Annotated in this window: 46 protein-coding genes, 1 tRNA gene and 4 pseudogenes (2 of these 51 cut by a window edge); 35 read left to right on the top strand and 16 right to left on the bottom strand. The window is 63.1% G+C overall.

The genetic code is table 11. The features are described from left to right. The 4 genes in view from HU230_RS21680 to HU230_RS21665 are tightly spaced (at most 55 nt apart) and all read left to right on the top strand, a layout consistent with a single transcriptional unit that may run on beyond the window. A protein-coding gene (locus HU230_RS21680) for an NADH-ubiquinone oxidoreductase-F iron-sulfur binding region domain-containing protein (protein WP_176529932.1) crosses the window boundary here: on the top strand, positions 1-598 show its 3' end. The gene continues 1115 nt to the left of window position 1, outside the view; the window shows 598 of its 1713 coding nt (coding positions 1116-1713); the start codon falls outside the window, past its left edge; it ends in the stop codon at positions 596-598. A gap of 34 nt (positions 599-632) precedes the next feature. Beyond that, the gene (gene fdhF / locus HU230_RS21675; protein WP_176529933.1) at positions 633-3419 is read left to right on the top strand and encodes a formate dehydrogenase subunit alpha; all 2787 of its coding nucleotides are present in this window, start codon (positions 633-635) and stop codon (positions 3417-3419) included. A gap of 55 nt (positions 3420-3474) precedes the next feature. Continuing rightward, entirely contained in the window at positions 3475-4269 is a 795-nt protein-coding gene (locus HU230_RS21670; protein WP_224924521.1) for a dienelactone hydrolase family protein, read from the top strand. Between the two features lie 31 nt (positions 4270-4300). Next, positions 4301-5035: a substrate-binding domain-containing protein gene (locus tag HU230_RS21665; protein WP_224943431.1), complete on the top strand. Its 735-nt coding sequence runs from the start codon at positions 4301-4303 to the stop codon at positions 5033-5035. 50 nt (positions 5036-5085) lie between these two features. On the opposite strand, the gene HU230_RS21660 is transcribed toward HU230_RS21665, so the two are convergent. Beyond that, complete coding sequence (locus tag HU230_RS21660; RefSeq protein ID WP_176529935.1) at positions 5086-5622, bottom strand: hypothetical protein; 537 nt, start codon at positions 5620-5622, stop codon at positions 5086-5088. A gap of 89 nt (positions 5623-5711) precedes the next feature. Between HU230_RS21660 and HU230_RS21655 the strand changes: the two genes are divergently transcribed. Continuing rightward, entirely contained in the window at positions 5712-6299 is a 588-nt protein-coding gene (locus tag HU230_RS21655; protein ID WP_176529936.1) for an exopolysaccharide biosynthesis protein, read from the top strand. 114 nt (positions 6300-6413) lie between these two features. Beyond that, positions 6414-7625: an ABC transporter substrate-binding protein gene (locus tag HU230_RS21650; RefSeq protein WP_176529937.1), complete on the top strand. Its 1212-nt coding sequence runs from the start codon at positions 6414-6416 to the stop codon at positions 7623-7625. A 1540-nt stretch (positions 7626-9165) separates the two neighbouring features. Here the strand turns inward: HU230_RS21650 and HU230_RS21645 are convergent. Beyond that, positions 9166-9648 carry a lipocalin-like domain-containing protein gene (locus tag HU230_RS21645; protein WP_176529938.1) on the bottom strand — a complete coding sequence of 161 codons (483 nt, stop codon included), beginning with the start codon at positions 9646-9648 and terminating at the stop codon, positions 9166-9168. 363 nt (positions 9649-10011) lie between these two features. On the opposite strand from HU230_RS21645, the gene HU230_RS21640 reads away from it, so the two are divergent. Continuing rightward, the gene (locus HU230_RS21640; protein ID WP_176529939.1) at positions 10012-10257 is read left to right on the top strand and encodes a bestrophin-like domain; all 246 of its coding nucleotides are present in this window, start codon (positions 10012-10014) and stop codon (positions 10255-10257) included. A gap of 298 nt (positions 10258-10555) precedes the next feature. Here the strand turns inward: HU230_RS21640 and HU230_RS21635 are convergent, their stop codons facing one another. Further along, on the bottom strand, positions 10556-11674 hold the full coding sequence (locus HU230_RS21635) for an IS630 family transposase (RefSeq protein ID WP_176534927.1): 1119 nt from the start codon (positions 11672-11674) through the stop codon (positions 10556-10558). Positions 11675-12576: 902 nt separating this feature from the next. Here HU230_RS21635 and HU230_RS21630 point away from each other — a divergent pair. The 6 genes and pseudogenes from HU230_RS21630 to HU230_RS44380 form a co-directional block, all read left to right on the top strand. After that, positions 12577-13581 carry a TRAP transporter substrate-binding protein gene (locus HU230_RS21630; protein ID WP_176529940.1) on the top strand — a complete coding sequence of 335 codons (1005 nt, stop codon included), beginning with the start codon at positions 12577-12579 and terminating at the stop codon, positions 13579-13581. Positions 13582-13871: 290 nt separating this feature from the next. Then, positions 13872-14444: a TRAP transporter small permease gene (locus tag HU230_RS21625; RefSeq protein ID WP_092115779.1), complete on the top strand. Its 573-nt coding sequence runs from the start codon at positions 13872-13874 to the stop codon at positions 14442-14444. Beyond that, on the top strand, positions 14444-15727 hold the full coding sequence (locus tag HU230_RS21620) for a TRAP transporter large permease (protein ID WP_176529941.1): 1284 nt from the start codon (positions 14444-14446) through the stop codon (positions 15725-15727). Before HU230_RS21625 ends, HU230_RS21620 begins: the two co-directional genes overlap by 1 nt. A 211-nt stretch (positions 15728-15938) precedes the next feature. After that, entirely contained in the window at positions 15939-16520 is a 582-nt protein-coding gene (locus HU230_RS21615) for a Spy/CpxP family protein refolding chaperone (RefSeq protein ID WP_176529942.1), read from the top strand. 165 nt (positions 16521-16685) lie between these two features. Beyond that, positions 16686-16761, top strand: a tRNA-Lys gene (locus HU230_RS21610). Between the two features lie 123 nt (positions 16762-16884). Then, a pseudogene (locus HU230_RS44380) lies at positions 16885-16976 on the top strand (IS1 family transposase); the annotation flags it as partial. A gap of 390 nt (positions 16977-17366) precedes the next feature. Here the strand turns inward: HU230_RS44380 and HU230_RS21605 are convergent. The 3 genes from HU230_RS21605 to HU230_RS21595 form a co-directional block, all read right to left on the bottom strand. Then, on the bottom strand, positions 17367-19052 hold the full coding sequence (locus tag HU230_RS21605; protein WP_176529943.1) for an integrase catalytic domain-containing protein: 1686 nt from the start codon (positions 19050-19052) through the stop codon (positions 17367-17369). Positions 19053-19838: 786 nt separating this feature from the next. Next, positions 19839-21626 (bottom strand): PHA/PHB synthase family protein, encoded by a 1788-nt coding sequence (locus HU230_RS21600; protein WP_176529944.1) that lies wholly within the window; start codon positions 21624-21626, stop codon positions 19839-19841. A 349-nt stretch (positions 21627-21975) separates the two neighbouring features. Continuing rightward, a complete protein-coding gene (locus HU230_RS21595; RefSeq protein ID WP_092126770.1) occupies positions 21976-22191 on the bottom strand; it encodes a dodecin family protein in 216 nt (71 codons plus the stop codon). Positions 22192-22423: 232 nt separating this feature from the next. Between HU230_RS21595 and HU230_RS21590 the strand changes: the two genes are divergently transcribed. Further along, positions 22424-22657: a hypothetical protein gene (locus HU230_RS21590; protein ID WP_207831609.1), complete on the top strand. Its 234-nt coding sequence runs from the start codon at positions 22424-22426 to the stop codon at positions 22655-22657. Between the two features lie 27 nt (positions 22658-22684). Then, positions 22685-23037: pseudogene (locus HU230_RS21585) on the top strand (hypothetical protein). Positions 23038-23146: 109 nt separating this feature from the next. Here the strand turns inward: HU230_RS21585 and HU230_RS21580 are convergent. Together HU230_RS21580 and HU230_RS21575 are read right to left on the bottom strand one after the other, a co-directional pair. Next, positions 23147-23593, bottom strand: a complete 447-nt coding sequence (locus HU230_RS21580) for a hypothetical protein (protein WP_176529945.1) — start codon at positions 23591-23593, stop codon at positions 23147-23149. 475 nt (positions 23594-24068) lie between these two features. Beyond that, entirely contained in the window at positions 24069-24209 is a 141-nt protein-coding gene (locus tag HU230_RS21575) for a hypothetical protein (RefSeq protein WP_176529946.1), read from the bottom strand. A 797-nt stretch (positions 24210-25006) separates the two neighbouring features. Between HU230_RS21575 and HU230_RS21570 the strand changes: the two genes are divergently transcribed. Continuing rightward, entirely contained in the window at positions 25007-25207 is a 201-nt protein-coding gene (locus HU230_RS21570; protein WP_176529947.1) for a hypothetical protein, read from the top strand. A 477-nt stretch (positions 25208-25684) separates the two neighbouring features. Here HU230_RS21570 and HU230_RS21565 read toward each other — a convergent pair. The 3 genes and pseudogenes from HU230_RS21565 to istA form a co-directional block, all read right to left on the bottom strand. After that, a pseudogene (locus HU230_RS21565) lies at positions 25685-26097 on the bottom strand (hypothetical protein). 236 nt (positions 26098-26333) lie between these two features. Continuing rightward, the gene (locus HU230_RS21560) at positions 26334-26564 is read right to left on the bottom strand and encodes a hypothetical protein (protein WP_176529948.1); all 231 of its coding nucleotides are present in this window, start codon (positions 26562-26564) and stop codon (positions 26334-26336) included. 185 nt (positions 26565-26749) lie between these two features. Further along, a complete protein-coding gene (gene istA, locus HU230_RS21555) occupies positions 26750-28249 on the bottom strand; it encodes an IS21 family transposase (RefSeq protein WP_176534928.1) in 1500 nt (499 codons plus the stop codon). Positions 28250-29409: 1160 nt separating this feature from the next. Here istA and HU230_RS21550 point away from each other — a divergent pair. The 5 genes and pseudogenes from HU230_RS21550 to HU230_RS21530 form a co-directional block, all read left to right on the top strand. Beyond that, positions 29410-29673 (top strand): annotated as a pseudogene (locus tag HU230_RS21550) (helix-turn-helix domain-containing protein); the annotation flags it as partial. 258 nt (positions 29674-29931) lie between these two features. Then, positions 29932-31182 carry an acetyl-CoA C-acetyltransferase gene (locus HU230_RS21545; protein WP_176529950.1) on the top strand — a complete coding sequence of 417 codons (1251 nt, stop codon included), beginning with the start codon at positions 29932-29934 and terminating at the stop codon, positions 31180-31182. 18 nt (positions 31183-31200) lie between these two features. Continuing rightward, entirely contained in the window at positions 31201-31983 is a 783-nt protein-coding gene (locus tag HU230_RS21540) for an SDR family NAD(P)-dependent oxidoreductase (RefSeq protein WP_028340063.1), read from the top strand. 76 nt (positions 31984-32059) lie between these two features. Next, positions 32060-32770: a crotonase/enoyl-CoA hydratase family protein gene (locus HU230_RS21535; protein WP_234633833.1), complete on the top strand. Its 711-nt coding sequence runs from the start codon at positions 32060-32062 to the stop codon at positions 32768-32770. A 33-nt stretch (positions 32771-32803) separates the two neighbouring features. Beyond that, positions 32804-33970 carry an acyl-CoA dehydrogenase family protein gene (locus HU230_RS21530; RefSeq protein ID WP_234633832.1) on the top strand — a complete coding sequence of 389 codons (1167 nt, stop codon included), beginning with the start codon at positions 32804-32806 and terminating at the stop codon, positions 33968-33970. 38 nt (positions 33971-34008) lie between these two features. Here the strand turns inward: HU230_RS21530 and HU230_RS21525 are convergent, their stop codons facing one another. After that, positions 34009-34686 (bottom strand): GntR family transcriptional regulator, encoded by a 678-nt coding sequence (locus HU230_RS21525; RefSeq protein ID WP_176529952.1) that lies wholly within the window; start codon positions 34684-34686, stop codon positions 34009-34011. A gap of 132 nt (positions 34687-34818) precedes the next feature. Here HU230_RS21525 and HU230_RS21520 point away from each other — a divergent pair, with 132 nt between their 5' ends. From HU230_RS21520 to HU230_RS21510, 3 genes are all read left to right on the top strand, one after another. Further along, a complete protein-coding gene (locus HU230_RS21520; protein ID WP_176529953.1) occupies positions 34819-38220 on the top strand; it encodes a molybdopterin-dependent oxidoreductase in 3402 nt (1133 codons plus the stop codon). A gap of 110 nt (positions 38221-38330) precedes the next feature. After that, positions 38331-39725: a short-chain fatty acid transporter gene (locus HU230_RS21515; protein ID WP_224943417.1), complete on the top strand. Its 1395-nt coding sequence runs from the start codon at positions 38331-38333 to the stop codon at positions 39723-39725. A 373-nt stretch (positions 39726-40098) separates the two neighbouring features. Next, complete coding sequence (locus HU230_RS21510; RefSeq protein WP_176529955.1) at positions 40099-40287, top strand: hypothetical protein; 189 nt, start codon at positions 40099-40101, stop codon at positions 40285-40287. Positions 40288-40392: 105 nt separating this feature from the next. On the opposite strand, the gene HU230_RS21505 is transcribed toward HU230_RS21510, so the two are convergent. Beyond that, positions 40393-40809, bottom strand: coding sequence for a hypothetical protein (locus tag HU230_RS21505; RefSeq protein WP_224943415.1), 417 nt, complete (start codon positions 40807-40809; stop codon positions 40393-40395). Between the two features lie 364 nt (positions 40810-41173). On the opposite strand from HU230_RS21505, the gene HU230_RS21500 reads away from it, so the two are divergent. Beyond that, the gene (locus HU230_RS21500) at positions 41174-44239 is read left to right on the top strand and encodes an ATP-binding protein (protein ID WP_176529957.1); all 3066 of its coding nucleotides are present in this window, start codon (positions 41174-41176) and stop codon (positions 44237-44239) included. 78 nt (positions 44240-44317) lie between these two features. Here the strand turns inward: HU230_RS21500 and HU230_RS21495 are convergent, their stop codons facing one another. From HU230_RS21495 to HU230_RS21485, 3 genes are read right to left on the bottom strand one after another with little or no spacing between them, the layout of a single operon-like run. Beyond that, the gene (locus HU230_RS21495) at positions 44318-45043 is read right to left on the bottom strand and encodes a formyltransferase family protein (protein WP_176534929.1); all 726 of its coding nucleotides are present in this window, start codon (positions 45041-45043) and stop codon (positions 44318-44320) included. 38 nt (positions 45044-45081) lie between these two features. Further along, on the bottom strand, positions 45082-46440 hold the full coding sequence (locus HU230_RS21490) for a hypothetical protein (RefSeq protein ID WP_176529958.1): 1359 nt from the start codon (positions 46438-46440) through the stop codon (positions 45082-45084). A 58-nt stretch (positions 46441-46498) separates the two neighbouring features. Next, positions 46499-48844, bottom strand: coding sequence for a hypothetical protein (locus HU230_RS21485; protein ID WP_338077294.1), 2346 nt, complete (start codon positions 48842-48844; stop codon positions 46499-46501). A gap of 667 nt (positions 48845-49511) precedes the next feature. Here HU230_RS21485 and HU230_RS21480 point away from each other — a divergent pair. The 10 genes from HU230_RS21480 to flgK all read left to right on the top strand — a co-directional run. Beyond that, entirely contained in the window at positions 49512-50213 is a 702-nt protein-coding gene (locus HU230_RS21480; RefSeq protein WP_176529960.1) for an RNA polymerase sigma factor, read from the top strand. A 140-nt stretch (positions 50214-50353) separates the two neighbouring features. Next, positions 50354-51178 carry a flagellin gene (locus HU230_RS21475; protein WP_029080085.1) on the top strand — a complete coding sequence of 275 codons (825 nt, stop codon included), beginning with the start codon at positions 50354-50356 and terminating at the stop codon, positions 51176-51178. 63 nt (positions 51179-51241) lie between these two features. Beyond that, positions 51242-52948: a flagellar filament capping protein FliD gene (gene fliD, locus HU230_RS21470; protein ID WP_176529961.1), complete on the top strand. Its 1707-nt coding sequence runs from the start codon at positions 51242-51244 to the stop codon at positions 52946-52948. Next, positions 52948-53391: a flagellar export chaperone FliS gene (locus HU230_RS21465; RefSeq protein ID WP_176529962.1), complete on the top strand. Its 444-nt coding sequence runs from the start codon at positions 52948-52950 to the stop codon at positions 53389-53391. Before fliD ends, HU230_RS21465 begins: the two co-directional genes overlap by 1 nt. A 95-nt stretch (positions 53392-53486) precedes the next feature. Continuing rightward, complete coding sequence (locus HU230_RS43845) at positions 53487-54008, top strand: hypothetical protein (protein WP_338077293.1); 522 nt, start codon at positions 53487-53489, stop codon at positions 54006-54008. A gap of 240 nt (positions 54009-54248) precedes the next feature. Next, a complete protein-coding gene (locus tag HU230_RS21455; protein WP_176529963.1) occupies positions 54249-54920 on the top strand; it encodes a flagellar hook assembly protein FlgD in 672 nt (223 codons plus the stop codon). A 19-nt stretch (positions 54921-54939) separates the two neighbouring features. Next, the gene (gene flgE, locus HU230_RS21450; protein WP_176529964.1) at positions 54940-56229 is read left to right on the top strand and encodes a flagellar hook protein FlgE; all 1290 of its coding nucleotides are present in this window, start codon (positions 54940-54942) and stop codon (positions 56227-56229) included. Then, positions 56226-56468: a hypothetical protein gene (locus HU230_RS21445; protein ID WP_176529965.1), complete on the top strand. Its 243-nt coding sequence runs from the start codon at positions 56226-56228 to the stop codon at positions 56466-56468. The genes flgE and HU230_RS21445 overlap by 4 nt, the downstream gene beginning before the upstream one ends. 19 nt (positions 56469-56487) lie before the next feature. Beyond that, on the top strand, positions 56488-56943 hold the full coding sequence (locus tag HU230_RS21440) for a flagellar protein FlgN (protein WP_176529966.1): 456 nt from the start codon (positions 56488-56490) through the stop codon (positions 56941-56943). Positions 56944-56970: 27 nt separating this feature from the next. Further along, positions 56971-57671 carry the beginning of a flagellar hook-associated protein FlgK gene (flgK, locus tag HU230_RS21435; protein WP_176529967.1) on the top strand. The gene runs 1069 nt beyond the window's last position, so only the first 701 of its 1770 coding nucleotides appear in the window; its start codon is at positions 56971-56973; its stop codon lies beyond the right edge, outside the window.

The following is a 57671-nucleotide window of genomic DNA, read 5'->3' as shown; positions in this document are numbered from 1 at the left end:
GTTGTGGTGGGTTCGCGACATCGTCGAGAAGGGCGCCGACTGGTGGAAGAGCCACGGCCGCAACGAGCGCCACGGCCTGCGCAGCTTCTCGGTGTCGGGACGCGTCAAGGATCCCGGCGTCAAGCTCGCACCCGCCGGCATCACCCTGCGCCAGCTGATCGACAAGTTCTGCGGCGGCATGGCCGACGGCCATACCTTGCAGGCCTATCTGCCGGGCGGCGCGTCCGGCGGCATCCTGCCGGCGTCGATGGACAACATCCCGCTCGATTTCGGCACGCTGGAGAAATACGGCTGCTTCATCGGCTCCGCCGCTGTCATCGTGCTCTCGCAGGCCGATGACGTCAGGGAGGCCGCGCTGAACCTGATGAAGTTCTTCGAGGACGAGAGCTGCGGGCAGTGCACGCCCTGCCGCGCCGGAACCGAGAAGGCGGCGCTGCTGATGCAGCAACCCATCTGGAACAAGGAGCTGCTCGACCAATTGAGCCAGGCGATGCGCGACGCGTCGATCTGCGGGCTCGGTCAGGCGGCCTCCAATCCGCTGACCTCGGTGATCAAATATTTTCCGGACGGGTTTCGTCCGCAGCAAGCCGCCGAGTAGGCGGATCAAGCAGGCGAATTCGACGAGGATTTGAATGAGCAACAATCACAACTCCGGCCAGACGATCCAGTTCGAGCTCGACGGCCATCAGGTCGAAGCGCGGGCCGGCGAAACGATTTGGCAGGTCGCCAAGCGCCAGGGTACCGAGATCCCACATCTGTGCTATTCGCCGGAGCCGGACTATCGGCCGGACGGCAATTGCCGCGCCTGCATGGTCGAAATCGAAGGCGAGCGCGTGCTGGCGGCGTCCTGCAAGCGGACGCCTTCGGTCGGCATGAAGGTGAAGTCGGCCAGCCAGCGCGCCGTCGCGGCGCAGAAGATGGTCATGGAGCTGCTCGTCGCCGATCAGCCGGCGCGCGAGACCTCGCACGATCCGGACTCGAAATTCTGGCACTGGGCCGAGAAGACCGGCGTCACCGAGAGCCGCTTCCCCGCCACCGAGCGCTGGCACGCCGACACCAGCCACCCGGCGATGCGCGTCAATCTCGACGCCTGCATCCAGTGCGGCCTGTGCGTGCGGGCGTGCCGCGAGGTGCAGGTCAACGACGTGATCGGCATGGCTTATCGTAGTCACGGCTCGAAAATCGTGTTCGACTTCGACGATCCGATGGGCGAATCGACCTGCGTCGCCTGCGGCGAATGCGTCCAGGCGTGTCCCACCGGAGCGCTGATGCCGGCGGTGATGCTCGACGACAAGCAGACGCGCGTCACCTGGCCCGACCGCAAGGTGGACTCGCTGTGCCCGTATTGCGGCGTCGGCTGTCAGGTCACCTATGAGGTCAAGGACGAGAAGGTGATCTACGCCGAAGGCCGTGATGGCCCCGCCAATCACAACCGGCTCTGCGTCAAGGGTCGCTTCGGGTTCGACTACATCCATCATCCGAACCGGCTGACCAAGCCGCTGGTGCGGCTGCCGGGCGTGAAGAAGGATGCCAACGACCAGGTCGATCCGGCCAATCCCTACACCCATTTCCGCGAGGCTTCCTGGGAAGAGGCGCTCGATCTTGCCGCGGCCGGCTTGAAGAAAATCCGCGATGAGAAGGGCGCCAAGGCGCTCGCCGGGTTCGGCTCGGCCAAGGGCTCGAACGAGGAAGCCTACCTGTTCCAGAAGCTGGTCCGCACCGGCTTCGGCTCCAACAATGTCGACCACTGCACGCGGCTGTGTCACGCCTCGTCGGTGGCGGCCTTGTTCGAGGGATTGAGCTCCGGCGCGGTGTCGGCACCGTTCTCGGCCGCGGCCGATGCCGAGGTGATCTGGGTGATCGGCGCCAATCCGACCGTGAACCATCCGGTCGCCGCGACCTTCATCAAGAATGCGGCCAAGCGAGGCGCGAAGCTCTACGTGATGGATCCACGCCGGCAGTCGCTGTCGCGGCATGCCACGCAGCATCTCGCTTTCAAGCCGGGCAGCGACGTCGCGATGCTGAACGCGATGATCCACACGATCATCACCGAGGGCCTGACCGACGAGCAGTACATCGCCGGTTATACCGAGGGCTATGACGAGCTGAAGGCGAAGATCCAGGAGTTCACGCCGGAGCGCATGTCGCCGATCTGCGGCATTCCCGCCGAGACGCTGCGCGAGGTGGCGCGTGCCTACGCCCGCGCCAAGTCGTCGATCATCTTCTGGGGCATGGGCATCAGCCAGCATGTCCATGGCACCGACAATGCACGCTGCCTGATCGCGCTGGCTTTGATCACCGGCCAGGTCGGCCGCCCCGGCACCGGGCTACATCCGCTGCGCGGCCAGAACAACGTGCAGGGTGCTTCCGACGCCGGCCTGATCCCGATGTTCCTGCCGGACTATCAGCCGGTCGGCCGCGACGACATGCGCGGCGCGTTCGAGAAGTTGTGGGGGCAGGAGCTCGATCCGGTGCGCGGGCTGACCGTGGTCGAGATCATGAACGCGATCCACGCCGGCGAAATCCACGGCATGTATGTCGAGGGCGAAAATCCCGCGATGTCGGATCCCGATTTGCAGCACGCGCGCCAGGCGCTGGCGAAGCTCGATCATCTCGTCGTGCAGGACCTGTTCGTCACCGAGACGGCATTCCATGCCGACGTCATCCTGCCGGCCTCGGCGTTCGCCGAAAAGTCCGGCTCCTTCACCAACACCGACCGCCGCGTCCAGCTGGCGCGCGAGGTGATCAAGCCGCCGGGCGATGCGCGGCAGGATCTCTGGATCATCCAGGAGATCGCCAAGCGGATGGGATTGCCCTGGAATTATGCGGGGCCGGGCGAGGTGTTCACCGAGATGGCCCAGCTGATGCCGTCGCTGAAGAACATCACCTGGGAGCGGCTGGTTCGTGAGGGCGCGGTGACCTATCCGGTCGACGATCCGGACAAGCCGGGCAATGAGATCATCTTCACGACCGGTTTCCCGACCGAGAGCGGTCGCGGCAAGATCGTGCCGGCCAAGGTGATTCCGCCGGACGAATTGCCCGACGACGAGTATCCGATGGTGCTGTCGACCGGCCGCGTGCTCGAGCATTGGCACACCGGCTCGATGACGCGGCGCGCGCAGGTGCTCGACCAGATCGAGCCCGAAGCGGTCGCGTTCATGACCCCGAAGGACATGCGCAAGAAGGGGCTCGCACCCGGCGACTTCATCCGCCTCGAGACGCGCCGCGGCGCGGTCGAGGTCAAGGTGCGCGCCGACCGCGACGTGCCCGAGAACATGGTCTTCATGCCGTTCTGCTACGCGGAAGCGGCTGCGAATTTGCTGACCAACCCGGCGCTCGATCCGTTCGGCAAGATTCCGGAGTTCAAGTTCTGCGCAGTCCGCGCCGAGAAGATCGATATCCGGACGGCGGCGGAATAGCCGTCCGGGCCAAAACAAACGCAACGAAGCGACGCGAACCCGCAGGGAGATCAGCATGCGAACGATCATCGTCGGAGCACTTTGCGCCATCGCAATGGTCGCGAGCGCACACGCCGCGGTCAAGGAAGAGCCGGTCACCTACTCCGACGGCGAGACCACGATGAAGGGCTTCGTGGTCTATGACGACGCGAGCCAGGCCAAGCGGCCCGGCATCGTCATGGTGCACGAATGGTGGGGCATCACCCCGCATATCCATAACGAGGCGCGGAAGTTTGCGGAGCAGGGCTACACAGCCTTCATTGCGGACATGTACGGCGACGCCAAGACTGCCGACAACCCGAAGGATGCCGGCGCGCTCGCGGGGTCGGTGATGAAGGATGCGAAGGTGATGGAGCTGCGCTTCAACGCCGCGCGTGAGCAACTCGCCAAGCAGGCTTCGGTCAATCCTCAGCGGATCGGGGCCGTCGGTTACTGCTTTGGCGGCGCGGTGGTGCTGAACATGGCGCGCGCCGGCGCTGATCTCGCCGCCGTTGCGGGCTTTCACGCGTTGCTCGGGCCCAACACGCCCGCACCGGCGCCGGGCACCGTCAAGGCGAAAATCCTGATTCTGAACGGCGCCGACGACCCGTTCGTGAAGCGCGAGCAGTATGATGCGCTGAAGAAGGATTTCGACGCAGCGAAGGCCGATTACCGGATCATCGAATATCCGGGCGCCGTGCACGCGTTCACGAACCCCGAAGCCACCGAGCTCGGCAAGAAGTTCAACCTGCCGCTCAGATACGACGCCAAGGCCGATCAGGAATCGAAGGCCGAAGCGGCCAAGCTGTTTGCCGCAAACCTTCAGAAATGAGCCAACGGGCCGCCGACATGGTGCCGCAGCCTTGACGCCGGCAATCGCCGATAGCCCGGAAACGATCAGGGTCATCATTTCCGGCGGCTTCGCGGCGGTCTACCGGGAAGTGCTGCCCGAATTCGAGCGCAGTACCGGCATCAAGGTGGAGACCGGATCCGGCGCATCGGAGGGCACTGGTCCGAAAACGATCAGGCATCAGCTTGCGCACGGCACCAAAGCGGATGTGGTGATCCTTTCGCGGGAAGGACTGCGAAAGCTGAACGAAGACGGGCGGATTCGTGCGGGATCCGAGACGGGCCTCGCGACGGCTCCCTTGGTGGCCGCGGTTCGCTCAGGCGCTGCGAAGCCGGACATCGGCAATGCTGTCGCGCTGAGGAAGGCCTTGATCGATGCGGGCGAGGTGGTGGCGCCAAGCAGCACGAGCGGACAATTCGTCCGCGACAACGTCTTCCCCAGGCTGAACCTGCCGGACACGGTGCGGCTCACCCTCGCGACGCGGGGGACCGAGGCGGCCGAAGCGCTGCGCGCGGGCAAGGCGAATTTCTCGATTGGGCCGACCAGCGAGCTGGTGCAGGAGACCGGCATCGAGGTCGTCGGTCTGCTGCCTCCGGATCTGCAGCTTGTGCAGACCTTCACGGCCGCTGTCGTCAGCGACTCAAAGTCGCCTGCCGCAGCCAGGCGCCTGATCGATTTCCTTTCCTCGGATACCGCTATCTTGCGCGCGGCAATCAAGCGGGCGGGCATGGAGCGGCCGCGCGGATAGGCTGCCGTCACCAACTGGTTTCGCTGATCTTGCGCTGATCGCGGCGCGGCTCAGCGATCCCTGGCGCCGGGTGCCACGTTGAGCGGCGCGCCACCGGTCGAAATCGGACCTGCCGGTTTTGGCGCCCGAGCCGGCGGCGGCTTTCGGGGCTTCGGGGCAGCCTGTGCGACAGGTGCATGCGGTTGGTCGGCCGCTGCCGTGGCCGGCAATGGCACGGGAGCCGGAGCCGGGCGCTGGAGCGCGTCGACCTTCGACGTCAGGCTCGCCAATTGGTCGACGACGGCCTTCAGCTGCTCCTGCTGGTCCGCCACCGATTTGCCGAGTGCGCCGATGTCATCCTCGAGCTTCTGCTGGGTCGCGAGCAGATCCGGCAACGTCTCCTTGTCGCCTGCGGCCACTCTGTCGCTGACCGCAGCGTTGCCCAGGGACGGGACCAGCGGCGCGATCTGTGGCCAGGCGTAGACACCCCCGGCGCCCGCACAGGCGAGGACGACGATCAGCAGGAACCACGGCCAGCGGCGGCGCACGGCGGGAATCGGGCTTGACGGCGCATGGTGTTGCCATGCCTGGTCGGAATCGTTGGTCACCCATGCTTCCTAGTCTGCTTCGGCAGCTGTTGCAATCGATGCCGAGTCTGACCACTTTGGCAGCTATGTCCCCCTCGTCCGGAGCCCCATTGGCGCCCACGCACACGTCCCAACTTCTTGAGGAACTCGTCGCTCAAGCACCGGACGGCCCCGTCGATCTCGAATGGCTCCTCAGCAACCTGGACAAGCGGTCGTTCGGCCTGCTCCTGCTGCTGTTGGGGCTGCTGGTGATCATCCCCGGCGTCGCGACGGTTGCGACGCTGGCGCTGCTGTTTCCGGCGGTCGAGATGATGCGTGGCCGCAGCGCGCCGTCGTTTCCGAGCTTCCTGTCGAAGCGACAGTTCGACTTCAAGCGCTTCAAGCGGTTCACCGTTCTCGTCCGTCCGATGCTGCAGGCGATCGAGCGCATCAGCCGGCCGCGCTGGGACGCGCGTCGCGACGTGATCGACCGCCTCGTCGGACTGGTCGTGTTTCTGCTGGCCTTCTCGGCAGGCTGGCCGCTGCCTCTGGTGAACGTCATTCCGGGAATGGTAGTCGTCCTGATCGCGGTCGCCTACCTGCAGGAGGACGGCCTGCTGCTGGCGATTGCGATGGCGGCTGCGCTGATCTGCCTGCTCGGGCTCGGATGGACGCTCTGGGCAACGTTCGGAGCCGTGATGAACTGGATGGGGCTGTGACGCTCGACGGCTAGAGCAGCGAGATGTCCCGACTTCAGGGGTCGACATCTCGCGCGGGCTTGATCATGATCTCGCCGGACGTCGCGGCAAACAGCGACGCGAATGGGAGAACACATGCGTTGCATCACGCTCGCGGCCGTCGCCGCGCTCAGCCTTGTTTCCGCTTCGGCGGTTCTCGCTGCCGACAAGAAATACGATCCCGGCGCCAGCGATACCGAAATCAAGATCGGGCAGACCATGCCCTACAGCGGTCCGGCTTCGGCGTACGGCACGCAGGGCAGGGCCGAGGCCGCATACTGGAAGATGATCAACAGCCAGGGCGGAATCAACGGCCGGAAGATCACGCTGCTGAGCATGGACGACGGCTATAGCCCGCCGAAGACGGTGGAGCAGACGCGCAAGCTCGTGGAGCAGGATGAGATCCTTGCCAACATCGGCTCACTGGGCACCCCGACAAATTCGTCGATCCAAAAATATCTGAACGGCAAGAAGATCCCGCATCTGCTGATCTCCACCGGCGCCTCGAAGTGGAACGATCCGAAGGAATTCCCGTGGACCACGCCGTTCTATCCGCCCTATGCGCAGGAAGCAAAGATCTACGCAAAGTACGTCGCCAAGGAGCTGCCCAACGCGAAGATCGGCGTGATCTACCAGAACGACGACTTCGGCAAGGACTATCTGAAGGGCTTCAAGGAGGGGCTGGGAGAGAAGGCCGGTCTGATCGTCAAGGAGCTCAGCTACGAGGTGACCGATCCCACGATCGATTCCCAGATCGTCAATCTGAAGGCCACCGGCGCCGACGTGCTGATGACGATCACGACGCCGAAGTTCGGCGCGCAGGCGATCCGCAAGGTGGCCGATCTCGGCTGGAAGCCGACGCACTTCATCGTGTCCGTCGCCAGCTCGATCGGCGGCGTGCTCGAGCCTGCCGGCCTCGAAGCATCCACCGGCCTCATGACGGCGCTGGCGACCAAGGTGGTGGGCGACCCCGCGTGGGACACCGACAAGGGCGTGCAGGACTATCTCGCCTTCATGAAGCAGTGGTATCCGGAGGGCAATCCGATCGATGGCAGCAACCAGATCGGTTATCTGTCGGCGCAGTTCACGGCCATCATCCTGAAGAACTGCGGCGACGTGCTGACGCGCGAGAACCTGCTGAAGCAGGCCACCAACCTGAGCAAGATCTCGCTGCCGCTCTTGCTTCCCGGCATCACGGTATCGGTGTCGCCGACGGACTACTCCACCTTCGACACGTTCAAGCTTGCGAAGTTCGACGGCAAGACATGGAAGTTCTTTGGCGAGAACATCAGCACCGCGTCGCGCTGAGGAGAAGCGAGAGGCGGCTGTGCTGTCCGGCATCCATGGACGCAGCAAAGTTCGCTGCGTCCATGCGAGGGTGTTGCCTAGTGCGGATGCCTTGATCGCTTGAGTTCGGCGACCTGAAACTTCCCGGCGGCGGACAGGCTGCTGCAAACCCAGTAGGCTCTATTTCGGTAATCGCCCAGGAACACTTTGGTCTCGACGCAATCCTCGTAGGACTTGTAGGTCAGGTTGTCTCTGCACGTTGCCGAGAAAGGTCCATGTGTTTGTCCGCCCGCCGACTCGCTACACCCAACCCAGGGGTCTTTGCCGTGGGGAAGGCTCGACTCGCAGCCCCCGTTGCAGTTGCTGGCGACCTTCTCCAGACTGGCAATCCTCCCCAAGACTGAATCCGGCGCAGGTGATGGCGTTCGAGCGCTCGAGGATGATGTGTGACCGGTTGACGATGTCCGGCGAGCAGCCACTCTGCTGCTTGCGACGTCCTTCGGCCTGATTGGCCTTGCCGCCGGCTTCGGCGCTTCGACCGTGATGGAGGGAAGCGGGGCGCTGGAGCCTGTTGGGGTTTGCGACGCAGCAGGGCCGCACAGCAAGACAGTCGACAGGAAAGCGACGGCGGAGGGCGCAACAAACCTTGACGACAATTTCATGACCTTGTCCTCTCGAGGACGGACATGCCGTCCTAATTGCATTGCCACGCAGATTCAACTAGCCGAAATTTCAGAACTTGGCCACTGAGGGTCAGAAGAATTTCTGCCGCTGACCGCCCTTGACATGCTTGCGAGGGACGATGCGGACGACTTGCCCAAAACTGCTGCCATGTCTGTTCTTGGCTCAAGCCGGATATCACGGCGGCGATGCTCGACTTCGCCTTTTGACCCGAAGCTGACCAACGAACTCGCACGTGACCAAACGACGAAGAAAAACCCCGCCGAAGCGGGGTCTTAATGCAATCGATCTGTAAAATGCTAGCCTTTAGCCATGCACTCTTTGACATACGCCCGCTTCTTCGACAGATGAAGCCCCTGCGCAGAAGCTTCCTTCTTGCAAGCCTTCTGTCTCATTAGCCACTGGGGGTTTTCCGTCGCTCTTCCTGCAAGTGCCGGTGTAGTGACGGCTACTGCGAGCGCTACTCCGGCTGTGATTACGGCAATGTATTTCATAAAATCTCCAAAGGTGTGATGCAACAAGGATCATGTTAGGTACGCTGCTCACGAAGGCAATGCAAAGGACGCTCAAAATATCATCAAAGCAGTTCGTTGTTTGAACAGGGAGGAGGCGGTGTGACGCAGCACTATGCAACGATGCGGTGCCTTTCCCTGGCGGGCGCGGCAAGGTTGGTCTTCATACCCACATTCTGGTCGTCTACACTACCGAAAGTTGGCTAGCCTGCTACCATCAAGAGCCGCGCCGGAACGTGTCGCCCTCACTTCCGATTGTGGCCCTTTTCGGAAATGCCGCGCTTGCTATAGAAAGTCCGGTGTCGGGGGGCAAGCGGACGTCACAGCGCTTCGGCGTGCAAGAACGTCGAACACTAGCCCGGCCGGTCTTAGCGTTCGCGCTCCCAGGTGAGGGTTCCGACCACCTTCTTGCCGGGATAAACGGCGCTGGCTTGTTCACCCGTTCGAATGGTCAGCTTGTCGCCCTGCAACTTGAAGAATCTCACCTGGTCCTGCCCGGTCAGAAGCTCATTCCAGGATATATCGACCTTGGTTGTGAACTTGTCGTCCTCGATTGTGAATGGGCCGGTGTAAACCATCAGCGTCTTGAGGAGAGCTGCCGACTCTGCATCGTTTGCCGCCGGTTTGCGATCTGCCGCCGCGATGACGAATGCCGCGTACCCGTCCGGCGTGATGAGCGCCCTGCCTTTCGGATTGCGACCAAACGGTTCGGTGACGTCTCCACCGATGATCTGAATGGTCCACGAAGTCAGCTTCCAACTGCCGGCCAGCTGCCTTGCTGTGTCCTGCGCGAAAGCCAATCCAGGCGTAAAATAGCAATACACGACAACAGCGAGGGCGAAGAAGCGCATATGCCGTCCTCCCATGAAGGGAACAGACTTCGAGAATGGCCATACTAACCAGGGGGAATGAATCTGCGAGCCCTTCGACGACTGCCTCCTGGCCCGCCACGCCAAGTCCTTGGCAGCGGAGTGGCAACACTCCGGTATTGGCCCAGGGCGGACGTGATGGCGATGCTGGCCGATGTCTTCTTCGGTTCAAACGAGACGATGCCTGGACATCGCCATCGTGACGCGTTCGTTTCATGCTTGCCAAGTACGTCACGGCCCCTGTGAGTGATGAGTGGCCGGCGATGGCGGAGGACCATGAGGCCCGCACAGCCGAGTCGGCCTAAAATAGTACGCGCGGGCAGTGCCCGCTGTGAGCGACTTGCGGTGGCATCCGATCGCACGATCGATACCACGTGGATTCTGGTGATCACCCTCGGTGTGGTCACGCAGATGTCGCTCGGGCTGGTGCATCTCAACAAGGCTGGCGCGCAGATCACGGCGCCAAGCGTGCTCTCGATCGCGGTGGTGATGGCGCTGGGACTCATTGGTCTGCAGGCGCGTCCTTTCGCGGGGGATGTCCGGGTAGAGCCGGGACCTCTTGTCGAACTCGCGAATACCATCACGCAATGAGGATGCGGCGACTGTTGCCGCCGATGCGGTGCTTGTCCGTGCCGTTCGCCGCCGCGCTCGTTCGAAATTGTGTTGCACATCGGACACGACGGGCAACTCAGCAATAGCTGTCAATCCTGCCATAAGAAAATATTCCGCTTGGCGTTTCACCCAACTCAGATGTTCAATACATCCATCTCACCCGATCGAGGGTGCGCTTCGCGATCGTCACGAACGTGGGTCGAGATGCGGTGGACGCTGATGTCGAGACTGACGAGTGTGACTGAAGTGGACGGTGAAGTCGTGTGGTCCTGACGCCCTAGTGTGGTGGACCAGAAGTTCGCGATATCGAATCTGGATTTGGCGGAGCGTTGTACCGGCAGAAGCGTTCGATGGATGCCAGGATGTCATCGGCGGACTTAGTCCAGCGGAACGGCTTGGGATCGGCGTTGTGCCGGTCGATGAAGGAAGCGATGTCTGCCCGGAGGGCGGCAACGCTCCGATAGATGCCGCGTCTGATCTTCTTGTCGGTCAGGAGTGCGAAGAAGCGCTCGACCTGGTTGAGCCATGACGAACTGGTCGGGGTCAGGTGCACGTGCCACCGGGGCCGCTTGGCGAGCCATCTTCGGATCAATGGCGTCTTGTGCGTGGCGTAATTGTCCATGATCAAATGGACGTCGAGGTCGCGCGGCACGGCAGCCTCGATCTCGTCGAGGAACTTGCGGAACTCGACAGCACGGTGGCGTCCGTAGCACTTGCCGATTACCCGTCCACTGGCAATGTCGAGGGCGGCGAACAGCGATGTGGTGCCGTGCCTTGTGTAGTCATGGCTTCTTCGGGCCGGTTGGCCGGGACGCATCGGCAGCATCGGCTGACTGCGGTCCAGTGCCTGGATTTGGGATTTCTCATCCACACAGAGAACGATGGCGTGCTCCGGCGGGGAGACGTAAAGGCCCACGACGTCGCGCACTTTGGCCACGAAGTTTGGATCGGTCGAGAGCTTGAACGTCTCTAGCCGGTGCGGCTGGAGCCCGAAGGCCCGCCAGATGCGTTGCACCGTCGACACCGACAGGCCGCTGGCCTTCGCCATGCCGCGGGAACTCCAATGGGTGGCGTTCTCGGGGCAACTTTCCAACGTCCTCACGATCATGGCTTCGATGCGGGCATCGTCAACCGTACGTGGCGCCCCGGAGCGGGGCTCGTCATGCAGCCCGTCCACGCGCCGCTCCACAAAGCGCCGCCGCCACTTGCCTACCGTTGACCGGCCCAAGCCCAGCTTGGCCGCCACTTCCTTGTTTTGACCGCCTTCCGCGCAGGTCAGCACGATCCGGGCTCTCAGAGCCAGCGCTTGCGCCGTCTTCCGCCGCGTCGTCAGCGCCTTCAGTTCGGCGCGCTCTTCATCACTCAATGTCAGGGAGGCAAGTTGCCGGACCGCCATCAGATCCTCCGTCACTGCTGCTGCCTCCAGCCTTGGCACAGCGACGCGAACCTACTGCGAATCTACGATTGCGAACTTGTGACTCGGGACACTAGCGGCAGGTGTCTTTTCACAGAACGCTGACGCGTCTTGTGAAGGCGGTGACAAGCAAGCCCAGTCTCGCCGGGGAGAGCACGAAGTAAGCCGTAACCCATCGCGCAGGGAAAGCCGGGTTGTTTCCGGTTACACCTGTGGTCCTACCCCCGTGCTTTCTACCTTTTGCACGGGGCCCATGGGTGCGATCGGCACCCGGCTTTCCCTGCGCCCTCTTCAAGAGAGAGGGCGAAACGAAATGCAAAGCTCGGGCAAATCATGTCGCGAGAACGCGAAGCTGTATTCCATCGTCATTGCGAGGAGAAAAGCGATGAAGCAATCCATCGTTCCGCGCACGCTGAACCATGGATTGCTTCGCTTCGCTCGCAATGACCATGGAAGGAGCAGCGGAAAATTCTACCCCGTCACCCTGAGGTGCGAGCCTTTTCGGCGAGCCTCGAAGGGTCGACGGCCACCGGCGGGGCCGTGCATCCTTCGAGGCTCGCAAGTGCTCGCGCCTCAGGATGACGGTTCTGAGATCTGCGGCAGGGGCGACATCGGAGATGGGCACCAGCATTCGCGCCCGGCGAACTCGCCATTGCCAAACCTCGTATTGACCGCGCCGCCATGGCCGGGCACAGCGTGCGGGCGGTGTCATTGAGCGGTCGCGAGAGCCGAAAGGGATACCGCCGCATCGGGTTTTGCAGTGCAGCAATGGCGCAATTTAGCCCCTGCTAAAGGGGCAATGGCAATCGTCGTTGCTTGTCTGTAATGGTGCGACCGGATGTCTCGGGGCCGGTATTCGTGCTCCGCAATACGCGGGAGGAAACATGCGTAAGTCCATTTTGGCCGCGGCGTCGATCGCGGCCTTGACCTTTGTCGGGCAGGCCTCGGCGCAGTCGCCGATCGTCATCAAGTTCAGCCACGTGGTGGCCTCGGATACGCCGAAGGGCAAGGCGGCCGACAAGTTCAAGGAACTCGCCGAGAAGTACACGGGCGGCAAGGTGAAGGTCGAGGTCTATCCGAACTCGACGCTCTACAAGGACAAGGAAGAGCTCGAGGCACTGCAGCTCGGCGCGGTGCAGATGCTGGCGCCGTCGAACTCGAAGTTCGGCCCGATCGGCATCAAGGAATTCGAAGTCTTCGATCTGCCCTACATCCTCCCGGACCTGAAATCGCTGCGCAAGGTGACCGACGGTCCGCTCGGCGCCCAGCTGCTCAAGAAGCTGGATTCCAAGGGCATGACCGGTCTCGCCTATTGGGACAACGGCTTCAAGCAGATGAGCGCGAACAAGAAGCTGGTCGCGCCCGCCGACTACAAGGGACTGAAATTCCGCATCCAGTCCTCGAAGGTGCTGGAGGCCCAGTTCCGCGCGCTCGGTTCGATTCCGCAGGTGATGGCGTTCTCCGACGTCTACCAGGCGCTGCAGACCGGCGTGGTCGACGGTCAGGAGAACACCTGGTCGAACATCTACACCCAGAAAATGCATGAGGTGCAGAAGTACGCGACCGTCACCAATCACGGCTACATCGGCTACGTCGTGGTCGTGAACAAGAAGTTCTGGGACGGCCTGCCGGCCGACATCCGCGACGAACTCAACAAGGCGATGAAGGAAGCCACCGAGTTCGGCAACAACCAGTCGGCCAAGGAGAACGAAGACGCGCTCGCCGAGATCAAGAAGGCCGGCAAGACCGAGATCATCTCGCTGACGCCGGAGCAGGACGAGGCGATGCGCAAGGCGATGATGCCGGTCTACAAGGACGTCGCCTCGCGCGTCGGCCAGCCGCTGATCGACGAATTCCTGAAGGAAACGGGCCGCAGCCCGATGAACTAAGGCGGATCGCCTATTAGCCGCCGAACAGGCGGTGCGCTCCCTCTCCGGCTTGCGGGGGAGGGTTGGGGTGGGGGCTCTCTCCGCGAGTCGCGTTGTGGAGAGAGCGCCCACCCGCATTGCATATTCGATGCAATGCGACCTCCCCCGCAGGCGGGAGAGGTGGACTGAGTGTGTGGACGGGCCTCTCAACCGAGAGCTGTCTCGCAAATCTAACGAATGCCGCGGCCGCGTGAGGCCGCAGCCTGGGTGCCGTGGCCGGTTGCCGCATCAGGCCATGACAGGGGAGATCAATGCTGCTGAAAATTCTGGACCGGCTCGAGGAAATCATCATCGCGAGCCTGATGGGCGCTGCGACGCTTCTGACCTTCGTCACGGTCGTGCACCGCTTCCTGGTCGATGTGCCGGTGCTCTATCCGTATCTGTTCGGCATCAATCTCGCATGGTCGCAGGAACTGTGCATCTACATGTTCATCTGGATGGCGAAGTTCGGTGCCGCCTATGGCGTGCGCACCGGCATCCATGTCGGCGTCGACGTGCTGATCAATCGCCTCAATGACGCCTGGCGCAAGCGCACCATCAGCTTCGGCCTGCTCGGCGGCGCGCTGTTCACCGCGATCGTCGGCACCATGGGCGCCAAGTTCGTGTTCGAGCTGATGCACACCGATCAGGTCTCGCCCGACCTCGAGATCCCGAGCTGGATCGTCTACGCCTGCATCCCGCTCGGCTCCTACCTGATGTGCTTCCGCTTCCTGCAGGTGTGCTGGAATTACTGGTGGACCGACGAGCTGCCGCACCATGACGCCTCCCATGTCGATGGCGTCGAGACCAGCAAGACCGCGCCCGTCGCGCTTGGAGAAGCGTGATGAGCGCCGCACTTATCTTCGGACTGCTGTTTGCCCTGATGCTGACGGGCATGCCGATCTCGATCTCGCTCGGCCTGACCGTGCTCACCTTCCTGTTCACCATGACCGAGGTGCCGATCGAGAGCGTCGGCCTGAAGCTGTTTTCGGGCCTCGACAATTTCGGCATCATGGCGATCCCGTTCTTCATCCTGGCAGGCACGTTCCTGACCCGCGGCGGCGTCGCGCGGCGCATGATCGCGTTCACGACCTCGCTGGTCGGGCATCTGCCCGGCGGCCTTGGGCTAGCTGGCGTCGCGGCCTGCGCGATGTTCGCGGCGATCTCGGGCTCGAGCGTCGCCACCGTGGTTGCGATCGGCTCGATCATGATGCCGGCGATGGTCGATCACGGCTATCCGAAGCGTTTCGGCGTCGGCGTGATCTCGACCTCGGGCGCGCTCGGCATCCTGGTGCCGCCCTCGATCATCCTGGTGCTCTACGGCGTCTCCACCAACACCTCGATCGGCGCGCTGTTCATGGCCGGCATCGTGCCGGGCGTGCTGCTTGCGCTGATGCTGGCCGCGGTGACCTTCTTCGTGGCGCGGCGCAACGGCTATCCGAAGATGCCGCGCGCGACCATCGGCCAGCAGTTCACGGCGTTCCGCGAAAGCATCTGGGGCCTGTCGCTGATCGCGATCGTGCTCGGCGGCATCTATGGCGGCATCTTCACGCCGACCGAAGCGGCCGCGGTCGCCGCCACGTATGCCTTCTTCATCACCGTGTTCGTCTACAAGGAGCTGAAGCTCTCCGAGGTGCCGAAGGTGCTGCTGCAGGCGGCGAGCATGAGCTCGATGCTGCTCTACATCATCACCAACGCGGTGCTGTTCTCGTTCCTGATGACGCATGAGCAGATCCCGCAGGAGATGGCGGCCTGGATCATCGACAAGAACTTCTCGGTCTGGATGTTCCTGCTCGTCGTCAACGTCATCCTGCTGCTCGCCGGCAACGTGATGGACCCGTCGTCGATCCTCCTGATCATGGCGCCGATCCTGTTTCCGCTGGCGACCAAGCTCGGCGTGCATCCGGTGCATCTCGGCATCCTGATGATCGTCAACACCGAGGTCGGGCTGTGCCATCCGCCGGTCGGGCTCAATCTCTACATCGCGAGCAGCATCGCCAAGATGGGCATCAGCGAGATCACGATCTCGGTCCTGCCGTGGCTATGCGCGATGCTGGTGTTCCTCGGCCTGATCACCTACGTGCCGGAGATCTCGCTGTGGCTGCCGCGGCTGTTGGGAATGATCTAGCCAGCGCATGATCCGGAAAAGTGTGAAGCGGTTTTCCGACGAGATCATGCGCAAACAATCAGAAAACCAAAGCGCGACCTCGCGCTTTGGATGTTTCTGGCGGGCAATGAAGCGGATTACATCTTGGCAAGAAAGGTCTCTCTGTCCAATCCGTAAGTTGAAGGCCGCAGCAGGCGGTATCATTCTCAGGCAACCTTCAAAGGAGGTTTGGATGAAGAAAGTTCTGCTCGCCGGTATCGCGGCGCTCACGATTGCCGGTTCGACCGCGGTCTATGCCCAGCATCGCCCGTGGTTCCATGGCCAGATGCGGATGAGCCCCGAGGATCGGGCCGCCTTCCTCGACGCGCGCATTGCCGCGGTGCACGCCGGGCTCAAGCTGACCGCCGATCAGGAGAAGCTGTGGCCGCCGGTCGAAACCGCGGTGCGCGACTTCGCCAAGATGCGGCTCGATCGCGCCAATGCGCGGATGGCCGCGGAGAAGACCGATGCGGACAAGGCCGACAAGCCGGATGATCCGGTCGCGCGTCTGCGCGAGCGCGCCGACAACATGGCCGCGACCGCGACGTCGCTGAAGAAGATCGCCGATGCCGCCGATCCGCTCTACAAGACGCTCGACGACAACCAGAAGCGGCGGCTGACCATGCTCACCCACATGGAAGGGCGCGGTTTCGGCGCCGAGGGCTGGCGCCGCCATCGCCTCGAGCGCGGCATGGATCGCTGGGAGCGCGGCGGCCGCGACCATCATTTCGACCGCGATGACGGTCCGGATCAGGAACGCTCCGGCCGGCTCTGACAGCCAGCCGCCGGCATCCTCGCCAAGCCTATGAAAGGCCGCCGGAATCCGGCGGCTTTTCGGCTGTCAGAAAGTCGGGAAAAGTTGCGCCAGCTTGCTGGACATCGCGGAATCGCTTTGCTAAACGACGGCCTCTCTTGCGAGGGTCATTTCCGGACAAGTTCCGGGCGCATAGCTCAGTTGGTAGAGCAGCTGACTCTTAATCAGCGGGTCCCAGGTTCGAGCCCTGGTGCGCCCACCATGAATCCCTCCAGAGAATCAAGCATCTAGCGCTCCGCTCATCAGGCACAGAGCGCGAACGTTCAGACGCCTTTCGGAGCCATTTAGACGCTCGCATGCGACAAACGTTCTTTTCAGCACGATTCCGAAGCCGCTGGTTGACGCTGGCGAGCTTGTGCGGCCTACCACGATGCGACCGTGCGCAACGTGCCCTCAAAGACTGTCCTGTGCGACGAGACTTAGTCCCTCAAGCTCGAGGAGCATAAGAACGGCGCCGGCCCGAGGACGAGAAGCTCGAGATCGTCCTGGAGAGCTTACAGGCCGCGCCAGGTCGCGGCGACGGCGCGGCGATATGGCGTTTCGCGCTCGTTGCTGCTGCGATGGCGGCGAGCGTCTCGTCCCGAGCCGCCGGATGCCGCCGATCAGCGCACGAGCGTCATACCGGCGATACAGGTACCGGAACCGGGGGCGACGCCTGGTCCAGTAGAGCCGGCCGGCGAGGCGATCGAGATCGAGTTTGCTGCCGGAGCTCGGATGCGGATTACTGGTGCGGTCGACGCGGCGACGCTGAAGGCGGTTGTAAATAGGCGCCGAACTTTGACCCCCGTATTGCCGCATCTGCGAACGTTACCCTGATGGCGCCATTGCCGATGACGATCCGATGTCGATTGATCGGCCGCGCCAGGTGACTTTCCCGGCTTGCTCGACGAGAGGGGCTGTGGGCGGGTCGGGCCCTAAATAGCCCGAGCCGTCCACAACCCCGGGCAATGGGGCAGCGGTCGTGGCGTCGCCGAACGGACCCTGGGCGACCAACTGTTCGGCAGCCCTCCGTCTGAGCGCCCTCAGCAGACGCTGCACAATCGAATGCTGTCTCTTCCCGAACTCCTCGGGGTATTTCTCGCTCAGCCGGCCGACAATTGCGAGCGCCGTCAGCTGCGGCTGCTCTGCGAGCCAACCTTCGATCGCAGCAATATGCGGGTCGAGCTTGGACGGCATGCGAACTCTGGTCTTATAGGGCCGACGAGTTCGCCGGTGCGTGGCACGCGGCTCGCCGACCGTCACCGTCTTGCCGAGCGTCTTCGCGAACGTCGCCGCGGTCGCTGGCAGGGTGCTAGTGTGAGCGGGTTGCAGGCCGCGCGCCTGTCCGGCACGACGATCGACGCGATTGCCGAGTTCCTCTTGGGTTACGCGAATCTCCGCCAACAGCGCGACCGGATCGAGCGAGCGATACTGATCGCGTAGCCGTTTCTTCACGGCCGCGGTCACCTTGGGATGCGCCAATGCACGCTCATAGGGCGTCGACGGGGGATGATAGCGCTTGATCACTTTAGCCCCTTCGCGACGCTTCTCCTTCAGCTTGAACGACGGCTGGAAGAAGTTGACGTAGAGCCGTGCCGCCGCATAGAGGCGGCCCATCACACGCACCGTCTCGACGCCATCGAAGCGGCCATAGCCCATGAGGCGGCGGACGACGGCACCATTCTTCTGTTCGACGAACGCCTGATCGTTCTTCTTGTAGGCGCGCGAGCGAGTGACTTCGAGCTTCTGTTCGCGACACCATGGCACGACGACATCGTTCATGAAGGCGCTGTCGTTGTCGAAGTCCACGCCGCGCAACAGCCAGGGGAACAGGCTCTGTGCGCTGTTGATCGCCTCGACGACCAGCGAACCTTCCCGCGTCAGCAACGGCAGGCACTCCGTCCAGCCGGTGGCGACATCGACCATCGTCAGGGTTTGGATGAACGAGCCAGCCACCGACGTGCCGCCATGGGCGACCATGTCGACCTCGCAGAAGCCGGGCACCGGGCTGTTCCAGTCATTGAACGTGCGGATCGGGACCTCGCGCCGGATTGCCGAATAGAAGCCGGCACGGCGCCGCCTGCCGCCGCTCGCCACGAGCTTCACATCGACGAGCAGGCGGTCAATGGTAGCGGCACTGATCGCCAGAACACGATCACGGTCCGCCTGCCCAAGCTGCAATCGGCCATGTTGCTCGAGAGCTGGCAGCAAGGTCGGGATCATCACCTTGAGCCGCTTGCCGCACACCCGATCCGACGCCTCCCACAGCGCCGTCATCGCGTCCTTGACCGTCGCGCCATATCTACGCTTGCGCTCTCGCGGCGCCTCGACCTTGCGCGGCCCAACCGTCGCGCGTGGCCGAAGTGCACGCACCGCATGCTTGCGATGCCAGCCTGTCGTCGCGCATAGCGCGTCGAGGATGCGTCCCTTCTCCGCCCGTCCGGCCGATCGGTAACGCTCCATCACCGCCGACACCACTTCGCGCCGCGCGCCCATGCTGATCTTTCCCGCCATAGAGGCCACCGAACCGATTCGGTGGCGCCGACCCAGTCATCGGCGAGAAGTTGTCCAGTAACATTCTGGATGAGGCAATGCGCCCCATCGGCTTCCAACATTGACCCCACACGGGAAGAACATTCCGGTGATGGTTCAAGGGATTTGGCGAGGTTGGCGGGGTCAACGTTCGGCGGCGATCCGGGGTCAAACCGTGCGCCGAATAACATGAATGCATCCGCCGATGCGGCGACAGTGCATCATTCTCGCGCGCGTCATCGCGTCGTCCTGCCGGCGTGGCCTCGAGCTTCGCCGCCTTTGCGGGCCCGGCCTACGCGCTGTGTCAGCCGCCGGTTCGGTACCACGACGTTCCAGCTACAACGATCCATCCAAGTTTGGCGGCCAGTCGCTCGGGGCGGATCCATAGCAGCATGGTCGAGTCATGACAGTGCGCAACGTGATCAGGCGAAGTGCGATGCGTGCCGCCTTGCCTTTGTCCCTGACGGTGGTTCCTTCTATTGCTATCTGCGGGTCCGCCAACGCGGCGTCCGTTCATCGAGCCAAGCCCGGACGCTTCCATGCGCCGCATGTGTTCGTTCCTCCCGCCCAAGACGCGGCTCCGCACGGGCAGTACGCGGTCCCCGGCTGGTCCGACGACGCAACCCGGCGCTGGCTCAACGATGCCAGTTCGGGCTGGACTCACGCTTGATAGCGGTGCGCGCTTGCGCATCGCACCTAGGGTTTCCGGGTCTGCTTGAGCCCCTCTTATATTTAGCTTCGCCGTGACGGGTGGACTGGCTTCTGTCGTTACGCGACGGCTCTGACGCGCACATAACCGCCCGGGGCGTCCTCGATTACGGGCAGGTTGCCCCCGCCGGGCCGGCGCGCCGGAACCCGCACATCATCCAGGCGGGTCATCCAGGCGTCCCAGACAGGCCACCAGGAGCCCTGATGGCTGGTTGCGTCGGAGAACCATTGGTCGGGATCGGCCGGCAACTCGTCATTGGTCCAGTGGCCATACTTGCTTCCCGGCGCGCTGATGACACCCGCCATGTGGCCTGATGCCGACAATACGAATTTGACTGGACCCGAGTACAGCCGCGTGGCCGCGTAGGTTGATTTCCAAGGTGCGATATGGTCCTCGCGCGTCGACAGGATGAAGGTCGGGATCTTGATCCTGGACAGGTCGATCGGCGTGCCAGCGAGCACAATGCCACCAGGCTTGGCCAGAAGATTTTCGAGATACATCTTCCTTAAGTAGAACGAGTGCATGGCTGCCGGCATCCGCGTCGAGTCCGAATTCCAGAACAGCAGGTCGAATGGAAGGTGCTCCTTGCCGAGCAGATAGTTGTTGACGACGAACGACCAGATCAGGTCGTTCGCACGCAACATGTTGAACGACGTTGCCATGTCATGGGCTTCGAGATATCCGCGCTCGCGCATGCGCCATTCCAGGGAGGCGAGTTGCTCCTTGTCGATAAAGACGGCCATGTCGCCGACCTCGGAGAAATCCACCAGCGTCACGAAATAGGTCGCGCTTGCGATGCGGTCGTCATCATTCGCCGCAAGGTAGGCAGCCGTCGAGGCGAGCAGGGTGCCACCCAGGCAGTAGCCGACCGCGTTGACCTGCCGCTCGCCAGTGGCTCTCTGGATCGGATCCAAAGCCGCCACGGGACCTTCGAGCATGTAGTCTTCGAAGCCCTTTCCGGCGAGTTTCTCGTCCGGATTGATCCATGAGATCACGAATACGGTATGGCCCTGGTCGACCGCCCACTTGATCAGCGAGTTCTTCGGCTGAAGGTCGAGAACGTAGAACTTGTTGATCCACGGCGGAATGATGAGGAGCGGCCGCTTCCGAACGTCGGCCGTCGAGGGAGTGTACTGGATCAGCTGCATCAGGTTGTTCTGGAAGACGACCTTTCCCGGCGTCGTCGCGATGTTTTCGCCGAGCCGGAAAGCCTTCATATCGGTCATCGTGATCGACAGGCGGCCGTCGCCGCGATCAAGATCGGAAAGCAGGTTCTCTAGCCCGCGGAGCAGGTTCTGTCCCCCGGTATCCAGCGTGGCCTTGAGGACCTCAGGGTTGGTTGCGACGAAGTTCGAGGGAGAAATGGCGTCGACGAACTGACGTGTGTAGAAATCGACCTTGCGAGCCGAGCTTTCATCCATGCCCTTGACGTCCCTGACGGTCGAAAGGATCGACTTGGCGGCGACGAGATAGCTCTCCTTGACGTAATTGAAAACCGCATTCTCGGTCCAATCCGGGTGTTTGAATCGCTTGTCCGTCGGCTTTTCAGGTTCGAAAGGACGCATTGTCCACATGCGCTCTGCGGTCTTCTGCCAAAGCGCAACGCTCTCGTTGAAGAGGTCGATCTGGGCCTTCGTGGCCGGGGTAGGGTCGGACATCATGTTCGTCATGAGGTCGATGAAGTCGAATCCGACCGTCGAGGTGTCTCCCATGCCGATCCTGGTGGCGTCGGTCTGGCTCGCGGCAAAGCGCTGCATGAGCGATTGGCTCTGCTTCGCTATCGCGTGCAATTGGCCTGCGATGACGAGGGGGTCCCAAGTCGGTGGTTGTGTCGATCGATCTGCCATGGCTCCCTCCCTTGGGCGTTTTTCGAAAGACTAACACCGTGGAAATCTAAGACAACGAGGCAATCAGGATCCATGGATCGCAATATGCTCTCTTGGGCGGCGCGCCATTGTCTGCGCGGTTCAGGGTTTGAGTCGCACGAAGGAGACGAACGAGTGGAGCACTTACGCCGCCGCTCTCCAGGGAAAAGCCTGGCGCGCGAGGCGGCTGGGCATTCTGTCTCCCTGCCGTGGTCGAGCGCGTCTCCAAGCCATCTGGTCTGAACAAAGGTATGAAAATCCGGCGACCGCGCCTGACATCTTTCTCCAACGAGCCAAACCTCGCCCCGCAAGCGGGGCGAGGTGGTGAGGCTCAGGTGCCCTCGAACTTGAACGATACGTTGAGCTTGGCGCGATAGGCTTCTACTTTTCCCTTTTCATCCAGTTGCATATCGAGTTTGACGACCTCGGCAACGCGGAGATCTCGCAGAGATTTTGCAGCTTGCTCGACCGCATTGGTGGCGGCCTTTTCCCAGGAGTCGTTGCTGGTACCGATCAGCTCAATGACCTTGTAGACGCTCTCAGGCATGTCGTCCTCCCGTCCAGTGTGAAGCAGGGAGCAGGTGCACCCTGCCGTTGTCGAGCCTAGCATCAAGATATCGGCGACGATACGACCCACATGATCTCAGGGACATCGTCCGGAGCCGAGAAGGGGTGGACACCGGCCTGCCGAGAACGTCCGATCAACTTCCGTGCGAGGCGTCGATCGTGCTTGACGCCAGAGGCACACCGGATGTTCTCGTTGATCTCGGAGACGCAATATGATGAAGCCTCTGAGTGCCTCGATATCGCACGGCTTGCGCAATATTTTCAGGTTTGGCAGAGCTGCCTGCAGCATCACTATAGTCGTCGTAAGCGCTACCGGCAATTTGGGATACCGCGAGCGAATTTCTCTCGCCAGCCCGGCGCCGTCGATGGTCCCCGGCATCACGATATCGCTGAAGACGAGATCGATCCTTGCCGGCCTCAAGCAGTTTCAATGCGGCTTTGGCTGAATCTCGATAGATGGTCTCGTAGCCAAGATGTTCGGACGCGTAGCTGGCTTCAGCACGCCATCGCGTGCCGAAACCGGCCAAGTCGGCGTGATCTTCAACAAGGGTGGATTCATCGCTGGAGTCGGCGGCGATGAGGGCGTGCTCGTCCTTCGCGACAAGCGATGCCCGTTTACGCTGTCAGGCATAAGCGTCGGTTTCACGATCGGCGCCATCAATCTCAGAGGACCCGGCCTCGATCGAGGGCTCCTGCCCTGTGCGGGCGGCGCGCTTGCGGCATTCAAGTTGCAGAACGCCAATGACGTGATCCTGAACTCAGCGGCCCGGAGGTGGGCGCTAAGATATCGGCTGCCGTGGGCGGAGTCACGATACGTCTGAAGTAGGCCGATGCGAGCGGCTTCCGACGAATGGTCACAGGGCTACGGCCCTTCTGCGCAGCCAATTTCCATCGATATGTAGCTCTAATGTCTCACAGGCGTCGACCAGGTTGGCTTACCAGACGCCATTTCCGAACCACCCAAATCTCCATTGCCGCGCGACCTGCAATGCGGGTGGCCACGCACGTTTCTTTGCAACTTTGCGAAAGCGCTGTTGCTTTGACTCTTGCATTCTTGATGCGGACGGTCGTAGCTGGATGGCATCGGGCGGCCGCAGCTGCGCCATTGCATCCCGCTCCTTGGCTCTGGCGGGAACGTCGATGAGCGAAGGCGTGGCGACGATGCTGCCCTCTGTACTCGCGAGTTGCGGAGGAATGATTTTCGGGGCGCTGGTATCGTAAACAATGCGCTCCGGCCATTTCCGATCGGAATGAATGCGGATGATGAAAGGTTTGCTATCTGCGCCTGCCGTGACTTGCGACCTTGCAAGATATGCATTGGAAATGAACAGCAGCACGAGCAGCACTGCGCCGACAACGAGAAAATATCTCGCCAAGGGCATTCGTGGCTCCTTCACCCCGCCCAGGTCTGATAAGCATTGATCTAGGAGATGATGCCAAACTCTCAATCGCGACTAATACCGCATACCAGCAGCAGCCCGGTCCCCTTTAACGGGGATCGGGTTCTGCCATAGCGTTAGTAGCACGGTGGGTAGGGCGCGTATCCGCAGCGAACGGCAGCAGCTCCGACGCCTACGGCCACTCCAGGCCGTACGCCAACGCCACGGGCGCCAACGCCAACACCATGGTGACCAACGCCAGCGCCATGGTGAACGCCGCCCGCGCCACGGTGACCACCGCGCGCCAACGCGTCTGTTGAAACCATCGCGAGACAGCCCATTCCAATGATGGCAGATGCGGCAATAGCGATAAAGGTTTTACGTGACATAATTGATCTCCTTTCCAAGGTTGATCAATGTTATGTTATCCTTCCAGGGTAGGTTTGGATTGATCTGGAGCAAGAACGTAGCAGCTTCTCTACTGGGCCGTACCGTGGTCGCGGTCTACAATTCGGCTCTCAAGGGCATTGGCGATCAGCCTGCCTATCTCCTCGCCTTGTAGAGGCACACGTTTCTTCTGAATCATATTTGTAAAGTTGAAGACAAAAATATACAGCATGAATTCGCGGGTCGTATCCTTCCACAACGAGGAAGTGCTCGGCTCGGAGCGAGGCATCGTATCTTCTTACAATTTTCGATCTTGCGTCGCTCGGGAAACACGAGGCCTTTCAGGCGAGGGCCAGACAACTGTGCCCGCCTCCAACACGATGATCCAGTTCTTATCTTGTGACGTTCTGCGGATGGATCCGGATCAGATGACTTGGTACTTCTCATCGAATGAGGCCCATCGCAATCTCCGCCCATCCTGTGGTCAGGAGGATGCGGCCGGACCATTTCGTGGATCGACGCTGGTGCATGGCCGGATGATGGCGCCGATCGCATGCGGAGAGAAGCCGCTAGGAATCGGTCGCCTATGGGTGGCGATCACCAATGGTGGGTCAATTGTCTAGCGCGGTTGGTCCGGATTTTCTTGCCACGTCGTCGAGTGCTCAGAAATCCACTTGGTCGCGTCGTGCTCCGTAACAAAGCCCTTGATAACTTCCGTTTCGCCATCGGGCCATAGAATATCGATCCTCCAGCCAGTGCCGGGATTTTTGCAAGCCATGAAAGCTGGTAGCTGCTCGGTCATCAAGAAAGTATGCGCCGACGGTGGCCAGCTACAAGCCAGTGATCCTGCCACACTCCGCTTTTTGGCCCCGGTCCGCAAACCGACACCGCCGCGAATATTCGGCGCGGTGGTCTGTTTTGATAGAGGTTGGGTAGCTACATATTGAATATCACCGCTCGGCCGCTTGGCAATTTACCGGTGACTGAGAGCATCATGCTCCCGCCTTCCACGAAGCAAGGAAGTGCGTCATGCAGCAACGGCATCCTGTCAAACATTCCACGTCGCTTTATCAACGCTTGAACGAAGAAGCGCAGCGCCGGCGCAAAGAGGCAAGAGGAACTCCACCGGGCATCGAGCGCGAACGACTCCTGCGCAAGGCGCGGCAGGCGGACAACGCCTCCCAGATGACCGAGTGGCTTTCATCTCGCGGTTTGCGAGCACCGATGTGATGGTCGATTACGGCTTTCACGGCCGAGGCTTACCCGTAGACGTCGGTGGCTGAGAGACCGAACGCGCTCCCGCCTGCATAATGAGGGAATTCGTGAGCGCCTGCTTGATGTGTTCGGCCTGTTCCATCGTCAGTTTCTCGGCGAAACGGCCACCTTTTTCCAACTGCGCCGGTCCCTTAAGTTCTCGATCGTAAACCATCCAGTCGGTGCTTCCTCTTCGAACAATGAATCTGGCGTGTAGAGGTAGGGTGTTGTTCAATGATACCTCCCAATTTGTCGGGCCGCTGGTCTCAGAATCACACACCAGGCGACAGTTTATTCCTGAACCGGGACACTGAAATTCCCGGCAGCAAGTCCCGAGCACGGTTCATGCCATCGGCCAGACATAGGATCGAGAATGTTGCGCAGTCGCATTCAAACCTGCCGGACTTCGGCGGGTTTGTTCGGTTTGGCGACTAGGTCAGTTTTTCATCGGCTCTACCGCTCCGCAGGCCACCAGGTCGACGGCGGGTTCATGACGGAGATCTTTGTGGTCCGGAGTGCCACGAGATGACTGCGCTTATACGACTGGCCCTGCTGGCGGGAGCAGCCCTTGCACCGCATGTAGCGCTCGAGTTCGTGGATCGGCGTCCACTTCGGCCGCCGGACGACATCCAGCGCGACCGTCTGGTGGGTCTCGCAGCCGAGGCACTTCACCTCGAGGTATCGGCAGGCGGCGTTGAGCGCGTCGCCGAGCGCCGGGGACGGCTGGGCCGGCCCCGGAAGGCGAGCATGCGGGCGTTCCACGCCTGGCAGGCCAATATGTCGGCATCCCGTCGAGCATCGGCAGCATGCTCGGCCAGATGCCTGACCGTCGACCCGAACATGTACTCGCGAGACTTGGATCCCATTCCCAATGATCGCGCCGATCCGCGAGGGTGGGAAGCCGCTAGAACTATCGGGCAGCCTGCACCCGCCTACAACGACTTGGTCAATGGGCGCCGGCTATGGCGGGAGAACCGCGCCGAGCAGAGGATTTCCTCCTCGCCGTAGCGCTCGCCTTCGTGCGGACCCCCTCTGGCCAGCGGGACGAGCGGCTAACCGGTGTCATCCACGGGGAGGATGTCGGCCCATGACGACCGGCGCCTCACCAATCAGTCCGCAGGACGTATCGTTGCTTGAGCCTGTTCGTCGTTGTTTTGATTGCCTCCTGTATGCGGTCGAGATCGGCGCCGTCCCGCGCGCTCACGTTGAGACGCCACTCGTCACTTATGGGATCAACTTCCACATGGGCGATGTATTCGCCCCCGGGAACGCTTCGAAGCTCTCGAAGGGCAATCAGCTCTAGATCCTTTGCAGAGATCATCGTGGTGACCACCGCAGAACTCCTTACAACAACGCGGATAACTCTGACTTGGAGGCCTGTGTTCCTATAGCCCCGAGCGGAGGACGAGCGACGAAATGACACCGAAGCAGCAGCGACCGTCGTGGTTCGCCGCGGCGTGACAGAGGCCCAGGCTCGCAAGATCTATCTCATGAGGTCGAAGATTTGGGTCCGTTCCATCAGATGGTCCTCCGGAGGTTGTCGTAGCGGGCACAATCGGCGATCGGCGCATGGCGAAGCGTCAGGGCAGCCGGTGTCATGATGTTGGCCGGTGGAGCGGGCTCGCGTTGACGGGCCAGGATGTTGAGAACGACATCGGCGGAATGGACGCAGTGACCGAGCGCTTCGGCACAGGCGGCTTCCGCCGCGGGCAGACCGTCAGTCAGCACCGCGTTGAGGATGTCGACCATCTGCCGATTGCCATCGTCGGTGCTGGCAAGCCTGCGCCGGATCCGCTCGATAGCGGCTGGCAGCACCCAGCCTTTGAAGGGAGCTCCATTGCGCAAGGCGCCAGGTTTGCGAACCAGTACCGGCACATAGTGCCAGGGATCGTAGGTCGTCTCGCCGCGCCCGAAGGACCGCTGATGCTCAGCGACGATCCGGCCGTCCTGGCGGATCACGATGCGATCGGCATAAGCCTGGACCTCGACCGGGCGTCCGACTGCGCTCGCCGCCACCGAGTATTTGTTGTTGTCGAAGCGCACCAGACAGGTCTTGGAGATCGAGGCGGGCACGGCATGGAAGCCGTCGAAGCGGCCGGCATACGGAACGAGCTTTGGTCGCTCGGCTTCGAAGACTTCCCAGATGGTTTGGTCCGCAAACTCCGGATGCCGATGCGCTTTGGCGTAAGCGATGCATTTTTCGAGTAGCCAGGCGTTCAGTTCATCCAGCGTCTTGAAGCGCAGCCGTGGCGTGAAGAAGCGTTCGCGGACCAGCCCGACCTGGTTCTCGACTTGGCCCTTCTCCCAGCCCGACGCCGGCGTGCAGGCCACCGGGTCGACCAGGTAGTGGCTGCACATCTGCAGGAAGCGGCGATTGTAGAGGCGTCCCTTGCCGACAAAGATCGTCTCCACCGCGGTCTTCATGTTGTCGTAGATGCCGCGCCTGCAGGCTCCCTTGAACAGCGCAAACGCCCGGTCATGGGCGTCGAACACCATCTCCTGTGTCTCGCGCGGATAGGCCCGCGCGAACAGCATCCGGCTGTGGCAAAGCCGGACGTGAGCCACCTTCACGATCACCGTGACCCCGCTCAGCAGGACCACTTCGTGGCTCCAGTCAAACTGATAGGCCTCGCCGGGGGCAAAACTCAGAGGCACATAGGCTGATGCTGTCAAGGCGCCGCGCTCCCGGCTCCAGCGTCGCGCGTAGCGACGAACCGCGTCATAGCCGCCGGTATAGCCCAAGCCGCGAAGCTCTTCGAACAACCGGATCAGCGTCAGCCGTTCCCGTGCCGCCTTGCTCTCATTTGCCGCCAGCAGCCGGTCAAGCTCGGAACTCCACGGCCCCATCTTCGGGAGCGGCTGCGTCTCGCGTTCGTACCGGAACTCGGTTGCTTGAGAACGGATAACCTTGCGGACCACCTTCCGCGACACGCCGAGTTCTCGGCAGATCGCCTTGATCGGACGACCATCAACAAAATAGGCGCGACGGACCTTGGCAATCGTCTCCACCACCAGCATCCCAACCTCGGCTTCCATGACTCAATGGAAGCCACTGTGGACCCTTGCCCCGGGGTCCCGATTGGATGCCGATCACCCCGAATACGGGGTCCTTATTCCACGCCGAAACACAGCAAGCCTTTCAGTGCGTCACTCGGCGCATCTCGTGGTGCGGTTTCTGATGCGGTCGTCGCGCTGGGGGCAACCAGGATCCAATAAGGTAATATTGATCTTCTTGGTGGGCCCGGCAGGACTCGAACCCGCAACCAGACCGTTTTGAGCGGGCCCGGGGCGATCCGGTCACCACCACGCTTCGTCGTCCGCTCTCCTTCCATCGCTAAGGACAGGGAAAAAGGCCATTGCGGCTTCAAGCAATGAGCGGATTGTGATTTACAATTCGGTCGTAACCTATTGATGTATATGACCGCGCTGAGATGGGTTTTTACAGCTAAGTATCTGCAATAACCCATAAAGGAGCTGCCTCTTAATCAGCGGGTCCCAGGTTCGAGCCCTGGTGCGCCCACCAAGCTTTCAAAGCTTAGGTTTAGCCCTCGTAACGGCCACTCCGGCCAGCGGTCGCGTTCTGTTTCGACAAGCGCATTGCTCTCTCCGCGCTACCTTTCCTGAATTCACTCACATCTTTCCTATGTTCGTCTTGCGAGTGACGGACCGGCCGCGCGGTGCGACGACCGGCGCGTGATTCCGCGTCCGCTTCTGCGTCATGCGTCGGAGCCTGCGTGCCCTCATGTCGGACATTTCGTTCGACCACGGTCCAGCACTGCTGAAGTTCGTCGCGACAGATTGGCAGCTGCTACGGCTCCGAGCGGCTTGAGCGATGCGCGAGGTGCCTTCGGCACGCGGGGCGCCCTGCGGCAACGGCAGTTGACAGGGGGAAGCGCCCACTTTAAGCACCTGACTAATTAATCAATTAATTAAGGTCTGAAACCCTAGGGAAAGAATCCGCCTGATGCTGGCCGGCGACCGATATCCGAAGCTGCTTGCCCCGCGCGGTCGCGGCTTCACTCGGCTAGTCCACCGGCGCGGCGCTCGCCGCCAATCCCTGCCTTTACATCCCGCACCCACGTTCGCACGCGCCCGCGCTGTCGCGGACCGGCGCGTCCTGCCCGAACCAGGGTGGGTTTCATTCACCCGTATGAAAAATGAGGAGTGAGGCGTAAACGATGGGACGTCGATCTGAGGTACTGATGGCGCAAGACAGCGCCGGCACGGACAACCGGCGCGTGATACAGGTGGTATCGCGCGCATTCGACATCGTGCGTTGCTTCGAAGGTCGAAGCATACGCCTGGGCAATCGCGAAATCGCCGATCGCTGCGGTCTTCCCCGATCGACGGTCTCCCGTCTCACCTTGACCCTCACCCAGATCGGCCAATTGATCTACCTGCCGCAAGAGCAGAAATATGCTCTCGGTCCTCACGCCGCCGCGCCCGGCGTCCCGCTGTTTGCGGAGGGGGGCGACAAGCCCGTCTGTGCCGACGATCGGGAGCGCGCAACGGCGCAACCGTCGATGCTGATCAACTCGCGCTTCGAGTACTTCGAAGATCAGCGCAAGCCGGTTACCGCGCCGCTTGCGGTGACGCCACACCGCTGACGCCTCGGCTTGTTCCGGGGCAGAAGACCCGAAACGGTTGGGACCCCCGGCACGAGCCCACAGTCAAGAAACATCCAAAGTAGAGGGAAACGCATGTCTGAAGCATACATCATTGACGCGGTCCGCACGCCGCGCGGCATCGGCAAGCCGGGCAAGGGTGCGCTGTCGCACCTGCATCCGCAACAACTGGCGGCAACGGTGCTCGGCGCGCTCAAGGAGCGCAACAAGCTCGATACATCGACCGTCGATGACATCATCTGGTCGACCTCGACCCAGGAGGGCAAGCAGGGCGGCGATCTCGGACGCATGTCGGCGCTCGCCGCCGGCTACGACATCAACGCCAGCGGCACGACGCTGGATCGCTTCTGCGGCGGCGGCATCACGTCGGTGAACCTCGCGGCAGCTTCGGTGATGTCGGGAATGGAGGATTGCGTCATCGCCGGCGGTACCGAGATGATGAGCTATCAGCAGACCCTCGCGGCCGAGCGCTCCAAGGCGGGACAGCCGGCGCGGATGATGGGTTCGGGCAATCCGGCGCTTGACGAGATTCACCCGCAGTCGCACCAGGGCGTGTGCGGGGACGCCATCGCCACGCGCGAGGGGATCAGCCGCGAAGCCTGCGATGCGCTGGCGCTGGTCAGCCAGCAGCGTGCCAAGCGGGCGATCGATGAAGGCCGCTTCGCCAAGTCGGTGATCCCGGTGCTCAACGACGACGGCCGCGTCGCCCTCGGTCGTGAGGAATTCCCGCGCCCCGAGACCACGGCCGAAGGCCTTGCTTCGCTGAAGCCGAGCTTCGAGCAGCTTGCCGATTTCGACCTCGGCAACGGTGTGACGTTCAAGAAGCAGATCCAGCGCCGTTATCCGGACCTCGAGTGGAAGGGCGTGCATCACGCCGGCAACAGCTCGGGCGTGGTGGACGGCGCCGCCGCGGTCCTCATCACCTCCAAAGAATATGCCGAGAAGCACGGCCTCAAGCCGCGCGGCCGGATCGTGGCCTATGCCAATCAGGGTGACGATCCGACGCTGATGCTCAACGCGCCGGTTCCGGCGGCCAAGAAGGTTCTCGCCAAGGCCGGCCTGACCAAGGACGACATTGACGTCTGGGAGATCAACGAGGCCTTCGCGGTCGTCGCCGAGAAGTTCATCCGCGACCTCGAGCTGGATCGCGAGAAGGTCAACATCAATGGCGGCTCGATCGCGCTCGGCCACCCGATCGGCGCCACCGGATCGATCCTGATCGGCACGGCGCTCGACGAGCTCGAGCGAAGCGGCGGACGTTATGGTCTCGTCACCATGTGTGCCGCCGGCGGCATGGCGCCGGCCATCATCATCGAACGCATCTGATCGCGAAAGGATATTGCCATGAAACTCGATTCATCGGTCGCCGCCGTCGTCACCGGCGGCGCTTCCGGCCTCGGCGCGGCCACCTCGCGGGCGCTCGCAGCACAAGGCGTCAAAGTCGCGATCTTCGACTTCAACGAAGAGAAGGGTGAAGCCATCGCCAAGGAAATCGGCGGTGTGTTCTGCAAGGTCGACGTCACCTCCGACGAGCAGGTCGATGCGGGCTTCGCCAAGGCGCGCGCGGCGCACGGCCAGGAGCGCATCCTGGTGAACTGCGCCGGCACCGGCAACGCGGTGAAGACTGCAGGCCGGGACAAGAAGACCGGCGAACCCACCCACTTCCCGATCGACGCCTTCAACCGCATCATCCAGATCAACCTCGTCGGCACCTTCCGCTGCATCGCCAAGTCGGCGCAGGGCATGCTGTCGCTGTCCCCGCTGGAGCACGGTGAGCGCGGCGCGGTCGTGAACACGGCGTCGGTCGCGGCCGAGGACGGCCAGATGGGACAGGCGGCCTATTCGGCCTCGAAGGCCGGCGTCGTCGGCATGACCCTGCCGATCGCGCGCGACCTGATGGCCGAGGGCATCCGCGTCAACACCATCCTGCCGGGTATCTTCAACACCCCGCTGCTGCAGGGCGCCCCGGAGAATGTCAAGGCCGCGCTCAGCGCGTCGGTGCCATTCCCGAAGCGGCTTGGCATGCCGGAGGAATATGCGCAGCTGGCGCTGACCATGATCACCAACGGCTACTTCAACGGTGAAGATGTCCGCCTCGATGGCGCCATCCGCATGGCCCCGCGCTAAGCGCACGGCAACAGGAGACCAAAGCGAAGAAACTCCGGTCCTCACTGAAGTCCGCGGACCTATACTGATCATCACGTTGAACCGGCCCGAAGCCAAGAACGCGGCCAACCTCGCCCTCTCCAAGGGCGTGGCCGCGGCGATCGACCGGCTGGACGTCGACGATGCCCTCAGCGTCGGCATCATCACCGGCGCCGGCGGCACATTCTGTTCGGGCATGGACCTCAAGGGGTTCCTGAAGGGCGAGCGGCCGTCGATCCCGGGCCGTGGCTTCGCCGGCCTCACCGAGGCGCCCCCGAAGAAGCCGCTGATCGCGGCCGTGGACGGCTACGCGCTCGCCGGCGGGATGGAGATCGCGCTGTCGTGCGACATGATCGTCGCCAACCGCAACGCCAAGTTCGGGATCCCCGAGGTGAAGCGCGGGCTGGCTGCTGCGGCCGGCGGGCTGATCCGCATGCCGCGCCAGATGCCGTTCCGCGTGGCGATGGAGTTCGCATTGACGGGCGAGTTCTTCGGCGCCGAGCGCGCCTACCAACTCGGCATCATCAACCGCGTGACCGACGGCCCGGCCCTCGACGCCGCACTCGAGCTTGCAGCCGCGATCGGCGCCAATGGCCCGCTCGCCGTCAAGGCATCCAAGCAGGTGATCGTCGAATCCCGGCTCTGGCCGGAAGACCAGATGTGGAAGAAGCAGCAGGAGATCGTCGCTTCTGTCTTCGTGTCCGAGGATGCCCGCGAGGGCGCGGCTGCCTTCGCAGAAAAACGCGCGCCGAACTGGAAGGGCAAGTAAGGCGTCGCTTGTTTCAATGACGGAGCGCCGGTTTTGATTGAAGCAGAACCGGCGCTCCGAATTTTTTTTGTCAGTGCTTCGCCGCACGCCGGCCGGTTTCCGCGCCGCTTGAGAGCGCTGGAGGCGTGGCGGGAGGCCGGCATCGTCGACCGCAGCGCGTTCAAGAAGGCCGGCGATCTCGGCTTCCTGATGATCTGGCCCGAGGAAAAGTATGGCGGGATGGGCGACGAGGACTTTCGCTATGAGCAGATCATCATCGAGGAGACCGCGCGCTCGGGCTGCAAGGGCTGGTTCAACACGCTGCACAGCCGCCTGGTCGGCTCCTATTTCAAGCGCTTCGGCACCGAAGAACAGCGCGACCGCTTCCTGCCCAAATGCGTCAGCGGCGAGACGATCCTGGCCATCGCGATGACCGAGCCCGGCGCGGGCTCGGACCTCGCGGGCATGCGGACGACGGCGGAGGACAAGGGCGATCATTTCCTGCTCAACGGCTCGAAGACCTATATTTCCAACGGCATCAATTCCGACGTGGTGATCGTGGCCGCCAGGCTCGCAGGTGCCGAGAAGAAGCACGCGATGGTGCTGCTGATCGTCGAGCGCGGCATGGAAGGCTTCGAGCGCGGCCGCAATCTCAAGAAGATGGGCATGCCGGCGCAGGACACCGCCGAACTGTTCTTCCAGAACGTGAAGGTGCCTAAAGCCAACATGCTTGGAGAACCGGGCAGGGGCTTCTACTATCTGATGGAGGGCCTTGCCGAGGAGCGGCTGATCTCCGCGGTCGGGTCAATCGCCAATGGCCGCAAGGCGTTCGACATCACACGCGCATACGTGATGGATCGCAAGCTATTCGGCAGGCCGCTGGCCGAACAGCAAAACACCCAGTTCCGCATGGCGGAGATGGATGCCGAGATCGATCTCGTGCAGGTCTATGTCGATCACTGCGTGGCCGAACACAATGCGGGGCGCCTGACCAGCAATATGGGCGCCAAGGCCAAGATGATGTCATCGGAAGTCGAGTGGAAGATGCTCGACCTCGGCGTACAGCTGCACGGCGGCGCAGGCTATATGGATGAGTATCCGATCAGCCGCATGTTCACCGACGCGCGCGTCAATCGGATCCTGGCGGGAAGCTCCGAAGTGATGCGGCTGATCATCGGCCGCGATGTCTTTTCGAAGCACTACAAGAGCATTCTGGACTAGCCGGTCACCGCGGCCGGCTGTCTACTTCGCTCCGCGCGTTACCCGCGCGCCTGCCGCAGCGGCTCGCGCGCATATTCCTTCGAGCGCATCAATGCGTCGACGAAGATCGGCTCCCATGAGCGAATGTGGCTGCGAAGCAGCGTCGGCAATGCCTCGGTCTCGCCGGCGAGCGCGAGCTCGATCAGCCGGTAGTGCTCGGGCACCGAGGCCTGCTGCCGCTCGAGGCCGGCGCGTGAGCTGATGCCATAGAGGCGCATCTTGTCGCGCAGGCCCATCACCATGTCGGTCAAGAGCTCGTTGCCGGCGGCTGCGATGAACTCGCGATGATAGTTGCGATCGGCCTCCAGATAGAGCTGGACGTCGTCGGTCTCGACGGCCTTGGCGATCTCATCGGCCCAGCCGCGCACGACTGGTAGATCCTTTGGAGGATTGGCGGCGACCAGCACGGCGGCGTGCAGCTCCAGCACCTCGCGCATGTCGAACAAGTTGCGCAGCTCGGTCAGCGACGGCTCCACGACCTTGAAGCCGCGGTTGCGCATCGGCTCGACCAGGCCGCCGCGGCTGAGCTCGAGCAGCGCTTCGCGCACCGGTGTCGAGGAGACGCCGAGGCTCGCGGCGAGTGACGGCACCGAATACATCGTTCCGGGAAGGCTCTGCCCGGAAATGATCTCGGCGCGCACCCGCTGCAGCACCTGTTCGCGCAAATTCTGGTCCATGGGTGCCTCTCGCCGGGAGCTCCGATTCGTCCTGATTATTACTTAGCCTTGACGCGGCCGGTAGCGTATGACGTAAATGTGTAACGCATTACAAGAATGCGTCACAAGGGCTGACTTGAACATGAGACGGCGGTGAAACAGCGGCTACCCGGCTATTGCACGCTTTGTCGTTCGCGCTGCGGTTCTGTCACCGTGGTAGAGGACGGGCGGGTTGTCGGCGTAGAGGTACTGAATAACCATCCGACCGGCGGCGCGCTTTGCGCCAAGGGCCGGGCCGCCCCTGAAATCGTCGCCAGCCCGCGCCGTCTGACCGTGCCCTTGAAGCGAACCCGACCGCGCGATGCCGCCGATCCGGGCTGGATCGAGGTGTCGTGGGACGAGGCTTTGACCGAGATCGCCGACCGGCTCGGCCGGATCCGCGCCGAGAGCGGCGCCGAGGCGGTGGCGTTCGGCGTCACCACGCCGAGCGGCACGCCGATGGTCGACAGCTTTGAGTGGGTCGAGCGCTTCATCCGCGGCTTCGGCAGTCCCAACCTGATCTACGCGGTCGAGATCTGCGGCTGGCACAAGGACTATGCGCACGCGCTGACCTTTGGTCGCGGCATCGGCTTTCCCGATTACGACAATGCCGATGCGATCATCCTGTGGGGCCACAATCCCGCGCGCACCTGGCTCGCCCAGGCGACGCGGATCGCTGACGCGCGGCGGCGCGGCGCAAAGGTCGTCGTCGTCGATCCCAAACCGAACGGATCGGGTCAGCAGGCCGATCTCTGGTTGCGCATTCGCCCCGGCGCCGATGGCGCACTTGCGATGGGCGCGATCCGTCATCTCATCGCGACCGACAGCTTCGATGCGGATTTCGTCGACCAATGGACCAACGGATCGCTGCTGGTCGATCGTGCGACCGGGCGCTTCCTGCGCGCCGACGCGTTGTGGCCCGATGGCGCGCCTGAGGCTTTCGTTCGTCTCGATGCGCTGGGCTCGCCGGTGGCTTGCGACACCCGATACGCGCCGGAGCGCGGCGGCCAGCTTCGCGGTGCGCTGTCGATCCGTGCGCGCGACGGCCGGATGATTTCGGCGGCAACCGCGTTCGAATTGCTGGCCGAGCGCGCCGCGCCCTATACGCCGGCGCGCGTGGCGGAACTGACCTGGTTGCGCGTCGAGGATATCGACGCATTCAATGCGCTGCTCGCCGCCCGGCCACGGCTCGCCTATCATTCCTGGACCGGCGTCGGTCAGCACACCAACGCCACCGCGATCGAGCGCGCGATCGCGTCGCTCTATGCGCTGACCGGCGCGTGCGATCGGCCCGGCGGCAACCGCTGGCCGGTCCCGCCGCCGACACGTCCTCTCAACGACTACAACATCCTTTCGCCGGAGCAGCAGGCCAAGGCGCTGGGCCTTGCCGAACTGCCGCTCGGCCCGCCGGCGAAGGGCTGGATCACGGCGCGCGATTTCAGCCGCGCCGTGCTCGAGGGCGAACCTTACCGCGTGCGCGCGCTGGTCGCCTTCGGCACCAACTTCGTCGTCTCGCAGGGCCATACCGAGCGCAACCGTGCGGCGCTGAAGGCGCTGGAATTCCAGGTTCATATCGACATGTTCATGAACCCGACCGCGGAAAGCGCCGACTTCGTCCTGCCGGCCAGCACGCCGTGGGAGCGCGACGCGCTCAAGATCGGGTTCGAGATCACGCAGCAAGCCGTCGAGACCGTGCAGTTTCGCCCGCGCATGGTCGAGCCGATCGGTGAAGTGAAGGCCGACTACGAGATCGCCGCCGCGCTCGCGCTCAAGCTCGGCATGGGGAGCTTGTTCTTCGGCGGAGACATCAAGGCCGGCTGGAATTATCAGCTGGCGCCGCTCGGCATTGGTGTCGAGGATCTGCGCGAACATCCGGAAGGACGTCGCTTCCCGCAGGTCTTCCGCAATGAAAAATACGCCGTCACGCGCGAGGACGGAACGGCGGCGGGCTTTGCGACGCCGACGCGCCGTGTTGAGATCTATTCGGAGCTGATGCTGGGACACGGGCATGACCCGTTGCCCGATCATGTCGAACCGGTCGGCAGCCCGCTCACGACAGCGGCAGACGAACGCTTTCCGCTCGTGCTCTCCACCGCCAAGAGCGGTTGGTTCATTCACTCCTCCTGGCGGCATGTCGCCTCGCTGCGGCGAAAGTCGCCCGATCCGGCCGTCGAGATCAGCCCGCAGCTCGCCGAGCGGCGCGGATTGGTAGAGGGCGACTGGGCCATGGTGGAAACGCAAGGCGGTGCCGTGCGCCTGAAGGTGCGCCTCAATGCGGCACTCGACGCGCGGGTCGTCGTCGCCGAGTTCGGCTGGTGGGAGGATTGTCCGCCGCTCGGTCGCGATCGCTCGGCTGCGGCAGGCCCCCTCACGCGCAACATCAACGCGGTGCTGCACGACGATGCGCGCGACCCGGTCAGCGGCTCCGTCCCGCTGCGTGCGATCGTCTGCGATATCAGGCGCGACGGCGTGGCCAGCCGCGGCGTCTGGAGCGGCCAGCGGCGGTTCGTGGTTGGCGAGCGCAGGGCCGAGGCCGATAACGTCATCACCCTCAGCCTGCAGCCGCTTGACGGTGGTCCGCTGCCCGACTTCCTGCCGGGGCAACACGTGATGACCGCGTTGCCCGGCGCGACCGAGGCGCGTGCCTACTCGCTGACCGGATCGGGCGATTTGCCGGACGCGCTGTCGATCGCGGTGAAGGGGCGATTCTTCAATGAGGCGCGGAGCGGCGATGCGCCGTTCTTCATGCCGGATCGTCTGCATGGTCTTGCCGTTGGAGACCAGGTTCTGCTGGAGCCGCCGGGCGGCATCTTCACGCCGCCATTGAAGGGACCGCGGCCGCTGGTCTTCCTCGCTGCCGGCATCGGCATCACGCCGTTCATCAGCCATCTCGAGACGCTGCAACACACAGCGCCACAAGATCGCGTCGCCGACGTCCTGCTGCTCCACGGCTGCCGCAGCAGCCGCGAGCATCCGTTCGCGCAGCGACTGGTAGAGCTGGAAGCCAGCACGCCGGGGCTAATGCGGGTGACGTTCTATTCGGTACCGCTCGCGCAGGATTCGGTCGACGCGCGGTCGTTGCGCAAGGGGCGGCTCGATCTCGAACAGGTCAAGCCGCTCTTGGCGCGCCGGCCGCTGGTCTACATCTGCGGCTCGCCGGATTTCGTCGCGGCGCAGATCGAGGCTGCAGTGGCGCTCGGTATCCCGCGGTTCGACATCTTCGCCGAAAGCTTCGTCTCGCCGCCGTCGGTGCCGAGCGACCTTGCGCCGCGAACCATCCGGCTCGCTAACAGCAAGCAGAGCTTTTCCTGGGGACCGGAGCAGGGGACGCTGCTCGACGCCGCAAGTGCGGCGGGCGTCGCGCTACCGAGCGGCTGCCGTGTCGGGCAATGCGAAAGCTGCGCGGTCGAGGTGGTCGATGGGGAATTCACTCATCTCGGCCCGGTCGACGGGAGCGAGGGGCAGTGCCTCGCCTGCCAGGCCGTGCCGCTCACCGACCTCACGCTCGCGCTTTGATGACCAACACCATTGAAGGCTAACCGCATCACCGGAAGGGGATCAGATTGATGACGAATGCAACGCACGACCAAACCGTGAGCCTGCGAAAACCTGTCGCTGATAACATCATGGCGCGATTTTCGCAGGCCCTGGTGGCGTTCGCGGAGCGCTGGTTTCCGGATGCGTATGTCTTCGTCCTGATCGCCGTGATCGCGGTCGCCGCAGGCGCAATCCTGCATGGCGGCTCGCCGCTCGCCGTCAGCCGCGCGTTCGGCGACGGGTTCTGGAATCTGATTCCCTTCACGATGCAGATGGCCCTGGTTGCGATCGGCGGTTATGTCGTGGCGATGTCGCCGCCGGTCGCCGCCGTGCTGGCGCGGCTCGCGAGCGTGCCGAAGACCGGGCGCGGCGCGGTGGTCTTTGTCGGGATGCTCAGCATCTTCCTCTCGCTGCTGAACTGGGGCCTGAGCCTGATCTTTTCCGGCCTGCTGGTGCGGGAGATTGCGCGGCGCACGGATATCCGGCTCGATTATCGCGCGGCCGGCGCCGCCGGCTATCTCGGGCTCGGTTGCGGCTTCACCCTCGGCATCACGTCGTCCGCCGCGCAGCTCCAGGCCAATACCGGCAGCATTCCGGCATCGCTTTTGCCGATCACCGGCGTGATCGGCTTCTCGGAAACCATTCTGACCTGGCAGAACATGGTCACCGTCGCGATGGTGAGCGTCGTGTCGGCGGCGATCTGCTATTTCACGACCCCGGCACCCGAGCAGGCGAAGACGGCGGAAGATCTCGGCGTTGCGCTCGGCGACGATCGCATCGAGGCCAGGAAGCCGGCTCGTCCGGGCGACTGGCTGGAATTCAGTCCGCTGCTGACGATCCTGATCGCCCTGCTTGCCGCCGGCTGGCTGTGGCAGACGTTCCAGTCGGGCAATCCGCTGATCACGCTGTCGGGGCTCAACACCTACAATTTCGTCTTTCTCATTCTCGGCATCGTGCTGCACTGGCGGCCGCGCAGCCTGATCGAGTCCTTCTCGAAAGCGATGCCGAGTGTCTCCGGCGTACTGCTGCAGTTTCCGTTCTACGCCGGTATCGCGCAGATCCTGACCAAGGTGCCGAACGGCAGCGGCGCGACGTTGTCGGACACGATTGCGCACTGGTTCGTCGGCGCCTCCGGCAATTCCACTGTGTTCTCATTCCTGGTCGGAATCTATTCGGCGCTGCTCGGCTTCTTCGTGCCGTCGGCCGGCGGAAAGTGGATCATCGAGGCGCCCTACATCATGAAGGCGGCCAACGATATCGGCGCGCATCTGGGCTGGACGGTGATGGTCTACAACATCGCCGAGACGCTGCCGAACTTCATCAACCCGTTCTGGATGCTGCCGCTGCTTGGCATCCTCGGCCTGAAGTCGAAGGATCTGATCGGTTATACGTCGGTGCAATTCTTCATCCACTTCCCGATCGTGATGCTGCTGGCCGCGATCCTGATGGCGACCTTCACCTATCGCCCGCCGATCCTGCCCTGAGCGATCGCGGCCGGCCACCAGGACGCATGGTGCCCGGCCAAGGTCGGCCAATTCGGTGGATCGCAACCGTCATTACCAAAACTGTGCTGTTTTCCAGGCCGGCGCGAATGAGGCATCGCGCCGGGCGGTGATCTTTGGTCGGTCATTTCATTGACCGCCGCGCGGTTCGACCGGATATTGATGCGCGATATCCCGCGTTGTTCAAGGCCGCCGCCATGAGACATCACCACCGCAGCTTGATGTGCGACATGCGAAGCCGCATGTCGCATCGCTGCGTCTCGGCGGCGACCGGCGTCTGTTGTTGATCGCTTAAGAAAAATCCCAAGCACCCGACAATCAGACAGGAGCGCCATCTTCCGGCGATCGAGCACGCATGTCCCAAGCTTACGTCATCGAAGTATCGGATCGAACCGTGGGTATCGTTGTCAGCGACGCCAGAGGCTTCTGCTTCTTCTCCTCGGATCGCGCCTTTGATGGCCTCGATGGCGGCTATTTCGGCTCCGCTCGCGCCGCGGAGCGTGCGGTGAGGGCGCTGTTGCAACAGCGCCGCCCGGCGTCATAGATCATCCCCACGGCATCGCCGGCGCGCCAAGGTTGATGCGGCTGCCATCAGGCAGCCGCGCGGGCGCAATACCGTCGTGCGGAAAGTGCCGCCTGCGATCGGGGATCAGGCCGGGCAGACCATCGTCAGCAGCAGCAGCGTTGGCGGCTGATTGTCTCCGTTGGCGTGTTCCCAGGTCAGCAGAATGTCGTGCCGATCGGCATTCGGCGCATTCTTGTCTTTCTCTTTCACGTCGATCTTCATCGGGATCGGCGGTTCGGAGTTGAAGCATTTGCGGACGGCGGCATCCAGCAGCGCGCATTTCGTCAGCGGTACGACGCCGGCCTCGTCCTTGGAGAGGGCTGCGGTGCTCGCTTGAGTGGCGAGGTCCAGGCGCGCCTTGCCCATCTCCTTTTGCCACAGCTTGCCGCTCCCGCCCGGCCACTGGTGCCTGGGCGACAGGATCGGCTGGTATTGGCCATATTCCAGCGTCTCGATGTCGATAAGATCCGACGCCTTAAGTATAGCGACGCTCTTGACCATGTTCTGCAAAGGATAGTAATGCGCGTTGATATGATCTTTGAATTGCTGGTTATTGTATACTCTTCCGCCCATAGGATTTCCCTTTCATTACAACTTTGGCTTGCTCTGGCTATACATAAATTGTGCAACGCGGGGACGTCGAACGAAATCGGTCGTACGGCTCGAGTTGCGCCGTCTGATTTCTCGCGCCTCGACCTACCACTCAAGACTGTATCTCGTCCAGTTTAGCAACCTCTCGGGTTGGCGCGGATGCAGACGGACAGCACGTCCGGATTGATAAGCATGTCCCGATGGGTAATCTCTACTCTAAGCTGCTCACCGGGATGCTGAGTTGGCGAGACCGCAGCAGCCTTTGAGAGCAGGAATGCTTTGCTTTGCATGCCAATCGACGATCGGAGCGGACGACAATTGGTGCGCCCAATGCGGTGCCGCCGTAGCAAAGCGCCTCGATCCCGACAGTGAACAGCGATTTGTAACCATCCTTCGCGCCGACGTGGTCGATTCCACGGGGCTCGTAGCGGACCTGGATCCGGAAGAGGCGGTCTCCCGCCTGGAGCCGGCCCTGGCCGCCATGCGCGGCGCAGTGCGCCAGTTCGGCGGCATCGTCAGCAAGGAATTGGGGGATGGGCTCGCCGCGGTATTTGGCGCCCCGATTGCTGACGACAACCACGCGCCGCTTGCTTGCCATGCTGCGATCGAACTCGTCCGACGTATCGGGGGCTTGGGCGATCCGGCGCTCCAGGTTCGGGTGGGGCTCCATTCGGGGCGCGTGGTGACCTACATGGTCGCCAGCGAATATTCCAAGGTCTATGAGATCGGAGGAGCAGCGCAGCATCTTGCGGCGCGCCTCGAAGCGGTCGCCGGACCGAATCAGATCTACGCGTCCGAGGCTTGTCAGCATCTCGCCGATGGCAATGTCCAGTTCGACTATTTGGGTCGCAAACGACTCAAAGGGTTCAGCGAGCCTGTGCCGATCTACCGTGTGACCGGCGCAACCAATGTCTCCAGTTGGCGGGTACGCAGGGCGCGAAGCGTTGCACGGTTTGTCAACCGCGTGGACGAGACCGGGTTGCTCAGGCAGCTGGCTCAAAATGCCGGGGCGAGCCGGCAGACGGCGCTCTTGATTGGCGATCCTGGCATCGGAAAGTCGCGGCTCGTGCACGAGTTTGTCGACGAGCTCAAGCGCGAGGGCTGGCGTCCGGTCCACGCAGAGTGCAGTCCGAATCTTCAAGGTGCACCGTTCAGCGCGCTGAAGGCGCTCATGCTGTCGATGCTCGAAGGGACTGCGGCGGACGCCGATATCCGGACCGAGCCTCCGACGACTCTGACCGGGATAGCGCGTTCCGCCATCAATGCGGTGCTGGATCGTCCGATATCGGATCCAGAGTGGGGCGAGCTGGAGCCACACGCGCGCGGCCGCGCGATCAGCGACGCGAGCTGCGCGATTCTCGAGAGCCTGGTCGCCCGCCAGCGCACGGTGATCCTCGTCGAGGATCTGCACTGGATCGATCGCGCCAGCGAGGCCGTTGTCGCTGCGCTCGCGTCGCTGCAGATACCTAGCCTTCTGGTGTTGTTGACCAGCAGACCCAACGGCATTCCGGACTGGATCGCGCGCTGCAACGCCGAGATCGCCGCGTTGCGGTCGCTCGCCGAGGATGCCGGACGGGAAATGCTGGACGATATCTTGGGGCGGTCCGCGAACATGGCCGATCTGAAGAGCCGCGTCGTGCTTCATACGGCCAGCGTGCCACTCTTCATTGAAGAGGTCTGCCGGGGCCTCAAGGACAGCGGGATTCTGCGGGGGCATTGGGGCGATCTGGCGCTGGCGCGTCCGGTCGGCGAGCTTGGTATCCCGAGCAGTATCCAGGGAGTCATCGCAGCGCGTCTGGATCGGGTATCGAGGGAGGAGCGCTCCCTGTTGCAGATCGCGGCAGCGCTAGGCCCACGCTCGACGGAAGTTATCTTGCGCGAGGCGTCCGGTCTCCCTGAGCCCGTGCTGCAGCGCTGCCTGGCGGTTCTCGACCGCTCGGAGTTTCTGGTGAAGATCGATATCGAGCCGGATCGAGTGCTCGAGTTTCCGCACGAAATGGTCCGCCAGGTCATCTACGACTCGATGGTCGAAAAAGTACGTGAAGGCGTCCACGCACGCATTCTTGCGACGTTGGAGGGCAATGGAAGCTCGCATGATGAACCCAGCAGGCTCTGCTATCACGCAATGCGAGCGAAGGACTGGCAGAAAGCTTTCAGCTACGGCAGAACTGCCGCGCGGAAGAGCCTGGCACGATCGGCATTTGCCGACGCAGCCAACTACTTTGAGATCGCGATGACCGCGCTCGACAAGACGCCGTTCGCTCGCTCGCGCGAAGCGGATGCGGTCGACCTTCGCATCGAGGCGCGCACGGCCTTCATGAGCGCAGGCAAGGTCGCCGAATGGTTCGATCTCGGAAGAGACGCGGAGGAGCGCGCCAACGCGATCGACGATATCGGGCGGAAGGTCGCGGCGATGGCGGTCAGGTCGGGGGCGCAGAACTTCTACGGCACCCCGGTCGAGGCGATCGAAACCGGCGAGGAGGTTGCCCGTCTGGCGGGAGAGTGGGGCAATCCGGGTTGGCTCAACCTGGCTCAGTACAGCCTGGGCCAGGCCTATTTCATTGCCGGGCGCTATCGTGACGCGGAGCAAATGCTGGGACAGGCTTGCCTCCGCCTGTCCGGGCCGGATGCCAGCGCGCCGCCCGGGACGACGCCGAAAACCCTGGAGCTGCTGTGCTGCATGATGAAAAGCGTGACCCACACGACCTTGGGTGAGATTGATATGGGGGCCGAGTTTCATCAGCGCGCGACGGCAATCGCCAATGAGAGCAACAGGCCATTTGATCGCGTTGGCGCCGGCTATAGCGGTGGTTGTCTGGCGCTCAGTCGGGGCAATCCTGGCGAAGCAGCGGCGGTCCTGGAGGACGCTTTTGCCATTACGCAAAAGTATGGAATTCGCCTCTTCGTGCCTGTCATCACCTGCCATCTTGGTATTGCCTATCTGGAACAGGGACGTCTCGCTGACGCGCGGGTTACGCTCGTCGAAGCCCGAGAGGTAGCCAGGTCGGTGAGCTATACCTCGATCGTGCTGCGTACCTCGATCTATCTGGCACTGGCTCTGAGCCGGCTCGGCGATGCGCCAGCCGCGTTGAACATGCTGCGAGAGGCGCGAAATACCGCGCGGCAGCAGGGCTTTTCCGGTCTGGAAGCCGAGGCGTTGTTCGGAGAGGCGGCGGTATCGCCGGCGTCTAATGAGAACGACAGGACTTCCATTCTGCACAAGTTGCGCGCGGCAATTGCGATTGCATCGAGCAGTGGAACGAAGCCGCTGCTACATCGGGCCGAAGCGCTCCTGAACGGAATGCTTGCCGATCCACAGGGTGAACCCTGGCGGCATTAGAGCATGACCCGGAGAAGTGCGAAGCGGCGTTCCGAAAGGATCAAGCGCGATGACGCTTCAACCTGGTCTCGTCGCCCTTCATGACGCCGCCGCGAGCGGCGGCGATGCCACCTGCGGTGCCTCGGGTGTCTGCATGGCGGTCGTCGCCAGCTGGAAGCGGATGCCGTGCACGGAGATGGTTAGCGGGATAGCGCGGAAGTCGTCGTGGAAGGCGCGGATTCGGCGAGCCAGTTCGCCGGCACTGATGCCGGCGGGAAGCTCGCACATGTCGCGGTACATTTGGCGGGTGCTCTTGATGCCGCACCAGGCGATTTCCAGTTCCTGCAGCGGCGAGGGATCGCGAGCGAGATCGCGCGACATCCGCCAGAACAGATAAGCAAGCCGCACATAGGCAATTTGCTCGAGCCCGCGCACGCTGATCTTGTCAGGAATGATGAAGGCCTCGACCCCGACGATCGGACCGGAATCGACCCGCGCGGCCATCAGATGGGCTGTCGCGCCGAACGTGCGCGCACCGTCATAGAGTGCGAAATGTGCCGGCGCCCAGCCGGGATATTGCGGTGGGCCCGGGTGGAAATTGTAGGCGCCATGGCCGAGCGCCGCCAGGATGCTTTCAGGCACGATGACGCTGGTGGTGAACGCCAGCAGCCGGGCCTCGCACAACACCTCGGGTTCGATCGCCGCGAGGTCCTCGGCCGTCACCGCGCAGCGGAACGACAGCGCCGGATTGTGCGCCTTCAACAGCTCGGTGAGCGCGAATTGCTGGTTGGCGACGCCGGTGAGAAGGATGATGGTCTTCATGATGTCGATGTCCTTCTCTTGCCTGGTTATTGTACCGTTGATCAGCCGCGCTGCCCGGCCATGACGACGACGCTGCCGGCATCGTGGGACTGACCCACGGTGCGGAACAGATCGGCCGGCAATGCCTGCCAGGGCGCAATCTCGATGATCCGGCTGTTCGCGCTGGCGGCTGCCGATTTTGCCGCGCGGATATCGTCCTGCCAGGGGCAAAGCGCGAGCTCGAGCCGGCCGAACCCTCCGCAATCGGCGGCGAACGCGCCGGTGACGGCCTCGATGCTGGCAGCCATTTCGCGTGCGTCGCTGGTCGCGATATCGCGCATGATCACGGTGATCGCGTTGTTCGAGGCCGCCTGCGACTTGATCACGATCATGGCGTCGCGGCCGCCGCTGCGGCTGGCGCGCCGCGCGGCCCGCATCGTGACGCCGAATTCGGCATCGGGCCCAAGGTCGCTGTTATCGGTCGGCAGATTGTGGACGACCGTGGTGTGGCGGGGCGTGCCGGCATCTTCGGCGGGGGCATGGTACGAGCGCGGCAGCCACGCGGTGTCGAGCGCCATTTGCGACGACGTCAGGCTCCAGGCCTGGTCGAGCAGGTAGCCCTCCCAGACCGCGGGATAGGCGGTCGCGATGTGATGCCAGTTGCGCAGCAGCGACTCGGCGGCCAGGGTGCGGCCGAGATACAAAGTGCGCGCCGACATCTCCCACCGGTTCCACTTGTGGAGTGCGATGTCGCATTCGAGGGAGGACGGCAGCAATGGTGGTTCGCTGAGCGTCGCATCGGCCTCGATGAAGAGCAGCGGCTCGCGGTGCTCCTGCCACATCCGCAGCATGAAGGCAGACTTCTCGGACGCGCGCATGTGCTCGCCATCCGCGGCGTCGATCGGCACGATGTCGCAGGCGATGTCGAATTCGGCCAGCTTCTCGCGGAGCGCGCCGGCATGATCGTCGCCGTAGGCGCGGGGATAGCAGGAGACCACGCGCAGCGCCGAGTCGGATCGGGAGCCTTCCGCGGGCGCGATCGGGCGCCAGTTGAGGCCGCCCCACCACATCTCGTGCGGGCCATCGAAGCTCGGCCCGATCGTCCCGAAGTCGGTCAGCTTGGACTTCAGGAAATCGAAGCCGGGATTTTCGCCGAAGGGGACGACGACCGCACAATCGGCGCGAAGTGACCGATAGAGGATTTCGGCGGCGGGGCCGCTCGGCGGCTCGACGAGGATGATGACGCCATGGTCCCGCCCCGGCACGGAACCGGCCTGGTGGATGGTCGCGCGTCCGAGCCGTTCGGACAGCCATGCGAGCCGCCGGCGCTGTGCAGCGCTCATCCGGATGCCGTTCGCCGCCAGCAATTGGTCGAAATTCGTCTGCAAGCCGTCCGCTTGCACCGTGTCAGCCGAAATCATGCCCGCACTACCCCTCGTTAACCTTCTACGAGCGGGCCGGCCAGATCAGGCGGACAAATCAGTTGCCGATGGTTGCCTGCGCACTGTTGGCGCTGCGCCAGGTCAGCGTGGCCGAGGGGGCCCGGTTACCGTCGCGGTCCTCGACCGCAAGGATGCGGTCATGGTCGAGGGCAGTCAACGCGACGGTGTAGATTGCAACATCGTCCTCGAAGCCGTCGACGGGGATCAACAGCATGCCATCCTCGGTGGTCGCACGAAACTGGCGGTCGCTCCGCTCGAGGCCGGCATCGATCAGCCGTCCCTCGGCGATCGCCTTCACGTTCGAACTCTCCACCGCCTTCGCGGCGCTCTCGCCGTACTGGACCGTGATGCCGTGGAGCATCCCGGCGCGGGTGAGCTTTGCTAGCGGCAGCGCGATGGTCGCAACCGCCATGCGGCGCGACAATGGAATCCGCAGGCGGAGGTCGCCCAGCCCGGTATGATAGACGCTGACGGCTTCCAGCGACGCCTGGCCGTCCGACCCGAACAGGCCGACCTGCAGCGTCCCGCATTGCGCCTCGCCGAACACGTTCGCGGGCAGGCGATTGGCGCCGAACAATGTGTAGAGGTAGGCGTGTGACGGCGACAACGCGGCAAAGCTGCCGGCCAGCCACATCGGCGGCGCCGGAGCCGTGCAGGCGGTCGAGAGGCCGCGGGCGACGATGCAATCATTGATGAAGCCGGCGTCGAGCAGCGGCGCGAGCGCCTGCGTGCCGAGGTTGACGTCATGCTTGATGCCGCCGAGCAGCACGAGTTCATCATCGTCGGGCAGCAGCAGGAGACGTCCGAGCACGGCGGCGGCCCAGCGTGCGGCAACGATGGGGTCCGTGTCGGGCTGCAATGCATAGCGCGATGCCAATTCGCGGGCGTGTGACGCATAGGCCAGCGTCCCGGACTGCACCTCGTTCGCCAGCGCCAGCTGAGCGGCCGGGCGCTGGTCGCCCTCGCGCAACACCTCACCGCCGCGGTAGTCGCGTGCCGATCCTTGATCGGAACAGCAAAGCTGCTCCAGCAATGCGACGTTGCGGATCAACATGCGCTTGACGTGCGGCGTGACGATGCGATCCGAGATCAGGCCTTCTGCGGTGTCGTTGTCGGCGATGTCGTCGAAGGCATCGTCAAGCGTCAGCAGATAGGCGCCATGCAGGCGGAAGCGAATTCCTTCGCGATCGAAGATGCGCCGCAGCGACTTCTGCACGCTGGCGGAATAGCCGAGGTCAACGAGGATGAGGTCGGTGCAGCCGTCGAAATCCGCGATCTTCGCCCGAAGATAAGCGAGCAGGCGCGTGCGGACACCGGCAGCGATGTCGGTGATCTCGCGCGGGTCCATCAGATCGGGCAGGGCGTCGGCGAGTTCGCGGCCGCCCGCAATGCCGTCAGGATATTGCGCGAAGAACTTCATCACCGCCGGAGGCTGCACCTTGACGATATCGACAAAGGTCGCCGCGTCGATCTTGACGACCCGGCCCAGCAGCTCACTGAGAGGTTCGAGCGTATCGGCGGACCCGACCAGGCTGACACGACGATTGATCTCGACATAGGCGCCGGTCTCGCCATGGTTCGCCTGCCAGACGCGATACGGCAGCAGACCGTCGCGGCCGAGGAATCCGATCGCAACGCGCGCGCCCTCGCGCGCCAGCGCAGCGCGCTGTGCTTCGATGAAGGCGTCGAACGCCGCCATCACCGGACCGAGAACGGTCACACCGAGGTTGAAAGCGGGAGAATGCCCTGCGCTGCGTGCCGTCACCGCGCGTCGTAGCGTGCGGGCGCCGCAATCGAGCCGCGACGGCTGATCGGGCCACAACAATTCGAAGATCGACGTTTCGCGCTGAAACTTCGATGCCAATGCCGCGCTGGCCTGCGGATAGTAGCGCGGGCGGATGCCGTGACGGCGGGCGCCCTTGATATCGGCGTTGTGATTGTCGCCGACATGGAACGAGCTCGCCGCATCGATGCCCTGCTCGGCGAGATAGGCCTCGAACAGCGCTTCGCTCTTGCCAGAGCCGTGATCGCAGGATGCGTAGAGGAAATCCCAGGTCAGTCCGGGGCTGCAGGAGCGCAGCAATTGCGCGAGCTGCTCGGTGCTCCAATACGTGTCGGAGATGAAGCCGACGCGAAAGCCGCCGCGCTTCATGTCCAGATATTGCTCGAGCATTTCCGGATTGGCGCGGCACAGCTCGAGCTCGGCTTCGAACTCGATCTGCGCGAGGTCGCTCAACGCTTCGCGGCTCAGGCCGAACAGCCTGAACGGAAAGTACTTATAGATGTCGGCGATGCGCACTTCAGTGGAGCCGCACCGCTCCAGCGCGAGCTTGCGCGCACGCGCCTCAGCCTGGATTCGATGCTGAACGAAACTGACGGACATGTCCGAAAATTTTTCAGCAATGCGGGAAAGCTGAAAAACCCTTTCAAATACGCCATCCGGCGTCGTGCAGGCACGCAACAGAAATGTATCGAAAACATCGAATGAACATGCAGAAACATTCTGCGCTCGACGCGTTGCGTCGACCGTCATGATCGTCATGCGCAAAATTCCCGCCAGTCCTCATGCGTTGAACGCCTGCGTGAGACAAATCAGGCGCGATGATTCAAAAAAGTTGATGCGGGATTCGAAAACGCGCGCTTCGCGACTGACAGATTCAAAAAATCCGATAACGTCGAAATGGTGATTCGGAAAAAATTGCCTAGTCGCAATCGTCGAATGCAAGTTGGCGACCAACGGCGATGGATCACTCGCATGCTCCGCGCATGCATGTGTTCGCGTGGCGTTAGTTGATGTGACAACGGCGTTTTCCGGCGCGACGAATTCTCCCGCAGGCATGCAAGGCGATGCTGAACGACTGCTCCAGACTCCGTAGAATTACTGCCTGCGCCTCCGCGGAGCGGCAGCTTTTGCCGGGCGGTCGGCAAAAAAATCCAGCTAAGCATTTGAAAAATAACGAAAAAAGTTCGCCTGGTTTGCTCAACCCCTCCGTTCAACGCTCAGAAGCCGCATGCGATGTGTGCTTGCGGCGTTGGTTGGAGAGCGGCGGATGAGTTACGCGCTTGATGTGATGGCAGCGGTCGAGGTGGAAGCCACGGCGGCCGCGGCTGCGCCGGTCGAAGCGGCCACTCCCTGGAGCAACGTCCCCACGGTTGCCGATGCGGGCCCGCTCGACACCGTCGAGATCCAGGACGAGGACAAGGAGCTGCTCGACCGCCTCGCCGCCGGCGACGAGGCGGCGTTTCGTGCTCTCGTCGAACGCCATGTCGATCGCGCCTACGCGATCGCGCTGCGCATCGTCGGCAACGTCGCAGATGCTGAAGACGTGGTGCAGGATACGATGCTGAAGGTCTGGACGCATCGTGGCCGCTGGCAGCATGGCCGCGCCAAGTTCTCGACCTGGCTCTATCGCGTCGTCAGCAACCGTTGCATCGACCTGCGCCGCAAGCCGCGCACCGAGAATGTCGATGTCGTGCCCGAGGTCGCCGACACCCAGCTCGACGCTTCTACCGTCATCGAGCGCAACGAGATCGGCAATCTTCTGGAGCTTGCGATGCAGCGGCTGCCCGAGCAGCAGCGTGTCGCGGTGATCCTCTCCTACCACGAGAACATGAGCAACGGCGAGATCGCCGAGGTGATGGATACGACCGTGGCCGCGGTCGAGTCGCTGCTGAAGCGCGGGCGGCAACAGCTGCGCGAGCTGCTCAAGCGGCACGAGCGCGACCTGCGCGGCGCGTTTACCGACTGCTAACCATAAATTCCGGCTTCTGAAGTTTTCGCGCCTGACCACCGGCGGCCGACCCGTTTGATCGGTCGGACGGGGGCTGGATCCGCGTCACCTTTCTTTCTCACGATGCGGCATGCGATGCCCCATCAGCACAGGAGCTACTCATGCCCGCAATTTCCACCAACACGGCCGCCAACTCAGCGGTCCGTTACCTCAACATCAACTCGCAGCAGGAAACCAGCGCGCTGTCGAAGCTGTCGAGCGGATCGCGTATCACCTCCGCTTCCGACGACGCGGCCGGCCTCGCGATCTCGACCCGCATCTCCTCCGACATCACGACGCTGCAGCAGGCCGCCACCAACGCGGCGCAAGCGACCTCGATCCTGCAGACCGCCGACGGCGGCGCGTCCAACATCTCGGACATCCTGGCCCGCATGAAGTCGCTGGCCTCCGAGTCCGCCTCCGGCACCGTGGCCGATTCCAGCCGCGCCTACATCAACTCGGAATTCACGCAGCTCAAGGGTGAAATCGACTCCATCGCCTCCGGCACCCGCTACAGCAGCCAGAGCCTGCTCGACGGTTCGAGCGTGTTCTCCTCGGGCGTCTCGGTGCTGGTCGGCTCGACCTCGGCCGACACCATCACGATCACGCTGACCAGCCTGACGGCGTCCTCGCTCGGCGTGACCTCGCTCGACGTCTCCAGCCTGTCGAGCGCCACCAGCGCAATGTCGGCCCTCGACAGCGCGATCGACACCGTGTCGTCCGCCCGCGCCGAGATCGGTGCCCAGGAATCGCGCTTCAACTTCAGCGCCGACTCGATCTCGACCCAGACCCAGAACCTGCAGTCCGCGAACTCGGCGATCAAGGACGTCGATATCGCTTCCGAGCAGGCGACGCTGTCGTCGGCCGAAGTGAAGACCCAGGCCGCGGTGTCGGCGGAAACCGCCGCGAACCAGATGCCGCAGTACCTGCTGAAGCTGCTCGGCTAATTCGAACGATAGATCGGGCCGGCATCGTGCCGGCCCGATTCTCACGACGGCGGAGGTGTCGACATGACGGTTAGCAGCGCCACCTCGAGCACATCAGGCGCGACATCGTCGAGTTCCGCCAGCTCTGCCAGCACGGTGACCACGACCGGCACGACCAATTCGGCCAGTATCGACTGGACTGCCCTGATCGATGCCGAAGTCAACGCCAAGCTCACGGCGGCGACCACGATCACCACCAAGATTAGCGCGAACCAGGCCAAGGTCACCGCCTATCAGTCGCTACAGACCGAGCTGTCGACGCTGGCAACCGGGCTGTCGTCGCTCAGCACGTCGATCATCAACTCGATCGCCACCAATGCGTTCGCCACACGTTCGGCGACGATTTCGTCCACCGGCGACGTCAGCGCCTCCTCGGCGCTGTCGATGAGCGTCAACAGCGGCTCGGCGACCGGCGATCACGCGCTCCAGATCACCCAGCTCGCAACCGCGCAGAAAGTGATCGGCGCTTCGCAGTCGAGCAGTTCGACCGCACTCGGCTATTCGGGAACGTTTTCGCTGGGCCTCGCCGGCGGCAGCAGCACGGCGATCTCGATCACCAGCGGCATGTCGATGCAGGATATCGTCGACACCATCAATGCCCAGACCTCGGCGACCAATGTTCAGGCCTCTATCGTCCAGGTGTCGAGCGGGTCCTATGAGATGGTGCTGACGGGGACCCAGGACGCCGCAAACATCACCTATTCATCGACATCCGGCGACGACATCCTGAACAAGCTCGGGGTCACCGATACTTCGGGGGCGTTCACCGACGTGTTGCAGAAGGCGCAATCCGCGGAATTCACCCTCGACGGCATCGCGCTCACCCGCAACACCAACGATATTTCCGACGTTCTCTCGGGCGTCACGTTCGATTTGCTGCAGCCGACGCCCAGCGGCACCAGCCTGAACATCAGCATCTCGACCGACACCAGCCAGATCACGTCAGCGTTGCAGACCTTCGTTACCAACTACAACGCATTTCGCGACCAGGTGATCGCGCAGTCCGCGCAGAATTCCGACGGCACCGCCGCATCGAGCGCGGTGCTGTTCGGCGACAGCACGATGCGCGATATCATGACCCAGCTTCAGCAGGTGCTTAGCGGCTCCGTCGGCGGAATGACGATGGCCGACCTCGGCCTGTCGTTCAACGAGAACAACGAGCTGCAGCTCGATACCGGTACGCTGTCGACCGTGCTGACGCAAAATCTGGCCGGCGTTACCAAGCTGCTGTCCGCGCAGACGACGACCTCGTCCAGCCAGCTCAACGTCGTCAACACCGGCACGTCGCCGCAATCGTTCACGCTCGATGTGACGGTGGATTCGACCGGCACGCTGACCGGCGCCTCGGTCGGCGGCGACAGTTCCGGCTTTTCGGTGGTCGGCAACACCATCATCGGCAATTCGGGCACGATCTACGCCGGCATGGCATTCACCTACACCGGCTCGACTTCGCAATCGATCACCGTGACGTCATCGTCCGGGCTTGCGGCACAACTCTATCAGCTCGCGCAAACCAACTCCGGGAGCAGCGGTCAGCTACAGACCATGATCACCAACCTGCAGTCGCGCGATACCGATCTGCAGTCCCAGGTCAGCGACATCCAGAGCAATGCGGCGACGTTCAAGGCGCAGCTGCAGCTTCAATACGCCAATTATCAGGCCGCCATCGAAAGCGCGAACAACACGCTGGGCTACCTGAGTGCCCTCCTGAACGCATCATCGAGTAAATAATGACCCAGAATGCTACGGCCTACCTTGCCAACAATGCCTATCGATCCGCCGCGGTGGCGGTCCCGCCGCTGAAGGCGGTGGTGATGCTGTGCGACGGCGCCATCACGTTGCTGCAGAAGGCGCTGGATGCGCACGAGGCGAAGCGCTTCGAGGAAGGGCATACCTATCTGACGCGGGCGACCGCGATCCTGCGCGGCCTGAGCCACCATCTCGACGTCACCCGCGGCGGCGCGATGGCCGACCGCCTGTTCCGGACCTACAATGCGCTGATCATGGCGTGCCTGCGCTCCTACGGCCGGCCGCACGCCAGGGAGAATTTCCGGCGCATCATTGCCAGCCTGACCGAGCTCCGCGACGCCTGGAAGTTCGTCGAGGCGACCGCCGGCAAGGCCGCCAAGGCCAGGACACTCGACAAGACGCTCGAATCAGCAGCCGGCCGCTGAGCGGGCGAACCGGCCGGCGAACCCCGTTTCGCCGGGAGGGGGCAGGGCGCTCGGGCGGGCGTCCTGTTGGGGAAAAAGGCCGCTCGGTGAGCACCATGCTGGACCTGACGCTACGGCGGCGGAAATTGATTTCCGCCGTCCCGCGAATGCTTTATGACAGCCTTGGCGACGAGGCTGGATCTGCGCGCGGGATGGACGTTGCGACATTCGAAGACCTGATCGACCGGCTGGGGGAGGATCTGTCCCGCTGGCCCGATGATCAACGTCTTGCCGCCGTCCAGCTGCTCGCATCCTCGGCTGAGGCGCGGACGCTCTATGAGCAGGCGAGCGCGGTACGCCGGGCGCTCACGGCGCCGCCGGTTCGTGCACCCAAGGGTCTTGTCGACCGCATCGTGACCGCGGCGGCGAAACTGCCCCAGGACGTACTGCCCCAAGAGCCGGCGCCGGAGCCGGACGCACCCACCGATCAGTCGAACGATGCGCAAGCTCCAGGCGATGCCGCGCAGCAAGGCAAGGTGCTGCCGGCGCTGCTGCTGGCCCTCTGCCTGTTGCCCGCGCTGGCGCCGCCGGCACTGATGCTCGCCGAGCCGGATCTGCCGATCAGCCTCTTGCTCTAATCTCTCCGCAATTCCTTTTGCAACACTCCGCGCCGTTCCGCGGCGGATCGGCTTGCGCGCGCATTTGCGCGCCTCCGGGCCGCTACCGACACGGCAAATTCTGCCGATTAATCAAGTGATTCCGGGCGGATGAATCCGCGCCTGAAATCGCCGCGTCATCCGTTCTATCTGCGAACGACTTCACGATCCCAATGTTTCACCGCGTTCCGTCGCCTAGCCCGCGACGAAGAGAGCCTTGTCATGACCGTTTCCTCGGCAACCTCTGCAGCAGCCTCCGCCGCCTCGAGCTCGTCGTCGAGTTCGTCAACCAGCGCGTCGATGGGGATGAGCTCGACCGATTTCCTCAACCTGCTCGTCAGCGAACTGCAAAACCAGGATCCGCTGAACGCCACCAGCACGACCGACTTCATCAATCAGCTCACCTCTTACGCCAACTTCACCGAGCAGCAGTCGACCAACGCCAGCATGACGTCGCTGGCGAGCTCGTTCTCGAGCCTCGTGACGCTGAACTCGGTCAACTATATCGGCCACACCGTCGAGGCGAAGACCAACACGGCGGAGCTGACCAACGGCTCGGCGACCTTCGGCTACTCGCTCACTTCGGCCGCTTCCAACGTCGCGATCGCGATCCAGGACTCCTCGGGCAACACGGTGTGGAGCGGCAAGGGGACCGGCAACGCCGGCTCGAACACCTTCACCTGGAATGGCCAGACCACGAGCGGCACCCAGCTCAGCAATGGCGGCCAGTACACGATCCAGGTGACCGCCACCGACTCCGCCGGAAACTCGCTGCTCAGCTACACCACGATGACCGGAACGGTGACCGGGATCGATGCCTCCGGCTCGACACCTTCGCTGCTCGTGAACGGCGTCCCTGTCAGCGCCGCCAACATCATCGGCGTCACGTCCTGATTGCTGCCGGAGTATTATCATGAGTCTCACAGGTGCACTTTCCTCGGCGATCTCGGCGCTCAATTCGCAGAGCCAATCGCTGGCAATGATTTCCGACAACATATCGAACGCCGATACCACGGGGTACAAGACCACGTCGGCGATGTTCGAAGATCTGGTGACGGCGTCGAACAGCGCCACATCGTACACGTCCGGCGGCGTCACGGTGTCCGGCCGCGCTAACATCACCCAGCAGGGATTGCTGGCCGCGACCACCAACGCCACCGACGTTGCGATCCAGGGCAGCGGTTTCTTCGTCACCACCAATGCGACGACCGGCGGCACCACCTCCTATACGCGCAACGGCGCGTTCACCACCGACAACTCGGGCTATCTCGTCAACAACGGAAACTATCTCGAGGGCTGGCGCACCGACGCGCAAGGCAACATCATCGGCAATGCTTCCGCCGCGAGTCTCGGGCCGATCAACACGCAGGTCGCCTCCACCAGCGGCAGCGCGACCACCAAGACCACGGTCGCGGCGAATCTGCCGGCCGATGCCACCATTGGCGCGACGTTCAACAGCTCGATGACGGTCTACGATTCGCTTGGTACGGCGAGCACGATCCAGATCGACTGGAAGAAGACCGCAGACAATGCCTGGCAGGCGAGCTTCGAGCAGCCGAAGCTCGCGTCGGACTCCAGCACGGCCAGTGCCAACGCGATCACCGATACGGTGGCGATCACCTTCAATCCCGACGGTTCGCTCGCCTCGACGGTGCCGAGTCCGCCGACCATCTCGATCACCGGCTGGAAGGACGGCGCGGCCGACAGCTCCACTGCCAATGGTACCGTGATCACGCTCAATCTCGGCACGGCCGGCAAGACCGACGGTCTCACGCAATATTCGTCGGGCCAGACCACGCCTTCCGTCGACCTCACGAGCATCACGTCGGACGGCCTGCCTTACGGCAAGCTGAGCAGCATCGCGATCGGCAAAGGCGGCGTGGTCGATGCGACCTACTCCAACGGGCAGACCATCGCGATCTACAAGATTGCGGTTGCGACCTTCAGCGACCCCAACGGATTGAGCGCGGCCAGCGACGGCCTGTACTCCGCGACGGCAGCCTCCGGCAACGCCACGCTGCAGACCTCGGGGGCCAACGGCGCCGGCACGATCTACGGCAGCGAGCTGGAATCGAGCACCACTGACACCAGCGGTCAGTTCTCCAACATGATCTCGGCGCAGCAGGCCTATTCGGCGGCGTCGCAGGTCGTCACCACCGTCAACAAGATGTTCGACACGCTGATTTCGGCGGTGTCGCGATGAAGAATGACCGCCTGCTGGTCAGGCTTCAGCGGCTGAAGGCGAGGGCTGCCTCGGTTCGGCCGAACGATCGGGCGCAACTCACTGCGTTGCTCGACGACGTCGGAGCGTTGCGGGACCTGCTGATGCGTGAGTGCGTGCGGCTCGACCAGGAAATCAACCGGGTCTCGGTCCGGGTAACGGCAATCACCGCGTATGGGCGCAGCGCACAATCGGTTCGCGCCCTGCGTCGCGGACACTAGCTTGAACGGGAGCGATGACATGACACCGGAACGCAACATCAAGATCAATCCCGCGGGCAATGACGAGCGCGCCAGGTCGTTGATCGCACTGATCGACAATCTGATCGAGATCGTGAACGAGGAGAACGTCGAGCTCGCCAAGGGTCTGCCGGCCTCGCGGCTGAAGCAGGTCGACGAGAAGAACCGCCTCGCCACGCTGTTCGAGCAGTGCGTGGCGGAGGCCGTCGGCAAGACCGCTAACCTCAACGTCCAGGATCGCGTGCTGCGCGAGCAGCTGATGGATCGGATCCTGAAGCTTCGGGTCGCGATGGACGAGAACGTGATGCAGCTGCGCGCGGCGATCGATGCCAGCAACCGCAGGATCGAGGCGATCATGCAGGCGATCCGCGAGCAGATCGCCAACGTGTCGCCTTACGGGGCCGGCGGCCGTCGCGTCACATCTGCGATGTCCTATGGCACCAACGTGCGGGCCTGATCGCGCCGGCGTCGGAGGGAGTGGGTCGTGTCGTCGCTTGATATCGCACGAAGCATCGCATTCAGCGGGCTGTCAGCCACGCAGGTGCAGATCAGCGTGGCCTCGGCCAACATCTCCAATGCCGACACCAAGGGCTATACCGAGAAGACCGCCAACCAGAGCAGCAGCGTCACCAGTGGTGTCGGCACCGGCGTCACGATCTCGGGGATCACTAGCGCGGTCGACAAGCTGCTCTTGAAGTCGCTGGTCGGGGCCGATTCCGATCTCGGCGCAGCCGACACCAACAACAGCTATCTGACCGAGCTCCAGCAGCTCTACGGCAACACCTCGAGCGGCGACAGCTCCACGACGGGCACCTCGCTGGCCAACACGATCGCGGCATTCGAGTCGGCGCTGTCCTCGCTCGCCAGCACGCCGAGCAGCGCTTCGCTGCAATCGAACGCCGTCAGCGCGCTCGCTGCGGTCACCAATCAGCTGCAGCAAACCTCGAGCGGCATCCAGAAGCTGCGCTCCAATGCCGACCAGGATATCGCCTCGTCGGTCACCGACATCAATTCCGATCTGCAGCAGATCTCCGACCTCAACAAGCAGATCAAGCAGGAAGCGGCCGCGGGCCAGTCGACCGCCGATCTCGAGGACCAGCGCAACGGCGCGCTGCAGGACCTCGCCTCGCAAATGAATGTGAGCTATTTCACCACGTCGAGCGGTGATCTGCAGGTCTATACCGG

The sequence above is a fragment of the Bradyrhizobium quebecense genome (assembly GCF_013373795.3).
Taxonomy (GTDB): domain Bacteria; phylum Pseudomonadota; class Alphaproteobacteria; order Rhizobiales; family Xanthobacteraceae; genus Bradyrhizobium; species Bradyrhizobium quebecense.
Note: the sequence above shows the minus strand (reverse complement) of the source record. Positions and strands in the feature narration are given on the sequence as shown.

Coding starts and splice junctions, on each gene's coding strand:
- fdhF (WP_176529933.1), top strand. CDS start 633: ATGAGCAACAATCACAACTCCGGCCAGACGATCCAGTTCGAGCTCGAC.
- HU230_RS21670 (WP_224924521.1), top strand. CDS start 3,475: ATGCGAACGATCATCGTCGGAGCACTTTGCGCCATCGCAATGGTCGCG.
- HU230_RS21650 (WP_176529937.1), top strand. CDS start 6,414: ATGCGTTGCATCACGCTCGCGGCCGTCGCCGCGCTCAGCCTTGTTTCC.
- HU230_RS21645 (WP_176529938.1), bottom strand. CDS start 9,648: ATGCGCTTCTTCGCCCTCGCTGTTGTCGTGTATTGCTATTTTACGCCT.
- HU230_RS21635 (WP_176534927.1), bottom strand. CDS start 11,674: ATGGCGGTCCGGCAACTTGCCTCCCTGACATTGAGTGATGAAGAGCGC.
- HU230_RS21630 (WP_176529940.1), top strand. CDS start 12,577: ATGCGTAAGTCCATTTTGGCCGCGGCGTCGATCGCGGCCTTGACCTTT.
- HU230_RS21625 (WP_092115779.1), top strand. CDS start 13,872: ATGCTGCTGAAAATTCTGGACCGGCTCGAGGAAATCATCATCGCGAGC.
- HU230_RS21620 (WP_176529941.1), top strand. CDS start 14,444: ATGAGCGCCGCACTTATCTTCGGACTGCTGTTTGCCCTGATGCTGACG.
- HU230_RS21615 (WP_176529942.1), top strand. CDS start 15,939: ATGAAGAAAGTTCTGCTCGCCGGTATCGCGGCGCTCACGATTGCCGGT.
- HU230_RS21605 (WP_176529943.1), bottom strand. CDS start 19,052: ATGGCGGGAAAGATCAGCATGGGCGCGCGGCGCGAAGTGGTGTCGGCG.
- HU230_RS21600 (WP_176529944.1), bottom strand. CDS start 21,626: ATGGCAGATCGATCGACACAACCACCGACTTGGGACCCCCTCGTCATC.
- HU230_RS21595 (WP_092126770.1), bottom strand. CDS start 22,191: ATGCCTGAGAGCGTCTACAAGGTCATTGAGCTGATCGGTACCAGCAAC.
- HU230_RS21590 (WP_207831609.1), top strand. CDS start 22,424: ATGATGAAGCCTCTGAGTGCCTCGATATCGCACGGCTTGCGCAATATT.
- HU230_RS21580 (WP_176529945.1), bottom strand. CDS start 23,593: ATGCCCTTGGCGAGATATTTTCTCGTTGTCGGCGCAGTGCTGCTCGTG.
- HU230_RS21575 (WP_176529946.1), bottom strand. CDS start 24,209: ATGCTGTATATTTTTGTCTTCAACTTTACAAATATGATTCAGAAGAAA.
- HU230_RS21570 (WP_176529947.1), top strand. CDS start 25,007: ATGCAGCAACGGCATCCTGTCAAACATTCCACGTCGCTTTATCAACGC.
- istA (WP_176534928.1), bottom strand. CDS start 28,249: ATGCTGGTGGTGGAGACGATTGCCAAGGTCCGTCGCGCCTATTTTGTT.
- HU230_RS21545 (WP_176529950.1), top strand. CDS start 29,932: ATGTCTGAAGCATACATCATTGACGCGGTCCGCACGCCGCGCGGCATC.
- HU230_RS21540 (WP_028340063.1), top strand. CDS start 31,201: ATGAAACTCGATTCATCGGTCGCCGCCGTCGTCACCGGCGGCGCTTCC.
- HU230_RS21525 (WP_176529952.1), bottom strand. CDS start 34,686: ATGGACCAGAATTTGCGCGAACAGGTGCTGCAGCGGGTGCGCGCCGAG.
- HU230_RS21515 (WP_224943417.1), top strand. CDS start 38,331: ATGGCGCGATTTTCGCAGGCCCTGGTGGCGTTCGCGGAGCGCTGGTTT.
- HU230_RS21510 (WP_176529955.1), top strand. CDS start 40,099: ATGTCCCAAGCTTACGTCATCGAAGTATCGGATCGAACCGTGGGTATC.
- HU230_RS21505 (WP_224943415.1), bottom strand. CDS start 40,809: ATGGTCAAGAGCGTCGCTATACTTAAGGCGTCGGATCTTATCGACATC.
- HU230_RS21500 (WP_176529957.1), top strand. CDS start 41,174: ATGCTTTGCTTTGCATGCCAATCGACGATCGGAGCGGACGACAATTGG.
- HU230_RS21490 (WP_176529958.1), bottom strand. CDS start 46,440: ATGATTTCGGCTGACACGGTGCAAGCGGACGGCTTGCAGACGAATTTC.
- HU230_RS21485 (WP_338077294.1), bottom strand. CDS start 48,844: ATGTCCGTCAGTTTCGTTCAGCATCGAATCCAGGCTGAGGCGCGTGCG.
- HU230_RS21480 (WP_176529960.1), top strand. CDS start 49,512: ATGAGTTACGCGCTTGATGTGATGGCAGCGGTCGAGGTGGAAGCCACG.
- HU230_RS21475 (WP_029080085.1), top strand. CDS start 50,354: ATGCCCGCAATTTCCACCAACACGGCCGCCAACTCAGCGGTCCGTTAC.
- fliD (WP_176529961.1), top strand. CDS start 51,242: ATGACGGTTAGCAGCGCCACCTCGAGCACATCAGGCGCGACATCGTCG.
- HU230_RS21465 (WP_176529962.1), top strand. CDS start 52,948: ATGACCCAGAATGCTACGGCCTACCTTGCCAACAATGCCTATCGATCC.
- HU230_RS43845 (WP_338077293.1), top strand. CDS start 53,487: ATGCTGGACCTGACGCTACGGCGGCGGAAATTGATTTCCGCCGTCCCG.
- HU230_RS21455 (WP_176529963.1), top strand. CDS start 54,249: ATGACCGTTTCCTCGGCAACCTCTGCAGCAGCCTCCGCCGCCTCGAGC.
- flgE (WP_176529964.1), top strand. CDS start 54,940: ATGAGTCTCACAGGTGCACTTTCCTCGGCGATCTCGGCGCTCAATTCG.
- HU230_RS21445 (WP_176529965.1), top strand. CDS start 56,226: ATGAAGAATGACCGCCTGCTGGTCAGGCTTCAGCGGCTGAAGGCGAGG.
- HU230_RS21440 (WP_176529966.1), top strand. CDS start 56,488: ATGACACCGGAACGCAACATCAAGATCAATCCCGCGGGCAATGACGAG.